Raw genomic sequence first — 55496 nt, forward strand, 5'->3', positions numbered from 1 at the left:
CGATCTTCATCCAGTCCGACCGGGTGCGCCGGTTCTCGCCGCGCGCCCGCACGGCCCCGGCCGCGCGGATGGCGCCGCCCGCCAGCAGGATGTGCTCGGTCAGGGTGGTCTTGCCCGCATCGGGGTGGGCGATGATGGCGAAGGTCCTGCGGCGCGCCGCTTCGTCTGCGAGGGTCGGTTTCATGGATCGTCCTTAAGGCGCGCGGACCTAGCGCGGGACGAGCGGAAAGTCACGGACGGCGCGCGGAAACCTGGTCTCGACCCGGTCCTGGCGAGTGGTTCACGAACGATGATTCGGCGCGACGGGCGAGACTTCTAGCCCTCGTCGTCGCCGTCGTCTGGTTGATCGGGCTGGGCTTCCTCGGCCTCGGCCGCGGCGCGGATCTCTGCATCGCTCAGCGGCGGTTGGCCCGCACGGGCGCGTTCCAGCAAGGCCGCGGCCGTTTTCGAGGCCCCGCCGCCGTGCGGGGCGTTGGCCAGGGGTTCCAGCAGCACAGCCGCCTCTTGGTGTTCGCCGACCAGCATCAGCGCGCGCGCATAGCCCAGACGAATTCCCGGCAGTTGCGGCGCGCCCCGGAACGCCAGGTCCCAAGTCGTCAGGTCGTTTTCACTGGGGTAGCCGTCCGCGCCGACGCGCGTCTCGGCCAGCATCTGCAAGGTGTAATAGTGGCCCGGATCGATCTGATAGGCGCGCGCCAGCAGTCGTCGCGCCTCGCCGATGTGAGCGGCGGCGGCGTCAGGGTTTTCACCCGCCATATACATATGGTGCGAGGCCAAGAGTTGCAGCGCCTCGACATTGTCGGGTTGCGTCTCCAACAGTCGGGTCAGGACCGCGACCCCGGCCGCCCGATCACCGAAATGCAGTTCGGCGTGTCCCAGTTGAAGCTGGGCGAAGGGATCGTTCGGATGCCGCGCCGCGAGGCGGCGGACCTGGGCGGCGGTGGCCTCACGGCGTCTCGGCGCCACACCGACCTTCAGGCGCTGGCCGATCAGCAACAGATCGTCGGCCACCGACGGCAGGACGGTGACCGTGATGTCCGGTTGCGGCAGGTCGCCCCGGACGCCGCTGCCGACCAGTCTTTGGCGTGTGTAGCGGCGCAGGGCCTGGCGGATGTCGGCCAGACTCATGCCGGTCGCCGCCTCCATGGCCGCGATGGAATCCTCGCCCCGGCTGACCGCCTGGGTGTAGGCCAGCAGTTGGCCGCGCCGCGTCTCGTCGCTCATGAACCAGTGGGTCAGCAGCCACGCGATCGGATAGTAGGTCGCCTGAGCCGTGTCGTCACGGATCTCTCCGGGCCGCTTGGTCAGAAGATCGCGCAGATCGATCCATGACGACCCCATGATCCAGGAGGCGCGGTTTTCATTGACGTGGCCGATGACGACCGTGTCTTCGCCGATCTCGGCCGTCATGAAATATTCCGCCAGCCCTTCGATGAGCCAGCCGGGGTAGTTGGAGACCACATCCATCTGCATGCTGAAGTGGTGGAAATATTCGTGCAGCAGATAGTCCTGCTCGCGGTCATGGATGGCGGTCGCGAAAATCCCTTCTTCGCGCGGGAAATAGACGCCGGCGACCGCTTGGCCGATGCCGGGGCTGATCTCGGCCAGGCCGCTGCGGTTGCTCACCAGATAGATCGGCAGTTTGCGCGCCGCAGGCTGGTTGATCGGCAGGCCCATACGGCGGCGCAGCACGAAGTCATAGACTTCCAGATTGCGCACATAGCGGCGCAGGGCGGTTTCCGACCCCTGATAATAGACGATGAAGTTCGGACTTTCGGCGCGTTTCCAGTCCGCCAACGCCGGTCCCGCGAGAGCCGCCACGCCGATCGCCGCCGACATGGCCGCGACCGCGCCGCGCATGGATTTCCAGACTTTCACGACCACGCCCCTGAAAACGCTCAACCCCTTGGACAACCCTAGGCCGAGGGCGGCGGAGGCTGCAAGCGGGGTGTGCGGGGATCAGGCGGCCAGGCGGTTCCAGACGGCCTTGTCGGCGGCGACGGCGTCCAGCTTGCCGCGCCGGGCCTTGGTCGACAGTTGGCGGATCACAGCCTCGGGCAGGGCGCAGAAGCGCGGCTCGACCAGTTCGGGCGCGCAGCCGGGGGCGTCGGCGGCGAACAGGGCGGCGTTGATCTCGGGCGCGCGGTCGGCGATCAGCCAGGCCAGACGACGGGCGCGGCCGGGATCGTTGACGTGCAGCATGGGGTCCTCGGCGAACAGTTCGCAGCCCAGCTCCAGCACATAGTCGAAGCCCAGCTTCTCGAACCGGCGCGCGTCGGCGGGCGTGACCGGGCAGGCCTCGTCCAGATCGAACACGACGTCGTTGAGAAGAAACAGCATGAAGCGGACCCGACTGGCGCGGACGTTTCTTCGTCCGTGATCTGACCCTAGGCCCGCTCCGCTTGCGGTCCCGTTCACGAACGCGGTTAAGCCTTTTTCACCGTACGGCCGGGTCGTTCATCATGGCGAAGGGATGGTGAGACGTGGGTGTTTCCCTGGCCCAGGGCATACTCGCCACCGCTTCCCCGGCGAACGCCGGGGTCCAGATCACAAACCCGAGGCCGTGGAGCTGGCGTCATTCCCCTAATGGCGGGGTTCTGAGTCTTGCCATCTGGACTCCGGCATTCGCCGGGGAGGCGGCGGGTCTTATTCGGCCACTGGCGCGTTGGGACGACACGGTCCAGCATCGCCTCGGGAGGATCGGACATGACGGCAGGGGCGAGCGACGACTGGCGCGGCTGGGTTCTGTATCAGATCTATCCGCGCAGTTTTCAGGACACGACGGGCGACGGGATCGGCGACCTGAACGGGATCGCGCGGCGGCTGGAGCATATCGCCGGGCTGGGCGTGGACGGGGTGTGGCTGTCGCCCTTCTTCCCGTCGCCGATGGCCGACTTCGGCTATGACGTGGCCGACTATTGCGGCGTCGATCCGATGTTCGGGACGCTGGAGGATTTCGACCGGCTGGTGGAGCGGGCGCACGGCCTGGGGCTGAAGGTCGTGATCGACCAGGTCTATTGCCACACCTCGGATCGGCACCCGTGGTTCCGGGCCAGCCGCGAGAACCGGACGGGCGCGCACGCCGACTGGTACGTCTGGGCCGACGCCAGGCCGGACGGGTCGCCGCCGTCGAACTGGCAGTCGGTGTTCGGCGGCCCGGCCTGGACCTGGGACGCACGGCGCGGCCAGTATTTCATGCATAATTTCCTGAAAGAGCAGCCGCAGTTGAACCTGCACCATCGGCCGGTGCAGGACGCCCTGCTGGACGCGGCGCGGTTCTGGCTGGATCGCGGCGTGGACGGGTTCCGGCTGGACGCCCTCAACTTCGCCATGCACGACCCGGCCCTGACCGACAATCCGCCCGAGCCGGAGGGGCGGGGGGTGTGGCCGCGCACGCGGCCGTTCGACTTCCAGCAGCACATTCACAACCAGTCGCAGCCGCAGATCCTGGGGTTCCTGGAACGGCTGCGCGGCGTGACCGACGCCTATGGCGGCCGGTTCACCGTGGCCGAGGTGCCGGGCGAGGATTCGGGGGCCGAGCGGCGGGCCTATACGGCGCCGGGTCGGCTGAACACGGCCTATGGCTTCGACTTCCTGTACGCGCCCGAGCTGACGGCGGCGCGGGTGCATGCGGCGATGGCCGAATGGCCGGGAGCGGAGGGCGGGGGCTGGCCGGCCTGGGCCTTCTCCAATCACGACGCGCCGCGGGCCGTGTCGCGCTGGGCGCCCGAGGCGGATCGCGAGGCGATGCAGCGGATGATGACCCTGCTGCTGATGTGTCTGCGCGGAGTGGTTTTTCTGTATCAGGGCGAGGAGCTGGGCCTGCCGCAGGGCGAAGTGCCGTTCGAGCGGCTGGTCGACCCTGAGGCCATCGCCAACTGGCCCCGGACCCTGGGCCGGGACGGCGCGCGCACGCCGATGCCGTGGACGGGCGAGATCCCTTGGGCCGGGTTCTCGACGGTCGAGCCTTGGCTGCCGGTCGATGCACGGCATCCGGGGCTGAGCGTGGCGGTGCAGGACGGGGATGCGGGGTCGATGCTGACCCTGGCCCGGCGGCTGATCGCCCTGCGCAAGACGCACGCGGCGTTGCGGACCGGCGCCTATCGCCCGGTCGATGCGCCGGGACCGCTGATCGCCTTCGAGCGGGGCGAGGGGGCGGGCGCCCTGCTGTGCGTGTTCAATCCGACCGGCGGGACGATCGACTGGGCCTTGCCAGGGGGCTGGCGTGCGGTCGAGGCGGTGAACGGCGCCGGGACCGGCCTGGGTCCCTACGCCGCCGTCGTGGCCCAGCCTATTTGAGCAGGCTGGGCAGCCACAGCGACAACTGCGGCACGAAGGTCACCAGCATCAGCACCGCCACGCAGGCGATGTAGAAGGGCCAGATGCTCTTCAGCGCCGCCGTCATCGGAATGCGGGCGATGCCCGAGCCGACGAACAGCACCGAGCCGACCGGCGGGGTGATCAGGCCGATTCCGCAGTTCAGCAGCAGGATGACCCCGAACTGCACCGGGTCCACGCCGAAGGCCTTGGCCACCGGCAGGAAGATGGGCGTGCAGATGATGATCAGCGGCGCCATGTCCATGAAGGTGCCCAGGACCAGCAGGATCAGATTGATCAACAGCAGCACCAGGATCGGATTGTCCGTCAGGGTCTGCAACAGGCCGACCATGGCCGTCGGGATCTGCAGATAGGCCATCAGCCAGCCGAAGGCCCCGGCGCAGCCGATGATGAACAGCACGGCGCCTGAGGTCCGCGCCGCGCCCGTGCAGGCGGCCTTGAAGGCGCTCCAGCTCAGGTGGCGATAGACCAGGCCGGTGATGACGGCGGCGTAGACCACGGCGATCGAGGCGCTTTCCACCGCCGTGAAGATCCCGGCGCGGATGCCGCCGAAGATGATGGCGACCAGCAGCAGGCCGGGAATGGCCGCGACCAGCCGCGTCGCCACCGCGCCGAAGCCGGGGAAGGGTTCGGAGGCGTAGCCGCGTTTGCGCGCCACCCAATAGGCGGTGATCATCAAGGCGACAGCCAGTATGCCCGCCGGAATGACGCCCGCCGCGAACAGGTCCGAGATCGACACACCGCCCCCGGCCGAGGCCGAATACAGGATCATGTTGTGCGACGGCGGCACCAGCAGGGCCACCAGGGCCGCCGATATGGTGACGTTGACGGCGTAATCGCTGTCATAGCCGCGCTTCTGCATCTGGGGGATCATGGTGCCGCCGATGGCCGAGACGTCGGCGATGGCCGAACCCGAGACGCCGCCGAACAGCGTCGAGCCGACCACCGTCACCTGGCCCAGGCCGCCGCGCATGTGGCCGACCAGGGACGAGGCCAGGGCGATCATTCGATCCGACAGGCCGCCCTTCATCATCAACTCGCCGGTGAAGATGAACAGCGGAATGGCCAGCAGGGCCACCGAGGTGATGTCCGAACCCATCTGCTGGAACACCACGATCGGCGGGATGGACAGGTACAGAACCGTGGCCATGGTCGCGGCCAGAAGCGAGAAGGCGACCGGCACGCCGATGGCCAGAAGGACCGCCAGAAGGCCGAACAGGATGATGTATTCCACGCTCAGTCCTCTCTAGGCTCAGGCGGCAGGTCGCCGGTGATCAGCCGTTCCAGCGCGAAGATCAGGATCAGCAGGCCGCCGACCGCCAGGGCCGCGAAGCGCAGGCCCGAGGGCGCCGGGGCGCCGGCCATGGGCACGGACCAGTCGTCGATCATCAGCGCCCCGCCCATGGCCGTCAGTCCCAGCCCCGCGGCGGCGGCGATCAGGCGGCTGACGCTTTTCAGAAGACCCTGCATCGGGCCGGGCAGGGCCTCGCGCAGGTTCAAGAAAGCGAAATGGGTTTCGCGACGCACGCCGACGGCGGCCCCGAACATGACGGCGAAACTCATCAGCACCAGGGCCACAGGCTCGGTCCAGCCGGGGCTGGCGTTCAGCACATAGCGGGCGAAGACCTGCCAGGCCTGGACCAGGGCCATGGCCACCAGGGCCAGGCCCGCCAAGCCCAGGATCAGCGTCGCCAGGCCGTCGAGCGGACGCCGGGTCCGCGCGGCGGTCTCGCCGGTAGCGTCGGTCATGTCGCCCTCCCTGCCGAGGCGTCGCGCTGAGCTTCAGCCCGCCGCCGCGATACGTTCGTACAAGGCCCGCAGACGGGCCGGTTTCAGATATTTATCGAGCACGGGCCGGGTGGCGGCGGCGAAGGCGGCCTTGTCGACCTGGGCCACCTGGGTTCCGGCGGCCAGCACCGTGGCGCGGGCGTCGGCCTCGCGCCGGTCCCAGTCGGCGCGCATGACCTGGACCGAGCGGCGGGCGACGTCGCGCACCAGTTCGCGGTCGGCCGGGGTCAGGGCGTCGAAACTAGCTTTCGACATCAGCAGGGCGTCCGGCGCGAAGGAATGCTCGGTCTGGCTCCAATATCGGGCGACCTCGAACTGACGGCTGGACTGATAGCTGGGCCAGTTGTTCTCGGCCCCGTCGATGAGATGGGTCTGCAACGACGAGAAGACCGCGCCGAAGGTCAGGGGCGTGGCGTTGGCGCCCATGGCGGTCAGGGTGTCGATGAAGATGTCGGACATCGGCGCCCGCAGCTTCAGCCCGCGCAACTGGCCCGGCTCGGTCACCGGATGGCGGACGTTGTAGATGCAGCGCGGGGCCGCGTCGTAATAGGCCAGTCCGAGCAGGCCCCGTCCCTCGAAGACGTTCAGCAGCTCCGTGCCGATCTCGCCGTCGACCACCTTGCGGACGTGATCGACCGAATGGAAGACATAGGGCAGGGCCAAAAGCCGGGTCTCGGGGAAGGCGTTGTTCAGGGCGGCGACGGCGACGCGGCACATGTCGACGGCGCGAAAGCGGGTCAGGCCTATGGAGTCGTCTTCATTGCCCAACTGCCCGGCCGGGAACTGACGCATGCCCAGACGGCCGTCGGTCAGGCGGCTCAGCTCTTCGCCCATCCATTTGACCGCCTTGACGGTCGGATAGTCGGCGGGATGGACGTCGACGGCGTTGAAGACGGTCTTGCCGTCGCCGGACGTCGCGCGCGGGGCGCAGCCGCTCAGCAGGGACAGGCCGCCCAGGCCGCCGAAGGTGAGAAGGCGACGGTTCAGCGTCATGTCACAGGCTCCGCCTTGGCGGCCCGGCAGGCGATGGTTCCGTCCGGCCCGAAATCCGCCTCGGCCGACTGGCCGGCGTAGATGCGATGCACGCCGGTGGCCGCGCCGGTGGACACCCACTGGCCCGCCTCCAGCCGCCGCCCGCGTGCGTGCAGCAGGTTCAGCAGAAAGGCCAGGGACGCCAGCGGGCCGCCGGGAATGACCTCGGCCCCGCCGACGCCGACGACGCGGCCGTCGATGCGCATCGCGCAGTGCAGGTCCATCAACCGGTCCAGCCCGTCCGGGATCTCGTCGCCCAGGATCAGGCCGGCGTTGTTGCCGAAGTCCGAGGCGGTGACGGCCGGGCCGTTGTCATTGATGCCGGCGAAGGGGCTGCCGGCGATCTCGACCCCTGTCAGGACGCGGGCGATCAGGGGGCGCACGGTCTCGACCGTCCAGCCGTCGCGGTCGGGCGCGGTCTCGCCGATTTCGAAGACGTATTCCGCCTCGACCGCTGCGAAGCCGCCGTCGATCACGCCGAAGGACGTCGGCGCCGCCCCCGCTCGCCAGACGGCGCCGGCGAAGACCGGCCCGGCCAGGCGGCCCGCCCCATAGGCGGCGTCATGGGGCGGCGGAATGCGGCCCAGCTTCCAACCGGCGATGCGATCCGGCCAGGCGGCGATGGCTTCGTCCTGGACCACATAGGCTGACGCCAGGTCGACGGGCATGGCGCCGGGATAGGGTTCGACCGCCCAGGCGCCGCGTCGCGCGGCCACCAGGGCGGCGGCGGTCTGGGCGGCGGACGCGCGGGGATCGGCGGCGGGCAGGCTCATGCCGACGCGCCTCGCCCAGCCGAAGCCGGAGCCTGAATTCTGACGATGGCGTGTTTCACGCTTCCTCCCGTTGGCGGGGAGATTGCGCAGGAAGGAAACCGGTGTCAATTTCATTTCCGCCGAGGCATGGTTCATCGGCGCATCATGCAGACGTCGCGGTGAACGGCGGCGGTGCGATAGGAAGGACGCCATGACCCGAACCCCTCTTCTCGCCGCCCTGGCGACCGCCGCCGCCGTCTTCACGCTGATGCTGGCGCCCGCCGACCGCGTGATGGCGCAGGACGCGGCCCCCGCCGCCGAGGCGGCCCTGCCGGCCTTTCCCGGCGCCCTGGGCTGGGCGGCGCAGACGCCGGGCGGGCGCGGTGGACGGATCATCCGCGTCACCAATCTGAACAGCGAGGGCGAAGGCAGCCTGCGCGCCGCCGTCGAGGCCGAGGGACCGCGCATCGTGGTGTTCGAGGTCGGCGGGGTCATCGACCTGGGTAAGAAGACGCTGAAGCTGCAAAACCCCTTCATCACCATCGCCGGACAGACCGCGCCCTCGCCGGGCATCACCCTGATCCGGGGCGGCATGGACATCGCCGGCCACGACGTGATCGTGCAGCACATCCGCATCCGCCCCGGCTCGGCCGGCGGCGAGTGGATGAGCGGCTGGGACGAGGACGGCATCTCCACTGTCGCCGCCTACAACGTCATCATCGACCATTGCAGCCTGACCTGGGCGACCGACGAGAACCTGTCGGCGTCAGGCCCGCGCTTCACCGGGAGCACGCCCGAGGAGTGGCGGCGGGGCACCAGCCACAACATCACCTTCTCGAACAATCTGATCGGCGAGAGCCTGGCCTATGCGACCCATTCCAAGGGCGAGCATTCCAAGGGGTCGCTGATCCACGACAACGTCACCGGCCTGCTGATCGTCGGCAATCTGTACGCCCACAACTATGAGCGGAACCCGCTGTTCAAGGGCGGGGTGCACGGGGTGATCGTAAACAATCTGATCTATGACCCCGGCCCGCGCGCCATCCACTACAATCTGGCCCCCGAGGAATGGCTGGCCCACCCCTATGAGGTCGGCAAGATGACGGCGATCGGCAATGTGCTGCGCGCCGGGCCGTCGACGCCGCTGGACCGGGTCGCCTTCCTGATGATCGGCGGAGCGGGCGACCTGGAATACTATGGTCGCGACAACATCGCCGTGGACCCGGTGGGCCAGCCGATGCGGATGACGGGCAGCTATACGACCACGGGCGCGCGGATCATCGAGACGCGACGGCCGCCGGTGTGGTGGGACGGACTGACGCCCATGCCCGCCCGCGAGGTGCAGGTCTCGGTGCTGAGCCAGGTCGGCGCCCGGCCGTGGGACCGCGACATGCGCGACGTGCTGCTGATCGCCGAAGTGGCCGAGGGACGCGGCGAGATCATCGACAATGAGCGTGAGGTCGGCGGCTATCCGGCCGTCGGCGAGCCGACGCGCAAGCCCTTCAATCCCGAGGACTGGGACCTGCGTTTCATGACGCCTCTGCGCGATGCGGTGCTGGACCGCCCGGCCCAAAGACGCGGGACCTGACACGACTCAGCCGTGGGGCTAGACAAGGCGCTCGACGAAAAGGGCGGACGGCTTGAACGATCCGAAACGCAGCGGCAAGCCCGCGACCATCAATGACGTGGCGCGCCTGGCCGGCGTGTCCAAGAAGACGGTCAGCCGGGTCATCAACAACTCGCCCTTCGTGCGCGAGGAGACCCGCGCCAAGGTCGAGGCGGTGATCGCCGAGGCGGGTTTCAGCCCCGATCCCCAGGCGCGGGGATTGGCCTTTCGCCGGTCGTTCCTGGTCGGCATGATCTATGACAACCCCAGCCCGAACTATGTCGTGAACATGCAGCAGGGCGTGCTGGACGCGGTGCGCGGCTCGGGCCTGGAGTTGGTGGTCCATCCGTGCAATCGCGCCTCGGAAAACTTCCTGGCCGACGTCGAAGGGTTCGTGGTGCGCCAGAAGCTGTTCGGCGTGGTCATGCCGCCCTCGGTGTCCGAGGACGAGCGGGTGGTGGCCCTGCTGCGCGCGGCCGATTGTCCCTATGTGCGGATCGCCTCGGTGTCGCTGGACGAACCGGCGCGGATGGTGGTCACCAACGACAGCCTGGGCGCCGCCGAGGCCGCGCGGCATCTGGCCGAACTGGGCCATACGCGGGTGGCCTTCATCTCGGGTCCCGACAGCTTCCGGTCGTCGCACGAGCGGGGCAGAGGGTTCGCGGCGGGGCTGGCCGAGCACGGACTGACGCTGGATGCGGCCTATGTGCGGCGCGGGGCCTATACCTTTGAATCCGGGGTCGAGGCGGCGGCGGACCTGTTGGCGATGCCGAACCCGCCGACGGCCATCTTCGCCGGCAATGACGAAATGGCCATCGGGGTGATGAAGGCGGCGCGCGACGCCGGGCTGGACGTGCCGTTCGATCTGTCGATCGTCGGTTTCGACGACCTGCCGATGGCGTCGCGCGTGTGGCCCAACCTGACCACGGTGCGCCTGCCAGTGCGCGACATGGGCCGGATGGCGGCTGAGAAGCTGACCGCGCGCAGCCGGGGCCTGGACCCGGCGACGCTGGATCAGCCGGAGATCATTCCGTCACTGGTGGTGCGCGATTCGGCGGCGCCGCCGAGGGGGTGACCCCGAAGCGTGAACAGGAGCGGGGCGGATGACGCGATCAGGCCAGGGCGGATGGGCTTTCGGCGCGGGGCTGGCCCTGGCGGGGGCGGCGTGTCTTCTGACCGTCTGGACGACGATCGTGCGCGACGACGGTTCGGGCGCGGCGGCGCTCATGCTGATCCTGGCGGCGGGCGTCGGGAGTTTCGCGGCCCTGTTCCAACCCGCCGGGATGGCCAGGGCCATGGTCGGGACGGCCGCCATGCAGGCAGCGCTCGGCTGGTTGACCGCCACGGCGCCGTCGACGGCGAACCTGCCCGGCGGCCCGACGAAGGTCCTGATCTTCAGCGGCGGTTTCGCGCTGCTGTGGCTGGTGTCGGCGGCGTTCTTTCACGTCGCCGGGCGGCGAGCGAGGGGATGACGGCGGGGTTTCAAGCGCCGCCGACGACGCCCCGCATATAGTCGCGAATGCCCTCGTCCTGGGCGTTGGCGAAGAAGTATTCGGCGAAGCGTTCGCCGGCCACGGCGGCCTTCAGCAGGTCCTGGTCCACGGAGTTCAGCACCGTCAGCATGTCGTGGCAGGTCACGGCCTTGAGCGATTTCAGGATGCCGCGGTTCTTGGCCATGATCTCGGCCCGCTCCTTGGGATAGCCTAGGCCGCGCTCGCCCTCGAACAGCTTGCGATAGCAGTCCTGAAGGTTCAGCTCGGCGGCCCAGCCGAAGCCCTTGGCGTAGGGCATGGAGATGGCGTTGCCGTCGTTGATCTGGCCGAACAGGAAGGCGTCGGTCGGGTCGATCACCAGGCCGCAGAAGACGCCGGGCATGGTGTTGCAGGCCAGCATGGACCCCATGCCGGTGCCGCAGCCGGTGACCACGAAGTCGGCCGCCTTGGAGTTCAGCAGGATGCCGGCCAAGAGGCCGTTCATCACATAGGTCAGCGAGGCTTTGTCCTCGGGCGTGTACATGCCGTAGTTGAAGACCTGATGGCCGAGCGGCTCGGCCACCGCCGTCAGGGCGTCATGGATGATCCCGTTCTTGGCGGCCTGGCTGTTTTCGGTGATGAGGGCGATCTTCATGGACATTTCTCGGGGCGGATCGAGGGGGCGGGCCGCTCCTCGTTTGCATGGGTATATGACACCGGTTACCTATGGGCGCAATTCACAGCGGACCCGGACGGCGCCGACATGAGCATCTCCTTCGATCTGACGGGCCGCGTCGCCCTGGTGACCGGGGCCAACACCGGCCTGGGGCAGGCGATCGCCGTGGGCCTGGCCCAGGCCGGGGCCGACATCGTCGCCGTGGGCCGTTCGACGCCGACCGAGACGGAGGCGGCCGTGAGGGCGCTGGGCCGGGGGTTCAAGGCGATCGGCGCCGACCTGTCCTCGACCGCGCCGATCGCCGATGTCACGGCCCAGGCCGGGCCGGTCGACATCCTGGTCAACAACGCGGGGATCATCCGCCGCGCCGACAGCCTGGATTTCAGCGAGGAAGACTGGGACGCGGTGATCGACACCAATCTGAAGTCGGCCTTCTTTCTGAGCCAGGCGGTGGCGAGGACCTGGGTCGCGGCGGGGCGCGGCGGCAAGATCATCAATATCTGCTCGATGCTGAGTTTCCAGGGCGGCATCCGGGTGCCGTCCTATACGGCGTCCAAGAGCGGCCTGGCGGGGATCACGCGGCTGTTGGCCTGCGAATGGGCGGCCAAGGGGATCAACGTCAACGGCATCGCGCCGGGCTATTTCGCCACCAACAACACCGAGGCCCTGCGCGCCGACGAGAGCCGCAACCGCGACATCCTGGCCCGCATTCCGGCCGGGCGCTGGGGCGATCCGTCGGACCTGGCGGGTGCGGCGGTGTTCCTGGCCTCGGACGCGGCCGCCTATGTGCACGGGACCATCCTGCCGGTCGACGGAGGCTGGCTGGCGCGGTGAGTTGTGAACCCTCTCCCGAGGGGAGAGGGAGGGAGCCGCCGCGAAGCGGTGGGAGGGTGAGGGCGTCCGGCGGCGGGAATTCCGCACCGTAGCCCCTCACCCTTTCGCCTAACCGATCGCTACGCTCCCGGAGGCTCAAGCCCTCTCCCGACGGGAGAGGGGGCGGTTACGCCAGACTGTTCAGCCAATCTTCCAGATGGGTGAAGCCGTCGCCGTCGGGATCGAGGGGGCCGTCGCTCGCGTCGGCGGGGTTCAGGCCGTGGGCGGTCTCCCAGGCGTCGGGCAGGCCGTCGCGGTCGGCGTCGATCCAGGGTTCGCCCGGCGCCAGGTCGGGCCAGCCGCCGACGGCGGCCTGGCTGTCGATGATGCGGCCGGTGCGGGCGCGGACGCCGTCGAGGATGCGCAGATCCGCCGCGTCGCGGTTCCGGGCGCCGACATGGGCCAGGACGGCGGTCTCGGCCTCGGCGGCGGTCTGGGTCGCGGCGTCGACCCAGTCGGGGCGGGCGGGCAGGCGATAGCCGGGCCGGTCGCCGTCCTTCACCAGGCTCCACGGATCGGCGGGGACGGCGCCGTCCATGCTGTTGCCCTCGAACCAGGCGCGGGCCAGGGGGTTCGATTCCTCGAAGGCCCAGCGGCCGGTCGAGTCCGGGCCGGGGACATAGGCGTTGGCGATGAAAACATAGGCCGACAGGCTGTCGGTGTCGGCGTTGTAGCCGGAGTGCGAACTGCCCCAGTTGTAGAACAGGTTGTTGCGGAACTCGAAACGCGGCCCTTCGGGATCGGCGGCGGGCGGATTGTAGTTGCCGGGGCGCGGCATGCGGGCGTGATGGTCGGCCCAGAGATTGTGGTGGAAGGTCATGCGCGCGCCGTGGCCGCCGCGCACCAGCGAGCCATAGCCGTGCTGGCCCTTGTCATGGTTCGAGGCGTTCAGGGATTCGGCGATCAGGGACCATTGGACGGTGACGTCATAGATCCCGCGCTCGGGCGGATCATAGCGGCTGCCGGCCGACAGGGTCTCGTCCACCGACCAGGAGGCGGAGATGTGGTCCAGGATGATGCGGCGGCCGCGCGTGATGGAGACGGCGTCCTCCTGAACCCCCGTCTCGTCGCCCAGGCGGACGCGCAGGTGGCGCACGACCACGTCGTCGGCGGCCACGACCAAGGGCTGGCCGCGCAGGGTGATTCCGCCGCCGGGCGCTGTTTGGCCCGCCAGGGTGACCCGCCCCTGACGGATCGTCAGCGGCGACCGCAGTGTGATGGTTCCGCCGATGTCGAAGACGATCGTGCGGGGACCGCGCGATTCGACGGCGGCGCGCAGGCTGCCGGGACCGGCGTCGTCGAGGTTGGTCACCCTGATCACGGCGCCGCCGCGCCCTCCGAGTGCGAAACGCCCCGCCCCCTCCGCGCCGGGAAAAGCGAGAGTCTGCGCGGTCTTGGCGGGCGGAGCGGCCGCCGCGACCGTCAAGGCGGCGAGTCCGGCGGCGAGGCCTCGGATAGCGAGGGTTGCCAGATCGGCTGTCATCAGGTTAGGCTCGCATTGATACCGGTGTCAGGAAGCATTCCGCTTGATGATGACACCGGTGTCAAGTCGGGGCGGCCGCTGAGGGGGACGCTTCCAACAAATGACAGACCGGGGCGAATCCCGGCGTTGTGCCCAATGGGAGGAGGCATTGATGAACGTCACTCGCTCGCGGAGCCGCGCGCTGCGCCGCTCGCTGATCGCCGGGACCTCGGGTCTCGCCATCGCCCTGTCGGTCGGCGCCGTCGCCGCGTCCGCGCAGACGGCGCCGCAGGAACCTTCGACCACGGTCGATGAGGTCGTGGTCACCGGCTTCCGCGCCAGTTTGAACGCGGCGCTGGACATCAAGCGCAACGAGACCGGCTTCGTCGACGCCATCGTGGCCGAGGACATCGCCGACTTCCCCGACCTGAACCTGGCCGAGGCCATCCAGCGGGTGCCGGGCGTGGCCATCGACCGCGACGCCGGCGAGGGCCGTTCGATCACCGTGCGCGGCCTGTCGTCGGACTTCACCCGCACGCGCATCAACGGCATGGAGGCCCAGGCCACCACCGGCGCCACCGACTCATCGGGCGGCGCCAACCGCGGCCGGGGTTTCGACTTCAACGTCTTCGCCTCGGAACTGTTCAACTCGATCAAGGTGCGCAAGACCGCCGCGGCCGAGACGGAAGAAGGGTCGCTGGGCGCCACCGTCGATCTGCAGGCGGCGCGTCCGTTCGACTATCGCGGCTTCGCCGCCGCCGCCTCGATCCAGGGCGGTTACAACGACCTGTCGGAGCAGTGGAACCCGCGCGGGGCCTTCCTGATCTCCAACACCTTCAACGACGGCATGTTCGGCGCCCTGATGTCGATCGCCTATAGCGAGCGCGACCTGATCGAAGAGGGCTTCTCTTCGGTGCGCTGGGTCAACGCCATGGGCACGGGCGGTTCGGGCGGCTTTTGCAGCCCCTTGGGCGTGGCGACCCAGAACCCGTCCAACAGCTCCTCGACCGGCTCGTCGGCGGCCAACTGCGCCACCGGCGTGGCGCGCCCGGCCAATACGGCCGCGAACGTCAACGCCTACAACATCGCCAACCAGGCCAACGTCTATATTCCGCGCCTGCCGCGCTACGGCCGCCTGACCCACCACCAGGAGCGCACGGGCGTCACCGGCGCCTTCCAGTTCCGTCCGTCGGACGCCACGACCATCAACCTGGACGTGCTGTACTCCAAGCTGAACTCGACCCGTCAGGAAGACTTCCTGGAAGCCCTGTCGTTCAGCCGCAACGCGGCCGCCGGCGGCCAGACCCAGATCCACGTGCTGGACGCCGCCGTCGACAACAACATGCTGGTCTATGGCCTGTTCAACAACGTCGATGTGCGCTCCGAGAGCCGCTTTGACCAACTGACCACCAAATTCACCCAGGTCAGCCTGAGCGCCGACCATCAGTTCACGGATCGCCTGCGCGGCAGCTTCTATGCGGGCCAGGCCACGTCGAACTACAACAACCCGATCCAGACGACGGTCACCCTGGATCGTCAGAACGTGCAGGGTTATTCGTTCGACTTCCGGGGCAATGGAAACACGCCGGTCATCAACTACGGCTTCAACGTCGCGGACCCGGCCAACTGGGCCTGGCGCGATGTCAGCCTGGGCACCGGCATCACCGCTGTGCCGCGTTCGGAGATCCGCATCCGCCCCAACGGCGTGGACACCAAATTCACCGGCCTGCAAGGCGACCTGGAGTTCGACCTGGCCGAGGGTTGGACCCTGAAGGGCGGGATCAACTACAAGACCTATCTGTCGGAATCCTACGAGTTCCGCCGCACCGATGAGACGGTGGTTCCGACCCTGCCGGGCGGCGTGACGGTGGCGAACATCTCGAACCTGTTGAGCGGTTTCGGCTCGGGTCTCAGCTACGGCGGAGACACCGGCTGGGTGCGGCCCGACCTGGGCGCGATCGCCAGCCTGTTCAACATCTATTGCAACTGCAACACCGGCGTGGCGGGCGGGGACTTCACCCTGACCAGCATCACCAACGGCAACGCCCGCGGCGGCAACCGCACCATCGAAGAGACCGATCTGGCCTACTACCTCCAGGCCGACTTCGACTTGGTGCTGGGCGGCATGCCGGTGCGCGGCAATCTGGGCGTGCGTCAGGTGAACACCCGCCTGTACGCCGAGGGCTACAGCTCGACCGGCGGCGGCACCCTGGTGTACGGCAACAACGAGTACGACGACACCCTGCCGTCCTTGAACGTCGCCATCGAGCCGATCGAGGACGTCATCGTCCGCTTCGGCGTGGCCAAGGTGATGGCGCGCCCGCAGATCGGCAACACCCTGGCGGGCACCAACTATCTGGTGCCGACCACCTCGCTGTCGACGACGGGACCGAACTTCACCGCCAGCATCGGCAATGTGAACCTGGAGCCGTTCCGCGCCACCACCTATGACGTGGGCGTTGAGTGGTATTTCGGCGACGGCGGCCTGTTGTCCTTCGCCTATTTCTACAAGGACATCGACACCTACATCCAGATCATCCGCCAGGATCTGGAGTATCAGCAACTGACGGCGCTGAACCCGTCGGCCTTCGCGCCGGCCTACTGCACCGGGGTCTGTTCATCGACCACCATCTTCCAGTTGACCAGCGCGGTGAACACCGAGGGCGGGCCGCTGAAAGGGTTCGAGATCAGCTATCAGCAGCCCTTCACCTTCCTGCCGGGCTTCCTGAGCAACTTCGGCGTCCAGGCCAACTATACGAAGGTCGAGTCCGAGATCGACTACTGCAACGACGCCCTGTGCGCGACCTATGTGACCAACGATCTGATCAACCTGTCGCCGACCTCGTACAACGGCACCCTGTACTATGAAACGGATCGGTTCTCGGCCCGTGTCTCGGCCGCCTTCCGCGAGGAGTATCTGCAAAACGTCCCCGGCCGGAACAACAACCTGGTCGAAGGCAAGATGGACACGATGAACATCGACGCCTCGGCCACCTTCAAGCTGACCGACGAGGTCACCCTGACGTTTGAAGGGCTGAACCTGACCGACGAAGAGAACCACCAGTGGGTCGGCGACGACAGCCGCCAGTCCACCTCGGTCTATCACCACACCGGCCGCCAGTTCTATTTCGGCGCGCGCTACAAGTTCTGACGGAACGTTCTCTCCTGAACGCCGACTGGGCCGGGGCGGCTTGCCGCTCCGGCCTCTTTTCTTTGCAAGGATGAAGCTTCAGGCTCCGCGCATGACCCGACCGCTGAAGATTCCGCCCGCCGAGGGCCGCCGCTGGGACATCGTCGCCCTGGGCGAGGTGATGCTGCGTTTCGATCCGGGCGAGCGGCGGGTGCGCAACGCCCGATCATTCGACGTCTGGGAGGGCGGCGGCGAATACAATGTGGCGCGCGCCCTGGCCAAGGGGTTCGGAATGCGGGCCGCGGTGGCGACCGCCCTGCCGAGAAACGACCTGGGTCTGCTGTGCGAGGACCTGATCGCCCAGGGCGGGGTGGATCGGAGCCACATCGTCTGGCGCGACTATGACGGGATCGGGCGCGACACTCGGTTGGGGCTGAATTTCACCGAGCGGGGCTTCGGGCTGAGACCGGCGCTGGGGGTGTCGGATCGCGCCAATTCGGCGGCCAGCCAGATGCGGCCGGGCGAGGTCGACTGGGATCGGCTGTTCGGCCAGGAGGGAGTGCGCTGGCTGCACACCGGCGGCATCTTCGCGGCCCTGTCGACGTCGACGGCCGAGACGGCGGTCGAGGCGGTCCAGGCGGCCAAACGGCACGGCGTGGTCGTGTCCTATGACCTGAACTATCGCGCCAGCCTGTGGAACGCCCACCCGGACCCGGACGCGGCCCGGCGCGTGAACCGTCAGATCGCCGAAAGCGTCGATGTGATGATCGGCGACGAGCATGGCTTTCAGACCTGTCTGGGATTGGATTTCGACGCCGGTTCTCGGGCGTCGGGCCTGGACGCCGGGCCGTTCAAGTCGGCGGCGCCGGCCTTCGCCAAGGCGTTCCCGAACGTGAAGATCGTCGCCGCCACCCTGCGTGAGCCGACCACGGCGGGACGCAACGACTGGGGCGCGGCGGCCTGGGCCGAGGGTCAGGCGGTCGAGGCGCGGGTGCGGCGCGATCTGGAGATCTTCGACCGGGTCGGCGGCGGCGACGGCTTCGTCTCGGGGCTGGCCTGGGCGCTGATGGATGGGCGCGACCTGCAAACGGCGGTCGACTGGGGCGCCGCGCACGGGGCCTTGGCCATGACCACGCCGGGCGACGGCTCCATGGCGTCGAAGGCCGAGGTCGAGGCGCTGCTGGCCGGAGCGGGCGCGCGAACGGTCAGGTAATCCCTTCTCCCCTCGGGGGAGAAGGTGGGCGCCGAAGGCGCTCGGATGAGGGGGCTGTGTCCAGACGCTTTGACGGGCTGATGACGAGTGCGGATCGGGCCTCCCCCTCATCCGTCTCGCTCCACGAGCCACCTTCTCCCCCGAGGGGAGAAGGGGATTATGTTCCTGGCTGGACGTAAGGCACGCGCGCGAACAGCCTGCGCTCCTCGCCCCTCGGGTCGTCCTGCATGCGGCAGGCGTCGTCCAGGATCATCGTCTGACGGCGGGGCAGGGCGTAGGGTTCCCAGCGCGGCAGGCCGTCGTGGTTCGGATCGCCGGTCGCGGCGAAGGCGGCGAAGGCGGCGCTGATCCGGTCGGCCATGGCCTGCGCCGTCGCACCTTGGGCGAGGGCGCCGGGCGCCTGGATCGTATCGAAGGCCAGGGGAATATCCGACATGTGCGGGGCGCCGCGATATCCGTTCGCCAGGGTCGAGGGCCAGTCCAACTGATAGACGAAGGCGGGCGAACCCTGCTGAGCGCGCAACTCGGCCTCGATGATCGCGGCGCGCCAGGACCGGGCGGCGGTGGTGGCGGCGAAGAAGACCTGGGCGGGCGAATAGTCGGGATAGAGACGCCGGTATTCGGCGATCACCGGCTCGGGCGCGATGTCGACGCGCATGTTGGCCAGGGTCAGTTTTCCGGGCAGGTCGTCCCAGGTCAGGGCGAAATTGGCCGGGTCGCCGCCCAGGAAGGCCAGGGTCTCGTCATGAGTGTTGCCGATCATCATCGGCACGGCGGCCGACTGGGCCGGGGCGTCGGGATAGAAGGGATGGCGGGTCAGGGTCCGGTCGTCCAGCACCGGCCCGAAATAGAGACCGCCGTAGGGCAGGACCGGATCGCGGATCTCGGCGGCCTTCAGCAGGGTCTCGACGGGCAAGGCCGCAGCCTCGTGCGCGCGGTCGGGCGGCAGGTTCAGGGCGTCCAGCCAGGCGCGGGCGCGGGTCGTGGCGTTCGCGGGACCCGAGGCGGTGACCTGTTGGCCGCTCATGGTCGCGGCGCGGTGGAACAGGCCCTGGGCGGCGGGCGTGGCCATCAGGGTCGCGATCTTGGCCCCGCCGCCCGACTGGCCGAAGACCATGACGCGGGCCGGATCGCCGCCGAAGGCCGCGATGCTGTCGCGCACCCACCGCAGGGCCAGGATCAGGTCGAGCTGGCCCGCATTGCCGCTGTCGGGAAAGACGCCCAGCCGGGCCAGATAGGCGTAGCCGAACAGGTTCAGCCGGTGGTTCAGCGTGACCACCACCACGTCGCGGCGGCGGGCCAGGCGCGCGCCATCGGTCAGCGGGCTGGAGCCTGAGCCGGTCGAATAGGCGCCGCCGTGGACATAGACCATGACCGGCCGTCGGGCGCCGTCCAGGCCGGGGGTCCAGACGTTCAGGAACAGGCAGTCTTCGCTCTGGTTCGGCTCGACGCCGGGTTGGGGGCTGGCGGGACCATGGGCGAAGGCGTCCTGGGGCTGCGTCCAGGGCGCGGGCGGGACCGGCGGCTGGAACCGGCGCGGGGCGGTGTCGGCGCCGTAGCGGACGCCCTTGAAGACGAAGACGCCATGGTCGCGCACGCCGCGCACCGGGCCGTTGACCGTCGGCGCGACCGGATGGTCGGCGGCCAGCGCCATGCTGGGCGTCAGGGCCAGGGCAGGGGCGGCGATCAGCAGCGAGCGGCGGTCCATGAACACAGGCTAGCCCCGCTTGTCACCGGTGTCATCGGCGAGGGGCCTTGCGGCCTTCGACGGGGGATGGTGTGGTGATCACGCAATGTTACAGGCGCGCCCTCCCCATGCCGCGCGCCGGGGAGCCGCCATGACCTATCAAGCCCGCGCCGGACTGAGCGTGGCCCGGCCCGTGATCGACCTGGTCGAGGGCGAGGTTCTGCCCGGCCTGGGCCTGGAGGCGGGGACCTTCTGGACGGGCGTGGCCGACATCCTGGCGCGGTTCGCACCCGAGAACCGGCGCCTGCTGGCGGTGCGCGACCAGATGCAGGCGCGGATCGACGCCTGGCATGAGGCGCGGCGGGGGCAGCCCCACGATCCGACGGCGACCGAGGCCTTCCTGAAGGAGATCGGCTACCTGGTCGGTGAACCGGCGCCTTTCACCGTCGGCACGGAGGGTGTGGACGACGAGGTCGCACGGCTGGCGGGACCGCAACTGGTGGTTCCGGCGCTGAACGCGCGTTTCGTGCTGAACGCGGCCAATGCGCGCTGGGGCAGTCTGTATGACGCCCTGTACGGGACCGACGCCCTGGGTGATCCGCCGCCGCCGGGACCCTATGACGCCGCGCGCGGGGCGCGGGTGGTGGCGCGGGCCAAGGCGTTCTTGGACCAGGCCGCGCCGCTGGCGAACGGATCGTGGGCCGACCTGAAGGACCCGCATCTGAACGGCATCCCCCTGCGTGATCCAGGACAGTACGTCGGCGCGACGGCGAAGGGCCGCGTGTTCCGCCATCACGGCCTGCACATCGAGGTGGTGTTCGACACAGACCATCCGATCGGGAAAACCGATCCGGCGGGGATTTCGGACGTGGTGCTGGAGGCCGCCCTGTCGACCATCGTCGACCTGGAGGATTCGGTCGCGGCGGTGGACGCCGAGGACAAGGCGGCGGGGTGGCGCAACTGGCTGGGCCTGATGCGCGGCGACCTGGCCGAGACCTTCGACAAGGGCGGCCGGACGATGACGCGGACGCTGGCGGACGACCGGCGGGTCACGGCGCCGGACGGGGGCGAGACGGTGTTGAGGGCGCGCAGCCTGCTGTTCGTGCGCAACGTCGGCCATCTGATGACCACCCCCGCCGTGCTGCTGGCGGATGGATCGGAGGCGCCGGAAGGGGTGCTGGACGCCGTCATGACCAGCCTGATCGGCCTGTACGATCTGCGTGGTCTGGGCCGGTTCAGAAACAGCGCGGCCGGTTCGATCTATATCGTCAAACCCAAGATGCACGGGCCGGAGGAGTGCGGCTTCACCAACCGGCTGTTCGATGCGGTCGAGGATTTGCTGGGCCTGGCGCGGCATACGATCAAGGTCGGGGTCATGGACGAGGAGCGGCGCACCAGCGCCAATCTGGCGGCCTGCATCCAGGCGGTGAGGGACCGGATCGTCTTCATCAACACCGGCTTCCTGGACCGCACCGGCGACGAGATTCATACCGCCATGAAGGCCGGGCCGGTGGTGCGCAAGGCCGAGATGAAATCCGCCGACTGGATCGCCGCCTATGAGGCGCGCAACGTCGCCATCGGTCTGAACTGCGGCCTGTCGGGCCGGGCGCAGATCGGCAAGGGCATGTGGGCGGCGCCCGACCGCATGGCCGAGATGCTGGCGCAGAAGATCGCCCATCCGATGACCGGGGCGAACACCGCCTGGGTCCCCAGTCCGACGGCGGCGACCCTGCACGCGCTGCACTATCACGCGGTCGACGTCTTCGCCCGGCAGGCCGAGGTCGCCGAGGCGGAGACGCCGGGGCTGGACGCCCTGCTGACCCCGCCCCTGGCGAGCGGGCGCAACTGGAGCGAAGCCGAGATCGAGGCGGAGCTGGACAACAACGCCCAGGGGTTGCTGGGCTATGTCGTGCGCTGGATCGACCAGGGGGTAGGCTGCTCCAAGGTGCCGGACATCCATGATGTCGGTCTGATGGAGGACCGGGCGACGTTGCGGATCAGCTCGCAGCACATGGCCAACTGGTTGGCGCACGGCGTGTGCACGGCCGACCAGGTCGAGGCGGCGCTGCGGCGGATGGCGGTCAAGGTCGACGCCCAGAATGCGGACGATACCGCCTATCGCCCGATGGCGCCGGGGTTCGACGGCCTGGCCTTCCAGGCGGCGCGGGCGCTGGTGTTCGACGGCGCGGACCAGCCGAACGGCTATACCGAACCGCTGCTGCACGCGTTCAGGCGACGGATGAAGGGCTGAGCTATTGCTCTCCGCCCGAGCGCCACAGGCTCTGGCCCAGCGGCTCGAACAGATAGGACAGGGCGGTGCGTTTGCGCAGTTGCACCTGGACCTCGACCGGCATGCCGGGGCGGATGTCGCGTGAGGCGGCGCCCAGGCGGGCCAGCTCGGCTTCCGGCACCACGACCTCGGCGCGATAGTGGCTGGCGCCGGTGCGTTCGTCGGTGAAGGCGTCGGCCGAGACGCGCATGACGCGGCCGTGCAGGATCGGCGGCGCACGTTCGCGCAGACCGGGGAATTTGACCTCTGACGCCATGCCGACGCGCACATTGTCGACATCGGCCGGATTGATGCGGGCGACGATCACCTGATTGGCGTCGGTGGGCACGATCTCCATCAGAAGCTGGCCGGGCTGGACCACGGCGCCGGCGGTGAAGACGGTCAGGCCCACCACCTGGCCGGTGGCCGGGGCGGCGATGCGGGTGCGGGCCAACTGGGCGCGGGCCTCGGCCAGGCGGGGACGCAGTTCGTTCAACTGGACCTCGACCAGACGCAGTTGTTCGGCCACGTCCTCGTTCAGCTTGGTGACGACGCCCGAGGATTGCAGCCGCGTCTCGCCGATCTGTTCGTCGGTGCGGGCCGACTGGGCGCGCAGCGAGCCGAGTTCGCCGTCGATGCGGGCCGCCTCGCGCTCCAAGGCTCGGACACGGGTCAGGGGGGCGTAGCCTTTTTCGGCCAGGGAGCGGATGCCCGCCAGTTCGTCCAGGATCAGGCGGCGCTGTTCGATATTGGCCTCGATCTGACGGGCCAGGCCTTCCTTCTGTTGCTGAAGCTGCTGAACGCGCTGGCCCAGAACGCCCTGTTCGGTCGAACGGCCGGTGCGGCGGGCGGCGTACTGAAGCCGTTGCAGGCGCAAGGCCTCGTTCGCCAGAGCCAGATCGGGACCGGTCAGGGACGCGAACTCGGGCGGGGTCGGCACGGCGCCCAGGCGGTCGCGTTCGGCGATCATGCGGCCGCGCTGGGCCAACAGGGCGTAGACTTGGCCGGTCAAGCCGCGCTCCTCGGCCCGAAGCTCGCCCGAGGCCAGTTCGATCAGGATCTGGCCGCGCGTGACGCGGTCGCCCTCGGCCACGTGCATGGCGCTGACCGTGCCGCCTTCGCGATGCTGGACCGCCTGGCGGTTGCCCGAGACCATGACCTGGCCGGGGGCGAAGGCGGCGGCGTCCATGCGATAGAAGGCGGCGAAGCCCAGGAACAGGACGAAGAACAGGCCCGCGACCACGGCGCCGACGGCCAGTTCGCGGCGCGGGGAATCGGTGGTCTCGGCGGGAGCGGGCGAAGGGACGGCCGTCATCGGGCGGTGGCGCCTTCCGGCTGCGCCTCGCGCAGTTTCGCCAGCACGTCCTCGCGCGGACCCTCGATCTGGACCAGACCGTCCCTGAGCATCAACAGGCGGTCGACGCGGGCCAGGACCCCGGCGCGATGGGCGACGATGACCACGGCGGCGCCCCTCTGGGTCGCGGCGATGACGGCGGCCATCAGGGCGCTTTCGCCCTCCTGGTCGAGGTTGGAGTTCGGCTCGTCCAGCACCAGCAGGGCCGGGTCGCCGTACAGGGCGCGGGCCAGGGCGACGCGCTGGGCCTGACCGGCCGAGACGCCCGAACCATAGGGACCCAGAACCGTGTCGTAGCCGTGCGGCAGACGCAGGATCATCTCATGGGCGCCGGCGGCCTGGGCGGCCTTGACCGCGCCGCGGTCGATCTCGGCCGCATCGACGCCCAGGGCCGAGGCGAAGCGGGCGATGTTGTCCTTGATCGAACCGGCGAAGAGGCTGGGGTTCTGGGGCAGATAGCCGATGTGGCGGGCCAGGTCGTCGCCCTCGCGCGCGTCGTAGTCGGCCCCGTCCAGACGGACCACGCCCATGGTCGGCTTCAGCGCCCCGGCCAGAACCTTGGCCAGGGTGGTCTTGCCCGAGCCAGAGGCGCCGATGACGCCCAGGGTCTGGCCCGGCTCCAGGGCGAAGGCGACGCCGCGCAACTGGGCCGTCTCGGTGTCGGGATAGCGGACGGTGACGGTCTCGACCCTCAGCCGCCCGGCGGGGTCGGGCAGCAGGGTGCGCGGGCGCTCGTTCCCGGCGGTGGAGGCGAACAGATCGATCAGGGCGCGCCAACTGGTCCGGCCCTGAACCAGGCTGGGCCAGGCCCCGACCAGCAGTTCGATGGGGGCGACCGCGCGGCTGAGCAGGACCGAGGAGGCGATGATGGCGCCGGGCGAGATCTGGCCCTTGACCGCCAGCCAGGCCGCCAGGCCCAGAGCCGCCGATTGCAGGGTCATGCGCACGAATTTGATCGCGCCGGTGTATTTGCCGCCGGTCAGTTGGGCGTCGGCCTGTTGGGCGGTGGCGGCGCGGCGCTGGGTCAGTTGTTTGGCGACGCTGGCGCGGCGCATGCCCAGGGCGCGGATGACCTCGGCCTGGCCCGCGACCTGTTCCTGAGCGGCGTAGGCGGCGTTGGAGGCGTCGATGGAGCGTTTCAGCCGCTGGCGGCTGTCGCGTTCGTTCAGCAGGGCCAGGGTGAACAGGATCAGGCCGCCGACGATGGTCAGCGCCCCGACCAGCGGATGCAGCAGGAAGCAGAAGCCGAGATAGATCGGCGTCCATGGCGCATCGAACAGGGCCAGGGCGCCCGAGCCGGACACGGCGGTGCGGACATTGTCGAACTCGCGCAGCGCCTGGGTGTTGGGGGCCTTGGCCTGGATGTCCATGACCCGGCCCAGCACGCGGCCCGCCAACAGGCGATCCAGCCGCAGACCGGCGCGCAGCAACAGGCGCGCGCGCACCCAGTCCAGCAGCGCCAGGCTGGCCAGGGCGAAGACGGCGACGGCGCTGACGGCGATCAGGGTGGTGATCCCGCCGGTCGGCACGACGCGGTCATAGACCTGCATCATGTAGAGGGTCGGCGTCAGATACAGCAGATTGACCAGGGCGCTGAACACCATGGCCCAGACGAAATGCGTCCGGCAGGCGCGGAAGGCCTCGGCCAGAGGCTCGGTTCCGGGCTGGGTCGGGATCAGCGACTTGAACAAAGGCGAACCAGGCGACGCCGCGAGACTGCGGCCGACAAGAATACAGCGGCGGCCGCGCTTGAGATAGTCGTCACGCTCGTGGGGCGCATCCGGGGTTCGGCGGCCGTACAGGTTGCGTTCAGGCGCGGCCCGGCCTGATAAGGGACCGAGGGAGCCGCAAGGACGACCACATGACCAAAGCCGCCCTGATCGCCGCCGCCTTTCTGTCCTTGAGCCTGAGCGGCGCCTGCCGCGCCGGAGACGCCGCCATGACCCAGAATCCGACCGCTGACGCCGCGCAAGAGGATGTCGGAGAGATCGGCTTCGGCCTGTGGCGGGTCGTGGGCGCGCCGGGACGGTGCTTGATCTCTCTGTCGAAGACGCCGGCGGGACCGAGCGCCCTGATGGTGCTGGCGGAAGGGTGTCACGGGCAGCGGCTGGAGGCCGCCAAGCGCTGGAGCGTGGTCTCGGGCGTCATCGAGATCGTCGATGAGCGCGGCCGGGTCCTGGCGCGGGTTCGGCACCAGGGACCGGACGTGCTGGAAGGCGACGGCCTGAGGCTGGTTCGGGCCTCGGAAGCATAATTCCGATCAGTCTGACTGAAGGGTAACTTGAAACGGCCCGGTCGGATCGTCAGTCTGGCGTGACTGCGCGCCAGGGGGATTCCGCATGCTTTCGATCAAGAACCTCGTCCATGTCTATCCGAACGGGACCCGCGCCCTGGACGATGTGAACCTGGAGGCGCCGACCGGAATGTTCGGTCTTCTGGGACCGAACGGGGCCGGCAAGTCGACGCTGATGCGCTCGATCGCCACGCTTCAGACCCCGACCTCGGGTTCGATCCAGTTCGGCGAGATCGACGTGATCAAACAGCCCGAGGACCTGCGTCGCACCCTGGGCTATCTGCCCCAGGATTTCGGCGTCTATCCGCGCGTCTCGGCCTACGACATGCTGGATCACATGGCGGTGCTGAAAGGGATCGCCGGCGGCAAGGAACGCAAGGAGACGGTCGAGAACCTGCTGCATCAGGTCAATCTGTGGAGCGTGCGCAAGAAGGCGTTGGCGGGCTTTTCTGGCGGCATGCGCCAGCGGTTCGGCATCGCTCAGGCCCTGATCGGCAATCCCCGGCTGATCATCGTCGACGAGCCGACTGCGGGCCTGGACCCGCAGGAGCGCAACCGTTTCCTGAACCTGCTGGCCGAGATCGGCGAGAATGTGGTGGTCATCCTGTCGACCCACATCGTCGAGGACGTGGCCGACCTGTGCCCGCGCATGGCGGTGCTGGCCGACGGCAAGATCCGCCTGGAAGGCGCGCCCGGCGACCTGATGGACCAGATGAAGGGCCGGGTCTGGCAGAAGACCATCGGCAAGGAGGAGTTGGCCGAATACGAGGCGAAGCATCAGGTCATCTCGACCCGTCTGTTCGCCGGCCGCACCGTGATCCACGTGCTGGCGGATCAGCATCCAGAGGGTTTCGACCCGGCGCCGGGCGGACTGGAAGACGTCTATTTCTCGACGCTGGCCGCGTCGAAGAAAGCCGCCTGAGGCCGCCATGTTCTGGAATGTCGCGGGCTTCGAGTTCCGCTATCAAATCAAGCAGCCGGCCTTTTGGGTCATTTCCCTGCTGTTCGCCCTGCTGAGCTTCGGCCTGGTGGCGGCCAGCGAGAACATCAGCATCTCGGGCGGCGGCGCGGTTCACGTGAACTCGCCGTTCAACGTGGCGGCGGCCCACTTCCTGTTCGCCGTCTTCTACATGCTGGCGACCACGGCGATCGTGGCCAACGTCATCGTGCGCGACGCTCAGTCCGGCTTCGGGCCGATGATCCAGACCACGCGGATCGGCAAGTTCGACTATCTGTACGGCCGGTTCCTGGGGGCGTTCGGCGCGGTCGCCGTCAGCTTCCTCAGCATCGCGTTCGGCATGATCCTGGGCACGCTGATGCCCTGGGTCGACGCCGAGACCCTGGGGGCGTTCCGGCCGCTGGATTACGTTTACGCCTACACCGTCTTCGGCTTGACGGGACTGCTGGTCAGCTCGGCGATCTTCTTCACCCTGGCGACCGTGACGCGGTCGATGATGGCGACCTATGTCGGCGTCGTCGCCATGTTCATGATCTATCTGGCGGGCACTTCGGTGCTGGGCGAAAAGCCGGAGTTCGAGACCGCCCTGGCCTGGGCCGAGCCCTTCGGATCGGGCGCCTTCGGCAAGGTGACCGAATATTGGACCACGGCCGAGCGCAACACCCAGATGCCGGCGCTGGAAGGCGTGCTGCTGTACAACCGCCTGCTGTGGGTGGGGATCAGCCTGGGCTTCCTGGCCCTGGCCTATGTGCTGCACCGCCCGGCCGCGCGTGGCGCCAAGCTGAAGAAGCAGGAGACGTTGCGCGCCCTGTCCGAACAGGAAGCGCCCGCTTCTCATCCGGTCGGCGTCTTGCCCGCGCCGCGCTACGGCTGGGCTTCGGGCCTGACCCAGCTCTGGTCGCGCACCCGGTTCGAGATGGGGATGATCTTCCGCAGCCCGGCCTATGTGGTGCTGCTGTTGCTGGGCTTCAGCTTCGCGGTGATGATGCTGTGGTTCGAGGGCGAGATCTATCAGACGCCGATCATCATGGTCACGCGCGTGACCATCGACGGCCTGACCGGCGGTTTCGGCCTGATCACGATGATCATCGCCATCTATTATTCCGGCGAACTGGTCTGGCGTGACCGCGAACGGCGGATGCACGAGATCGTCGACGCCACCGCGACGCCCGACTGGACCTTCCTGGTTCCCAAGACCCTGGCCCTGGCGCTGGTGCTGATCTCGACCCTGTTCGTGTCGATGGGCGCCGGGATCCTGGTGCAGGCGCTCAAGGGCGTGACCGATTTCGAACTGGGCAAATACCTGGCCTGGTATCTGGCGCCGCAGTCGATCAGCTTCATCCTGATGGCGGTGCTGGCGATCTTTGTTCAGGCGCTGTCGCCGAACAAATTCGTCGGCTGGGCGATCATGGTTCTGTACCTGATCTCGACCCTGGTGCTGGCCAATCTGGGCTTCGACCACCTGCTGTACCACTATGGCGCGGGTCCCGCCGTGCCGTTGTCGGACATGAACGCGCGCGGCGATTTCGCTACGTTCCAGGCTTGGCTGAACGCCTATTGGGGCGCCTTCGCGGTGCTGTTGCTGGTCGTGGCCTATGGCCTGTGGCGGCGGGGAACGGAGACGCGCCTGGCGCCGCGCCTGCGCCGCTTTCCGCAGCGGATGCGGGGACCGGCGGGGATCATCGGCTTCGGGGCTTTGGCGGCCTTCGTGGGCCTGGGCGCCTTCGTCTATGTGAACACCAACATCTGGAACGAATACGTCAGCCGCAACGACCTCGAGGCCTTGCAGGCCCGCTATGAGAAGACGCTGCTGCGCTATGAGAACACGCCCCAGCCGTCGGCGGTCAGCGTCAAGCTGAACCTGGATCTGCACCCGCACGCGCCGACCCTGAAGACCGAGGGCGAGATCGTCGTCGAGAACAAGACGGCCGCGCCGCTGAACGAGATCCACCTGCGCTGGGACGGCGATCTGAAGATGCGCGAACTGTCGGTCCAGGGCGCGCGAATGGTGCGTGAATGGCCCGAGTTCGACTATCGCATCTATCGCTTCGACACGCCGATGCAGCCGGGCGAACGGCGTACGGTGCGGTTCTCGTCATGGCGCGAACAACGGGGCTTCAGAAACAGCGGCAACACCACGCGGCTGGTCGACAACGGGACCTTCGTCAACAACGCCGAGTTCGCGCCGACGATCGGCATGAACCGCGACGGCCTGCTGACCGATCGCACCAAGCGGCGCAAGGCCGGACTGCCGGCCGAGTTGCGCATGGCCAAGCTGGAAGACGAACGCGCGCGCGGCAAGAACTACGTCGGCGCCGACTGGGTGACGGCCGACATCACCGTGACCACCGACGCGGATCAGACGCCGGTCGCGCCGGGCTACAAGGTCTCGGACGTCATCAAGAACGGCCGCCGCACGGTGCGTTTCGTCACCGAAAGCCCGGTGCTGAACTTCCTGTCGGTGCAGTCGGCTCGATATGTCGAGGCGCGGCGCATGCACAACGGGGTCGAACTGGTGGTCTATCACCACCCCGGCCACGAACGGAACGTGCCGACCATGCTGGACGCCCTGGCGGCGACCCTGGACTACGCCGGGACCGAGTTCAGCCCCTATCAGTTCCGCCAGGCGCGCATCGTGGAGTTCCCGGCCTATGCCGGCTACGCCCAGTCGATGCCGAACACCTTCGCCTGGTCCGAGGGGCTGGGCTTCATCACCGACCTGTCGAAGCCGGACAAGATCGACTTCGTCACCTACATCGCCGCGCATGAGTTCGCGCACCAGTGGTGGGCGCACCAGATCATCGGTTCGGACCAGCAGGGTTCGACCCTGCTGTCGGAATCCCTGGCCCAGTACACGGCCCTGATGGTGATGGAGCGCAAATACGGCCGCGACCAGATCCGCCGTTTCCTGAAGCAGGAACTGGACGGCTATCTGCGCGCGCGGGGTTCGGAACGGCTGGAGGAACTGCCCCTGATGCGGGTCGAGAACCAACAGTACATCCACTATCAGAAGGGCGGCCTGGTGCTGTACCTGCTGCGCGATCAGATCGGCGAACAGGCGGTGAACCGCGCCCTGCGACGGGTGCTGGCGCAATACGCCTTCAAGTCGGCACCCTATCCGCGCTCGATCGACCTGGTCCAGGCCATCCGGGCCGAAGCCCCGGCGGACAAGCAGGACCTGATCACCGACCTGTTCGAGAAGATCACCCTGTACGACGTCGAGACGACCGGCGCGATCGCGCGTCGCCGCGGCGACGGCCGCTGGGACGTGACGGTGACCGTCAGCGCCCGCAAGCTGTATGCGGACGGTCAGGGCGTCGAGACCGAGGCGCCGCTGGAGGAGACCTTCGACATCGGCCTGTTCAGCGCCAAGCCGGGCGACAAGGGCTTCGACGAGAAGAACGTGCTGCTGATGGAGCGGCGGCCGCTGCGCAGCGGGGTGCAGACCTTCCGCTTCATCACGGCGCGCAAGCCCGCCTTCGCCGGGGCCGATCCGTACAATCGCTGGATCGACCGGGACTCGGACGACAACATCGTGACGGTGGAGTAGCGCGCTGATCCTTCTCCCCTTCGGGGGAGAAGGACGTCGCTATCTGGTCCCGAACAGCCGGTCGCCGGCGTCGCCTAGGCCCGGCACGATGTAGCCGTGGTCGTTCAGGCCGTCGTCGATCGCCGCCGTCCAGATCGGCACGTCGGGATGGAAGGCGCGCAGCCGCTCGATCCCCTCGGGCGAGGCGACCAGACAGACGAAACGCAGGCGGTCCACGCCCCGCTCCTTCAATCGGTCCAGGGCGGCCACGGCGGTGTTGGCGGTGGCCAACATGGGGTCGATGACCACGCACAGGCGGTCGGCCACGTCCTCGGGCGCGCGGAAATAGTATTCAAACGCCTGAAGCGTCTCGGGGTCGCGGTACAGGCCGACGTGGCCGACGCGGGCGGACGGGACCAGGTCCAGCATCCCCTCGACCAGGCCCAGGCCGGCGCGCAGGATGGGCACGAAGACCAGCTTCTTGCCCTCGATGGCCTGGCCCTGCATCGGGCCGACGGGCGTCTCGATGGCCGTGGCCGTCAGCGGCAGGTCGCGGGTGACCTCATAGCAGAGCAGGGTCGATATCTCGCGCAGCAGGCGACGGAACTGGGCCGTCGAGGTCTCCTTCTTGCGCATGATGGTCAGCTTGTGGCGGACCAGTGGGTGGTCGATGACGGTCACGCCGTCCAGGATCGTTCTGTCCATCAGAATACGGTTCCGTCCGAGAGGATGGTGAGGGGCGGGCCGCCTCCGGCTCGACGTTCGGCGGCGATGCGCCGCCCGGCGGCCCAGGTCCCGGCCTCCAGCACGCTGGCCAGCGGCAGGCGGTCGGCGTCGACGCCCAGCTCGGCGCGCACCAGGGGGGCGATCCGGTCCAGCAGGGCCACGGTCATCGACCGCCAGCCGACGACCAGGGGATCGGAGACGGGCCAGGCCTTGTCGGCGTCGGCCGGGTCCTTCAGCGTCAGCACGCCCATGTCCATGAACAGGCCGCCGTTGCGGTATTCGGCCAGGCCGGTCAGGCCGTCCAGGTCGGTGACCACGACGCCCGCGCGCTGCAGCGGCTCGACCAGGGAATAGCTGAGCCATTGGGACAGTTTGTGGATCGGAACCAGGCCGTCCGTAGCATCGTCACGTCTCATGGCGGGGTGTCGCCAGCAGTCGCCCAGATCGACGCCGCCCAGGGTCAGCCTGTCCTGCCAGATCGGGCCGAAGGCTTCGAGCAGCAGTTCGAGGATGGCGCGGGCGGGCAGGCGGTCTTCGGCGTCGGCGCGCTCGAACAACACATCGGCCAAGCCGCCGGGGCGTGGACCGTCCTCCAGCTCGAACAGGTCGGGGCGGGCCAGGCACTGGCGGCCCAGGCGGCGCAGCAGGGCGGCGCGGCCTTCCAGCCCGACCAGCGGATTGTCGGCCGTGACCTGGAAGCCCTTCGCCAGATCGGCGGCGGACAGCAGGGTCAGGCTGACCGCGTCGGCGCGCCACGGATCGTCGGGATCGGCCGAGAAGGCTCCGGCCTGGAACATCCGCAGAGAGGCGACGGCTAGACCTTCGGAGCGGGTGTACGTCCTGCCCGTGGCGGCGTCGACGTAGGACCAGCCCGGCCCGGACCCGGCGTCCAGCAGGACCGAGACGACAGCCAGATCGAACTCGGCGCGGGCGCGTGTAGCGGCGTCAGGCCAATCTTCGGCGTCGGCGTCGGGTCCCCACAGATCGACGCCGTCCAGCTCGAAATGACGCCAGCGGGCGTGGAAGGGCACGGCCAGCGTCGGGTACCGCTCGCGCGTCAGATCGGCGACATAACGGGCGACTTCGGGCAGGCGGTCCAGATCGACCCGCCAATGCTCCAGCCCGCCTTCGACGCCGATGCGCAGCATCTCTTCGGCTCGGTCGCGGACGGCGGCGGGGTTCAGCAGGCCTTTCGCCTGCGCGGCCTCAGAACTTGCCAAGATCGCGGCCCACCACGCGGGTAAGCTCCTCGGCGGAGGCGGCGCCTTCGGGGGCGAAGTAGCCGGCCGCCTTCTTGGCCTCCATCTCGACCGAGGCGTCGGGCGGGATCAGATAATCGGGGATGGGCACCCGCTCGCCGATCTCGATGCCAGAACCCGTCAGGGCGTCGTGCTTCATGTTCGACATGGACACGAAGCGGTCGATGCGGGTGATGCCCAGCCAGTGCAGCACATCGGGCATCAGTTGCTGGAAGCGGGCGTCCTGGACCCCGGCGACGCATTCGGTGCGCTCGAAATAGGTGGCGGCCTGGTCGCCGCCCGGCTGACGCTTCCTGGCGTTGTAGACCAGGAATTTGGTCACCTCGCCCAGCGCCCGACCTTCCTTGCGGTTATAGACGATCAGCCCGGCCCCGCCGTCCTGGGCCTCCTTGACGCACTCCTCGATGCCGTGGGTCAGATAGGGGCGGCAGGTGCAGATGTCGGAGCCGAAGACGTCCGAGCCATTGCATTCGTCGTGCACGCGGCAGGTCAGGCGGCGCTTCGGATCGGCGATCGCGGCGGGGTCGCCGAAGGCATAGAGGGTGATGCCGCCGATGGGGGGCAAAAAGACCTTGATGTCGGGCCGGGTCACCAGGTCGGCGTACATGCCGCCGGTCTGTTCAAACAGTGTGCGCCGCAGGGCCGTCTCGGTGACGCCGAAACGTTCGGCGATGCCGGGCAGATGCCAGACCGGATCGACGGCGGCCTTGGTGACGGAGACGTCGCCGGTCTCATGCACCACCGTCCCATCGACCTTGAGGCGGCCCGCGGCGATGGCTTCCGCGATCTCGGGCAGGGTCAGGCGGGCCTTGGTCACGGCGATGGTGGGGCGGATATCGACGCCCTCGGCCAGTTCGGGGGCGAAGTCCTCGGCCACGCGGGCGCCCCAGGGGTCCAGCGAGACGATCTTGGCCGGATCGGACCATTGAGGGAAAGGTCCCATCGGATTGGTCGGCGCGGTGTTGGTCAGGTCGGGGCGGTTGTTCGCGCTCATCGCGCCGGAGGCCACGGCCAGGGCGCGGTACAGCGAATAGGCGCCGCCATGAGCGCCGATGGCGTTGCGGTCGCCGCCCGATGTGGACGAGCCGATGATCGGCCCGCGTTCGCGCGCGGTCGGGGCGCCCCAGCGGATCGGGAAGCGCGAGGCGGCTCCCTCGCCGGGGTGGGAGTTCAGCCGGATATGGCTGGGACGATTGGACGACATGCGTTTCCTGCCTCAAGCCCGGCTGTTCTTTTGATCCGCGCCGGACCGTTCAGGACACACCCGGAACGGGCGCCTGTCCAGCGGCATTTGCGGGGGCGGGCGTCAGGCGCGATCGCGGCGATCAGTCTTCCGGCGCGGTCGGCGGTTCGCGGTCGGCGGGATCGAAGTCATAGTCCAGCAGGTCGCGCGGGCGGCAGTCCAGGGCGGCGCACAGCCGGGCCAGGGTGCGGAAGCGAATGCCCTTCACCTTGCCCGAGCGGAACAGCGAGAGCTGGGTCTCGCTGAGACCCACCTGGGCCGCCAGGTCGCGGGCCTTGATCCCTTTCTTGACGATCAGCTCGTCCAGGGTGACGCGGATGGGCATCAGATCATCTCGTCCAGCTCGGCCTGGGCGGCGGCGGCTTGGTCCATGACCCGGCCCAGCAGGAACAAGGCCCCGCCGATCATGCCCAGGGTCATGCCCGGCACGTCGAAATAGAGATAGCCGCCATGGCTCAGGCCCATGAGGCGGCTGATGTTGGTGACCAGAAAGACGCTGGCCGTCCCGCCGATCCCCAGCGCCAGCCCGACCCGGCGCAGGGCGTCGGCGACCGCGCCTTGCAACAGGGCGCCGTCGGCGATCCGTTTCATCGCCGCCCCGATCGACCAGACCCCGAACAGGTAGCAGACCGTGGGCGCGGCCATGATGACGCCGCGCCAGTAGCTCTCGCCCAAGGCGCGACCGTCGCGCGCGGCCAGCACGAGGGGGGCGATCAGATACATCAGCGCCAGCAGGCCGCCGACGCTGACGACCATGAGGACCGCCAGCCAACGAAACTGGCGGCAACGCAGGCGGAAGGCGGCGAGATCGTTTGGGGACATGGCGAGCGACGGTGAATCAGATGACGGTTCTTTAATCTTGACTTAAAAATACGACATGCGCAACTTTATCCCTGAGTTAAATAAAAGGAGCGTCGCCCGCCATGTCGTCCGCCCTCGAAACCCATGCCCTGACACGCCGGTTCGGCCGAGTGCTGGCCGTCGACGGCGTGTCCATGACCGTGCCGAAACAGGCGGTGTACGGTTTCCTGGGCCGCAACGGCGCGGGCAAGACGACGACGCTGAAGATGCTGCTGGGCCTGTTGCGGCCCAGTGAAGGCCGGGCGCTGGTCGATGGGATCGACGTGGCGACGAACCGGATCGCGGCGGCGCGAAAGGTCGGCGCGCTGCTGGAGGCGCACGGCTTCTACGCCAATCTGTCGGGACGCGAGAACATGGACCTGACGCGGCGGCTGCTGGGCCTGCCGAAGACCGAGATCGACCGGGTGCTGGCGGTGGTCGAGATGACGGGCGACGCGAGCCGCCGGGTCGGCGGCTATTCGCTGGGCATGCGGCAGCGATTGGGCCTGGCGCGGGCCATGCTGGGGGCGCCGCCGGTTCTGATCCTGGACGAGCCGACCAACGGGCTGGACCCGGACGGCATCGCCGACATGCGCCGCTTCCTGCGCGACCTGCCCGGCAAGACCGGGGCCACGGTGCTGCTGTCCAGCCACCTGCTGGGCGAGATCGAACAGACGGCCAGCCATGTCGGTGTCGTCCACGCCGGACGGCTGGTGCTGGAAGGCGAGCTGACGACCCTGCGCGCCGGGGTGGCGGCGCAGATCGCGGTGCGCGCGACGGATGCGAAGGCGGCCTTGTCCCTGGTCCGCGCCAAGGGATTGAAGGCCGAGACGCGGGACGGGGAGGTGGTGGCGACGTTGAAACCAGGCCAGGCGGCGGAACCCGCTTGCGCCGATCTGAACCGCGCCCTGGTCCAGGCCGGGATCGACGTGGTCGCCATCGGCCCACGCGCCCGCAGCCTGGAGGGCCTGTACCGCCAGGTCACCGCCGTCGAAGCCTGGAAGGAGGCCGCCTGATGCTCACCCCGTTGTATGTCGAGATCGCCAAGCTGAAACGGTCGTTGGCCCTGGCCCTGGCCGGGCTGGCGCCGGGTCTGATCGCCGTCTTCGCCTTCTTCAGCGCCTTGCGGATGGACGAGGCGCGGCCGTGGGAGATGTGGATGATGCAGGGCGCCGGCATCTGGGCCTTCTTCATGCTGCCGATGAGCGTGACGGCCCTGACGGCCCTGGTCGCGCACATGGAGCACGGGCCGAAAAGCTGGGATCACCTGCGCGCCCTGCCGGTTCCGCGCTGGCGGCTGTATGCGGCCAAGGCGGTCTGCGTGCTGGGGCTGGTCGCGATCATGTCCGTGCTCGTGCCGACTCTGACCTGGGCGGCGCTGGAGACGGCGGCGGCGATCAAGCCTGTGGTGCGGCCGACCGGCGTGATCGATTGGACCGGCGTGGCCGTGGTGCTGGGCCGGATGTATCTGGCCGCCCTGTTGCTGACGGCGATCCAGTTGTGGGTCGCGCTGCGCTTCGCCAGCTTCGTTCCGGCCCTGTCGGTGGGGATCGGCGGGACCTTCTTCGCGGTGGTGGCGACCTCGGCCAAACAGGGAGTCTTCCTGCCCTGGCAGATGCCGGTGAACATGCTGGCGACCGAGACCTGGCGGTGGCAGACGGCGCTGGCTCTGGGCTGCGGCGTGGGCTTGCTGGTGCTGATCCTGATGCTGATCAGCCTGAGCCGACGCGAGGTGCGTTAGCGCTTCTTGCCCAATTCGGCGGCGATGTCCTTCGTCATTCGGCCGACCTTGCGGTGGGCGGCGACGATCTGGTCGCGCGTCACGCCCCAGCGTTTCATCCAGTATTCGACGGCCTGACGCTCGGACAGGTCCAGCCGATCCTTGTCGATGAAGCCGCGCTTGTCCTTCAGACCCGCCATCTGTGAGCATCTCCGACCATAGGGGTCGGGCTGATCCTGACACGTCGGACGGGTCGGCGCGAGGTCCGCGACGCCGAACCTTCCTTCAGCCGGGACGGGTCTGGCCCTGGCCGTGCACGACGTATTTGTAGGTCGTCAGTTGTTCGGCGCCGACCGGGCCGCGCGCATGCAGGCGCGAGGTGGAGATGCCGATCTCGCCGCCGAAGCCGAACTCGCCGCCGTCGGCGAACTGGGTCGAGGCGTTGACCAGCACGATGGCGCTGTCGACCGCCGTGGTGAACCGTTCGGCGGCCTCGGGATCGGTGGTGATGATCGCCTCGGTGTGGCCCGAGCCGTAGCGGCGGATGTGATCGACGGCGGCGTCCAGGTCGTCGACCACGCGGACGGACAGGATCGGGGCCAGGTATTCGGTGGTCCAGTCGGTCTCGACCGCCTCGGTCATGGCGGGGACCAGGGCGCGGGCGGGGGGGTCGCCGCGCAGTTCGCAACCGGCGGCGATCAGATCGGCGGCGACCGGCGGCAACAAGCGCTCGGCTCCCGCACGGTCGACCAGCAGGGTCTCGGTGGCGCCGCAGACCGAGACGCGGCGCATCTTGGCGTTCAGCACCACACGGCGGGCGACGTCCAGGTCGGCGGACGGGTGCAGATAGGTGTGGCACAGGCCTTCCAGGTGACCCAGCACGGGCGCCTTGGCCTCGGCCTGGACGCGGGCGACCAGGCTCTTGCCGCCGCGCGGGATCAACAGGTCGACGGTCCCCTCCAGGCCGTTGAGCAGATGGCCGACGGCGTCACGGTCGGGCGTGGCGATCACCTGAACCGCATCGGCGGGCAGGTCGGCGGCCGCCAGGGCGTCACGGATCACATCGGCGATCGCCAGGGACGATTGGAGACAGTCCGAGCCGCAGCGCAGGATGGCGGCGTTGCCCGAGCGCAGGCTCAAGGCGGCGGCGTCGGCGGTGACGTTGGGGCGGCTCTCATAGATGACGCCCAGCACGCCGATGGGGGTGCGGACCCGCGCGATGTCCAGGCCGTTGGCGGGCGTCCAGCGGGCCAGTTCGACGCCCAGGGGGTCAGGCACGGCGGCGATGGCCGCCACGGCCTGGGTCATCCCCTCGACACGGGCGGGGTTCAAGGCCAGGCGGTCGATCAGGGCCTCGGACAGACCGGCCGCGCGGGCGGCGGCGACGTCGCGGGCGTTGGCGTCCAGGATGACCGGCGCGGCGCGGGTCAGACCTTGCGCAAGGGCGGTCAGGGCGGCGGTGCGCCGGTCGGCCGACGCCTGGGCCAGGGCCGCGGCGGCGGCGCGGGCGCGGCGGCCCATGTCCAGCATCTCTGCGCGCAGGTCGCTCATCGGGTCTCCAGCACCATGTCGTCGCGATGGACGGCGGCCGTGGGACCGCGATAGCCCAGAACGGTCTCGATCTCGTCGCTGCGGCGGCCGCGGATGCGGGCCAGGTCCTCGGCCGGATAGGCCGCCAAGCCGACGCCCAGACGCACGCCGTCGGGACCGTTCAGCCGCACGCAGTCGCCCTTTTCGAAGCCGCCTTGAACCGCCGTGATCCCGCTGGGCAACAGGCTCTTGCCGTTCAGCAGGGCCTGGGCGGCGCCGGCGTCGAGCGCCAGGGTTCCGGCGGGGGCCAGGCTGCCCGCGATCCATTGCTTATAGGCCTGCATCGGCTCGTCGGGGGCGGCGATCAGGGTGGCGCGCGCGCCGTCGGCCACGGCCTTCAGCGGATGCGGCGTCAGGCCCGAGGCGATGACGGTCGAGCATCCGGCCGAGCGGGCGATCTGGGCGGCGGCCAGCTTGGTCGCCATGCCGCCCGTGCCGACGCCGGTCGCGGCGTTAGCGCCGCCCGCCATGGCCAGGACCTCGGGACCCAGGCTCTCGACCAGCGGCAGATGGGCGGCGGCCGGATCGCGGCGCGGGTCGGCGGTGTAGAGACCGTCGATGTCGGACAGCAGCACCAGCAGGTCCGCCCGCGCCAACTGGGCCGCGCGCGCCGCCAGCCGGTCATTGTCGCCATAGCGGATCTCTTCGGTCGCCACCGTGTCGTTCTCATTGACCACGGGCACGACGCCGTGACCCAGCAGGGCCTCGACCGTGGCGCGGGCGTTCAGCCAACGGCGGCGCCGCTCGGTGTCGTCGCGGGTCAGCAGCATCTGGGCGACGATCAGCCCGTGCGGGGCCAGGGCCTCTTCCCAGGCGTGCATCAGCAGCGACTGGCCCACGGCGGCGGCGGCCTGTTTGTCCTCCAGCCCCCCGGAGACGACGCCCAGGCGGGCGCGGCCCAGGGCCACGGCGCCCGACGACACGACGATGACCTGTCGTCCCTCGGCCCGCAGCGCGGCGATGTCGGCGGCCAGGGCGGCCAGCCAGTCGCGCGCGACGCCTTCGTCACGGCCCTGGATCAACAGGGCCGAACCGATCTTGACCACGATGCGCCGGGCCTCGGTCAGGGCCGAGGCGGCGTCGGGCCGCCGGGGCAGGTCGGAGGCGTCGGACATGGACCCTCTCTACGGCCCGGCGGCGTTCGGCGGAAGCGGCTTGCCGGACGACGCGTCGCCCGCCACACAGAAAGACGATGCTGGATTCCCTTTCCCCCATCGCGGCCGGAACCCTGGGCAGCCTGGCCGCCGGTCTGATGACGGCGGTGGGCGCGCTGCCTCTGCTGGTCATGAAGACGCCGTCGAAACAGACGCAAGGGGTGCTGCTGGGCTTCGCCGCCGGGGTGATGCTGGCGGCCTCCTTCTTTTCGCTGATCATGCCGGGCGTCGCGGTGCTGGAAGATCACGGCGCGACACGGCCGTTCGCGGCCGGGATCATGGCCATGGCCGTGCTGTTGGGGGCCATGGCGGTGGGGCTGTTGAACCGGTTCGCCCCGGTGGACATGCTGGCGATCGGCCCGGCGGGGTCCAAGGGGCTGACGCGGCGCATCTGGCTGTTCGTCTTCGCCATCACTCTGCACAACTTCCCCGAAGGGGCGGCCGTGGGCGTCTCGTTCGGCGGGGGCGACATGAGCCAGGGCCTGGCGACGGCCCTGGGCATCGGCATTCAGAACATGCCCGAGGGGCTGGCGGTGGCCGCCGCCATGGGTGCGCTGGGCTGGGGGCGCCGGGCGGCGTTCGGCGCGGCCCTGGCCTCCGGGATGGTGGAGCCGGTCGGCGGGGTGATCGGCGCGGGCCTGGTGGCCTGGTCGCCCGCCTTGTTGCCGTGGGGCCTGGGGCTGGCGGCGGGGGCCATGATCTATGTGGTGGCCGCCGAGATCATTCCCGAGACCCGCGCCAACGCCCGGGACGAGCGGTCGATGGCGGGGCTGATGATCGGCCTGGTGGGCATGATGTTCCTGGACATCGCCCTGGGCTGAGTTTGTTTCAAACATCGTCGCATTCGTGAAACACGGACGCTTGCGAGACCGCGCGTCTTCGCGGCTTACTGGCGGGCATGAAGCGTCTGTCGTCCGTCCTTTGCGTGTTCGCCGTCCTGCTGGCTCAACCAGTCTCGGCTCAGGCGCCGTCGCCGGATCGGATGCGCATGAACCAGCGCGTGTTCGACCGGGTGTGGAACGAGGTGCGGCGCACCTATTACGACCCGCATCTGCACGGCGTGGACTGGCAGGCGGCGCGCGACCGGTACCGCCCTCAGGCCCTGGCGGCGGTCGACGACCGCGGACTGTATCGCGCCCTGTCGGGGATGCTGGACCTGCTGGACGACGACCATGCGGGCGCCCAGCCGCCGGCCTCGGTGCGACGCCAGGAACGGCTGCGCCAGCGCCGGGCGGTGATCGGCTTCACCCTGGCGCGCGAGGAGGGCGAGACCTATCGCGTCGAACAGGTGCGCTCCGGCTCTCCGGCCGATGAGGCGGGCATCGGTCTGGGCTGGCGGCTGCGGGCGGTCGACGGCCGGGACTGGGGTCCCGAGTTCGATGTGGTCGAGGGGCGGCCGGTGACCCTGACCCTGATCGACGACACCGGCGCCGAGCGCGAGACGGTGGTGACGCCGCGGGTCATGGAGCCGGTTCCGGCCTTCAGCGCGGATCGGTCGCGGCCGGGCGTGCTGGTGCTGCGCGCCGAAGGGTTCGAGGCCGGGCTGGGCCGCTGGGTGGCCGAACAGTTGCGCGGCCTGCCCAGCGAGACCGATGTGGTGCTGGACCTGCGCGGCAATCCCGGCGGGCGGCTGATGGAGGTGGAGGCGGTGCTGGCCTGTTTCCTGCCGCGTGGCGAGGACTGGGCGCGCCGGACGGGCCGGACGGGCCGGGTCGTTCTGCTGAGGACCGAGACCGACTGCGACGGGCGCGCGACGCCGGTCGCCAACGACCTGGCCGTGCTGGTCGACGGGTCCAGCCGCAGCGCCGCCGAACTGACGCCCGCCGCCCTGCAACAGTCACGGCGCGCCGTTGTGGTGGGCGAGCGGACGGCGGGGGCGGTGCTGATTTCGCAGGACACCAGCCTGCCGGACGGCGGGCGATTGAGCCTAAGCCGCGCCGACCTGATCATGCGCGACGGGCGGCGGCTGGAGAAGAACGGCCTGACGCCGGACGCGATCGTGGCCCGCACGGCCGAGGACCGGCGCGCGGGGCGCGATCCGCAGTTGGAGGCGGCGATACGGTTGCTGTCCGAAAACAATCCGCCGGGATAGGGATCAGGAAGCGACGACCCTGACCTTGTCGGCCGCCTCACGCGCCCGCTCCCGAGCCTGATCGACGGTGTCGCCGCGCGCGGTCGCCACGCCCATGCGGCGGCGTTCATAGGCTTCCGGCTTGCCGAACAGACGCAGGTCGGCGGTGGGCACGGACAGGGCCTCGGCCAGGCCCTCAAAGACGACGCCCTGGGCGTCCATGCCGCCATAGATGACGGCGCTGGCGCCGATGTCGCGGCGGGTCACATCGACCGGCAGACCCAGGATGGCGCGGGCGTGCAGGGCGAACTCGGACTGGACCTGGGTGGCCAGGGTCACCAGGCCGGTGTCGTGCGGACGCGGCGACACCTCTGAAAACCAGACCGCGTCGCCCTTGATGAACAGCTCCACCCCGAAGACGCCCAGGCCGCCCAGCGCCTCGGTGACCTTGGCCGCGATCTCTTGCGCGCGGGTCAGGGCGGCGGGGGTCATGGCCTGGGGCTGCCAGCTTTCGACATAGTCGCCCTGGACCTGGCGGTGGCCGATGGGGTCGCAGAAGTCGGTGACCACGGCGCCGTTCCGCAGCGAGCGCACGGTCAGCAGGGTGATCTCGAAGTCGAAATCGACACGTCCCTCGACGATGACCCGAGCCGTGTCGACGCGGCCGCCGGATTGCGCATAGGCCCAGGCGTTGGGGGCGTCTTCCAGCGCCTCGATGACGCTCTGGCCCTTGCCCGAGGACGACATGACCGGCTTGACGAAGACCGGCAGGCCGATGCGATGCGCGGCTTCGGCCAGTTCGGCGGCCGAGCCGGCGAAGGCGTAGGGGCTGGTCGGCAGGCCCAGGTCCTCGGCCGCCAGGCGGCGAATGCCCTCGCGGTTCATGGTCAGTTGCGCGGCACGGGCGGTGGGGATGACGACCGCCAGGCCCGCCGCCTCGATGGCGGCCAGGGCGTCGGTGGCGATGGCCTCGATCTCGGGCACGATGATGTGCGGGGCCTCGGCCATGATCAGGCCGTTCAGCACCTGGGGGTCGGTCATGGGGATGACGTGGCTGCGATGGGCCACCTGCATGGCCGGGGCGTTGGGATAGCGGTCGACGGCGATGACCTCGGCGCCCAGCCGTTGCAGCTCGATGGCGACTTCCTTGCCCAGCTCGCCTGCGCCCAGCAGCATGACGCGCGTGGCCGTGTCGGAAAGCGGGGTGCCGATGCGGGTCATGGGATCAGTCCTGGGTCGGGGCCGGATAGAGGCGGCGCAGGAAGTCCATCGCCGCGCCGTGATAGATGGTCGAATGCTGTTCGTGATGACGGGGCTGGTAGTCCCACACCAGGCCGCGCGGCGCCGAGGACCGCAGGGTGCGAACCAGCCGGTCCATGCCCGACTGCATCTGGCCGCCCTCGTCGGCGATGGTCAGCAAAAGGGTGCGGTCGCCCTGGGGATGGGCGGCCAGCAGGGCGGCGGCGTCCTTGGACAGCTTTTGGCGATCCCACCACAGGCTGGGGCTGATGGCGACATAGCGGTCGAACAGGGTCGGCTGGACCAGGAAGGTCTCGACGATGAACAGGCCCGCCAGGCTCTCGCCGATCACGGTCGTCTCGCCGCTGGTGCGATAGCGGCCGTCGATGAAGGGCTGGACCTCGTCGGTCAGGAAGCGGCGGAACCGCGCCGAGCCGCCATGGGTCGGGATCTGGGCCAGGATCTCGGGATCGGAGGCCGGGGGCGTCAGTTCGTTGCGACGATCACCCGAGGCCACGCCGACCACGATGACCTCGTCCATCATGCCGGAGATGGCGCCGAGCTGGGCCAGGCCGCTGATGTGATGGAAGTCCTGGGCGACCAGGCCGCCGTCCAGCAGATAGACGACCGGATAGCGGCGCTGGCCCTGGGCATAGCTGGGCGGCAGCCAGACGTTGATCTCGCGATCCTGGCCCATCACCGCGCTGGTCAGGCGATAGCCGTCGCCGATGGACACGGGCGTCGGTCCCTCGAACACGACCGTCTGGGCTGAAGCCGTCGCCGGCGCCAGCAGCAGGGCGGCGGCCAGGGCCAGGACGCGCAGGATCACAAACGCGCCTTGGCCGCCGCGACCACGGCCTCGGCCGTGATGCCGAATTCGCGGTACAGGACCTCGGCCGGGGCGCTGGCGCCGAAGCCGGCCATGCCGACGAAGCCGCCGTCCTCGCCGATGAAACGGTCCCAGCCCTGACGGATGGCGGCCTCGACGGCGACGCGGGCCGTGCCCTTGCCGATGATCTCGGCCTGGTATTTCGCGCTCTGCCGGTCGAACAGTTCGAAACAGGGAACCGAGACGACGCGGGTCGGGGTTCCTTCGGCCTCCAGCGTCTCGGCGGCCTTCAGGGCGATGGGAACCTCGGTGCCGGTGGCGAACAGGGTGACCTTGGCCGTCCCGTTCGCGGCCTTCAGCTCATAAGCGCCCCGCGCCGAGCGGTTTTCACTGGCCGCCGTGGTGCGCACCGCCGCGGTCTTCTGGCGCGACAGGGCCATGGCCGACGGCGCGGTCTTGTGCTCCAGCGCCAGCTTCCAGCACTCCATGGTCTCGATCGTGTCGGCGGGGCGGAAGACCAGCAGGTTGGGGATGGCGCGCAGGGCGGCCAGGTGCTCGACCGGCTGGTGCGTCGGGCCGTCCTCGCCCAGGCCGATGGAATCGTGGGTCAGCACATGGACGACGCGAATGCCCATCAGGGCTGCCAGACGGATCGACGGGCGGCTGTAGTCCGAAAACACCATGAAGGTGCCGCCGTAAGGGATGACCCCGCCGTGCAGGGCCATGCCGTTCATGGCGGCGGCCATGCCGTGCTCGCGGATGCCCCAGTTGACGTAACGGCCCACATAGTCGGGCGCGTCGAAGATCGGCGTGCCCTTGACGAAGGTGTTGTTCGAGCCGGTCAGATCGGCCGAGCCGCCGACCATCTCGGGGACGGCGCTGAACAGCTCATCGAGCGCGGCGCCCGACGACTGGCGCGTGGCCTGCGCGGGCTTGGTCTCGACCAGTTCGGCGATCTTGGCCTCCAGCTTGGCGAAGGCGTCGGCGGGCAGGTCGCCCTTCATGGCGCGGGTGAAGTCGGCGGCCTGTTTCGAGGCGGCCAGGCGCGCCTCCCACGCCTTGCGGGCCTTGGCGCCCTTGCGGCCGACCTTCTTCCAGGCCTTGTCGATGGCTTCGGGCAGCTCGAAGGGGGGATGATTCCAACCCAGGCCCAGACGGGTGGCGGCGATCTCGGCGGCGCCCAGGGCCGCGCCGTGGGTCTTGTGGCTGCCTTCCATGGTGGCGGCGCCGCGGCCGATCTTGGTCTTGCAGGCGATCAGGGTCGGCTTGTCCTGACGGGTCGCCCATTGCAGCGCCGACTTGATCGCCTTCATGTCGTGGCCGTCGACGGCCTTGACCGCCCAGCCCGAGGCCTTGAAGCGCGCCTTCTGGTCGGTGGCGTCCGACAGGCCGACGGCCCCGTCGATGGTGATGGCGTTGTCGTCCCACAGAACGGTCAGCTTGTTCAGGCGATAGCGGCCGGCCAGGGCGATGGCCTCTTGCGACACCCCCTCCATCAGACAGCCGTCGCCGGCGATGACCCAGGTGCGGTGATCGACCAGATCCTCGCCGAAGCGCGCGGCCAGATGACGCTCGGCCATGGCGAAGCCGACGGCGTTGGCCAGGCCTTGGCCCAGGGGACCGGTGGTGGTCTCCACGCCCGGCATATGGCCGTACTCGGGGTGACCGGCGGTCTTGGACCCCCATTGGCGGAAGTTGGACAACTGTTCCTTGGTCGCGGCCTTGTAGCCGGTCAGGTGCAACAGGGCGTAGATCAGCATCGAGCCGTGCCCGGCCGACAGGATGAAGCGGTCGCGGTCGGCCCAGTCGGGACGCGAGGCGTCGAACTTCAGGAATTTCGAGAACAGCACCGTGGCCGCATCGGCCATGCCCATCGGCATGCCGGGGTGGCCGCTGTTGGCCTTCTCCACCCCGTCCATCGCCAGCACGCGGATCGCGTCGGCCATCTGTTTGGGTGTGGCCTTTTCAGGTGCGGGGGCGGCTTTGGTCATGGCGGGACCTTCGGGGAACGGCGGAAAAAGGGAGGCGCGCCGCTTTACCCCGACGCGCGGGCGGGTTCTATACGGAATCTGGAGGAAGCGACCCGATGGCCGACGCCACGACCGCCGCGAAACAGAGGATCGACCGCGCCCTGGCCGCGCTGGAGCGCCGTGCGCTGGACCTGAAGGCGCGCACCGCCGCCGTCGGGACCGCCGAGGACGGCGACCTGTTCGCCACGCATGATCCCGCCGCCGCCACCCGCATCGCCGAGCTGGAGGCCGCCGGGCGCGAGGCGTCCGAAATGTTGGCCCAAGCGGCCGAGGAGTTGCGCGACATGCTGGGCGAGGCAGGCTGATGGCGACCGTCACCGTCGACATCAACGGCCGCCCCTATGCCGTGGGCTGCGCCGACGGCCAGGAGGAGCGGGTGCGCATCCTGGCGCGCCAGTTCGACGCCCATGTGCGCCAGGTCGGCCGCGACGTCGGCAATGTCGGCGACATCCGCCTGTTCCTGATGGCCGCCCTGGTGCTGGCCGACGAACTGCAAGAAGCGCGGCTAGCCCAACCGGCGGCGCCCGCGCTGAACGGCGCCGCGCCGACCGACGGCGGCGAGGCGGGCGTGGCCGAGGCCCTGAACGCCGTGGCCGCGCGCATCGAGAAGATCGCGCAGAGCCTTTAGACTCCGCTCATCCCCGCGAAAGCGGGGACCCAGTGAGAACCGCAGGTGCAATCGTGGGGCAGGTCTGGCGGACATCACGCACGGCTACATCGCCCAAAGGACTGGATCCCGCTTTCGCGGGGATGATCGGAAGAGGATGAGCCGTGTGCGCCCGCCATTGTTCCGTCCCGGGTCAGGGCCTATCTTGACCGACGGCGGGTCTTGCTGCGGCTCTCGTCGGAGGCGACTTATCCTCGCGACCTTAATTCACTCGAAGGGAGCTGTCCCTGTCTGGACCCGAGGGTCTGGGCACACGGCGCCCACCTGGTTATCCAGGTCGAGAGGATTGAACAGTCCTCCACGGTTCTCGCGGCGCCGCCAACCCTTTTCCTCTTTGCCCTACTCCTCTTTGCCCTACCGCTCGCGACGCGGTCGCTCGCTGCTTGAAGGGGCCGCTATGCGCGAGTTCGCGCCACGCGGAGCCTCGTGGGCAGAGGGCGGGACGTGATCTCCAAATCCGAACTTCGGGCGGAGGCGCGGGCGTTGAGGAAACGTCTGGCGCAGGCTGATCCATTGGCGGCGGGCCGTGTCGCGGATCACGCCGCCGACCTGCCGTCAGGTGAACCCGTCGCCCTGTATGTCGCTGTCGGGTCCGAACTGGACCCCGCGCCCCTGGCTCGCGCCCTGTTGGCCGCCGGACGGTCGCTGTGTCTGCCGGTGACGATCGAGCGGGACGCGCCGTTGATCTTCCGGCGCTGGAGTCCCGGCGAGCCGCTGGAGATGGACCTGGCGGGCTGTCCGGCGCCCCTGCCGCTGAGCGCGACAGTCGATCCGGGCCTGATCCTGTGCCCGCTGCTGGCCTTCGACGCCTGGGGCGGGCGGCTGGGCCAGGGCGGGGGCTATTACGACCGCACCTTCGCCGCGCGTCCGAACGTGACGCGGATCGGCCTGGCCTATGCCGGGCAGGCGGTCGAACGCCTGCCGGTGCAGCGGCACGACATGGCCCTGGATGGGGTTCTGACCGAGGCGGGTTATAGGCCGTACGACGGCATATCCCATTGACATATACCATCGGCGAGCGGACATTCAGGGCATGACCGCTCCGCTGAAGGCGACCATTTTCAAGTCCAACCGCTCCCAGGCTGTTCGCCTGCCCAAGGCCGTGGCTTTTCCCGACGGGGTGAAGGAAGTCACCGTCATCCAGGAGGGTAAGACGCTGCGTCTGGTGCCGACGAACGCCCTGTGGGACGATTTCTTCGCCGCACCGGCCATCGACATCCGCATCGCCGAAGATGTGATCGACGACACCGCGCCGATCAGGCTGGACTGAGTGTATCTGCTGGATTCCGATATTTGCGTGCGCCTGTTGCGCAACCGCTCGAGGGCTGTGGCGGAGCGGCTGAACGCCCATGCGGGTGATCTCTTCACCTCTTCGATCGTGCGTCATGAACTGATGCACGGCGCCCTGATGTCTGGTCGACCCACCGAGCATCGCGAGGCTGTCGAGGCGCTGTTGGCGCGGTTGGCCGTTCTGGAATTCGACGCTTCCGCCGCCGATCACGCGGCCGACATCAAGGCCGACCTGCAACGACGCGGATTGATGATCGGCGCCAATGATCTGTTGATCGCCGGTCATGCCCGAAGCCGATCACTCATTGTCGTGACCGGCAATTTGCGGGAATTCGAGCGCGTGGCGGGTCTCCGCTGCGAGGATTGGCCCGCCGGGCCTGCGGGACCTCACCTATGAGATTGGCGTTCTTCGGCGATGTGGTCGGCAAGTCGGGCAGGGATGGTCTCAGTGATCACCTGCCGGGGCTGAAGCGCGACCTGAAGCTCGATTTCGTGGTGGTCAACGCCGAGAATGCGGCGGGCGGCTTCGGCATCACGGAATCGACGGCCAATGAGCTGTTTATGGCCGGGGCCGACTGTCTGACCCTGGGCAACCATAGCTGGGACCAGCGCGAGGCCCTGACCTATATCGTGCGCGAGCCGCGGCTGATCCGGCCGCTGAACTATCCGCGCCTGATGGACGCGCCGGGCGCAGGGGCCAATCTGTTCGAGACCCACTCGGGGCGGACGGTTCTGGTCATGAACGTGCTGGGGCGGGTGCACATGGACCCGATGGACGACCCCTTCGGCGCGGTCGAGAAGGAGCTGGCGGCCTGTCCGCTGGGCCTGGCGGCCGATGCGATCATCGTCGACATGCATTGCGAGGCGACCTCTGAGAAGATGGCCATGGGCCATTTCTGCGACGGGCGGGCGTCGCTGGTGGTGGGCACCCACACCCATGTGCCGACCGCGGACTGCCAGATCCTGCCCGGCGGCACGGCCTATCAGACCGACGCCGGGGGCTGTTGCGACTACGACAGCGTCATCGGCAACGAAAAGGAAGAGCCGCTGCGCCGGTTCACGACGCGGATATCGGGCGGCCGCTACAGTCCGGCCAGCGGCCCGGCGACCATCTGCGGCGTCTATGTCGAGACCGACGACCGGACGGGGCTGGCGACGCGCATCGAGCCGATTCGCGTGGGCGGAAGGCTGAGCCAGGCGGTCCCCCGCCCCGGCGACGGCTGAACGGGATCGCGACTTGAGGACGTGATGCAAGAGGGGCGGGATGCACGCGGTTGAAACCTTTGAAGTGATTTTGATCCTCCTGGCGCTGGTGTTCGCACTGCACTGGGTGGCGTTGAAGCTGAAGTGGCCGCCGGCCACCGTGCTGCTGGTCGGCGGCGGCGCCATCGCCTTCGTGCCCGGCTTGCCGGAGGTCGTTCTGGACCCCTCGCTGGCCCTGGCCCTGTTCCTGCCGCCGCTGCTGGTCGACGGCGCCTTCCACACCGCCTTGGGGCGGTTCCGGCGACATTTGGCGGGCATTCTGTCCCTGGCCGTGGGGGCGGTGATCTTCACCACCTTGGCGGTCGGGGTGGTGACGCACTGGCTGGTTCCATCCCTGCCGTGGGGGGCGTGTTTCGCCCTGGGCGCCGTCGTCTCGCCGCCGGACGCGGTGTCGGCGCGCGCGGTGCTGAAGGGGGTGTCGATTCCCCGCCGTCTGACCACATTGCTGGAGGGCGAAAGCCTGCTGAACGATGCGACGGGCCTGATCGTGTTCCGCTTCGCGGTCGCGGCGGCCCTGACCGGCGCCTTCAGCCTGGGCCAGGCGGCGTGGAGTTTCTCAATCCTGGCCGTCGGCGGCGTGATCGTGGGCCTGGCGATCGGCTATGCTTGGTATTTCATCGTTCAGCGGCTGCATGACCGCATGCTGATCATCGGCGCCACCCTGCTGTTGAGCTGGGTGGCCTATCTGGCCGGCGAGGCCTTGCACGTGTCGGGCGTCATCGCCGTGGTCGTCGCGGGCCTGGTGCAGGGCTGGCATCAGCACACCGTCATTCCCGCCGGGGTCCGTCTGCAAGGACGCGCGGTGGCGGAGCTGACCAGTTTCGTGTTGGAGGCGCTGGTCTTCATCCTGATCGGCTTCTCCCTGCGCGGCGTGATCGAGCGGATGGGCGAGGCGGGCGGTCTGGAGACCACGACGGTCTTGGCCGTGCTGGGCGTGGTGGTGACCGTCGCCGTGGCGCGCTTCGTCTGGATCTTCGCGGCCGACGGCTTTCTGACCCTGGCCCACAGACTGGGGCGCAAGCGAACCCCCCTGGGCTGGCGTCAGGCCACGGTTCTGAGCTGGGCCGGGATGCGCGGCGTCGTCACCCTGGCCATCGCCCTGACGACGCCGATCGACATGCCGGGGCGCGACCTGATCCTGATATCGGCCTTCGCGGTGATCTTCGTCACCATCATCTTGCAGGGGTCCAGCCTGGGCTGGCTGATCCGCCTGGTCCGACCCGTCGACCTGGAGCCGCAGGCCGAGACCAGCATGGCCCAGGCCGAACTGATCATCGCGCGGGCCAAACACAGCGTGATCCACGCCTTCGCCCACGCGCCGGACGGCACGGTGCGGCATCCCCAGATGCTGGAGCTGCACACCCGGCGGGTGACCTTCATGGAACGCTATGCGCAGAACGCCCAGACCGAGCTGGAGGACATGCAGCCCCAGTTCGATGCGGTGCTCGACTGCATCGCCGCGGGCCGCGCGGCCCTGATCGACCTGCACCGCAAGGGCCTGATCGAGGACGAGGTGCTGCACAGCCTGGAGCGCGACCTGGATGTCGAGGAACTGGGCGTGATGTTCCAGCGCAGCGAATAGGCGGCCGGACGGCGGGCCTCTCAGTCCGTCGCCGGTTTCCAGGCGCGCATTTCGGCGATCTCGCGGGTCTGGGCGTCGATCACGGCCTGGGCCATGCGGCGGATTTCGGGGTCTCGGCTGTCGCGCAGGGCGACCCGGGCCATTTCCACCGCACCCTCGTGGTGGGCGATCATCTTGGCGATATAGGCGGCATCGACAGTGTCGCCGGATGCGGCGTCGCCCGCCCCGGGCGAGGGCGCGTGTTCGACATGGGCCGGGCCGGAGACGGCGCCGTCTTGGATCGCCGCGGCCTGACGCTCGGCCGCCGCGTCGCGCAGGGCCTGCTGTACCGGATCGCCGCCGCCGTCGCAGGCGGCCAGGGCCAGCAGGGAGACAGCGACCAGGACGAGACGCATCAGACGCGTCCTTCGATCCAGTTCGGCATCCAGCCTTCGTGCATCTCGCGCAGGTGGTCCAGCGGGATGCGGAACAGCTCGCCCTTGGGACCGGTCGAGGTGAAGTCGCGGCCCTTGGCGCGGCCGACGACCGAGGCGTGCAGCCCCGCCGCCTGGGCCTTGGCGATCAGATCGACGGGATCGGCGACGGCGGTCAGGTAGCGGGCCTGGTCCTCGCCGAACAGGAAGACATGGGCGTGAGCCTCGCTGCTGGCGTCCAGTTCGACGCCGCAGTCGCCCGCCAGGGCCAGGTCGGCCGCCGCCCCGATCAGGCCGCCGTCCGACAGGTCGTGCACGCAGGTCAGTTCGCCCGCCTCGATCAGGCCGCGCACGAAGTCGCCGGTCTTGCGCTCCAGCTTCAGATCGACCGGCGGCGGGGCGCCGTCCTCGCGGCCCAGCACTTCGCGCAGATACAGGCTGGCGCCCAGTTCGCCGCGCGTCTCGCCGATCAGCACCAGAACGTCGCCCTCGGCCATGCCGCCGAAACCGGCCGTCACGTCATAGTTGGGCAACAGGCCGACCGCGCCGACCGTCGGGGTCGGCGGAATGGCGACGCCGTTGGTCTCATTGTACAGGCTGACGTTGCCGCTCACGACCGGGAAGTCCAGCTCGCGGCAGGCCTCGGCCATGCCGTCGATGGCGCGCACGATCTGGCCCATGATCTCGGGCCGCTGCGGATTGCCGAAGTTGAGGTTGTCGGTGATGGCGATGGGGCGGCTGCCGACGGCGGTCAGGTTGCGCCAGGCCTCGGCCACGCACTGTTTGCCGCCTTCATAGGGATCGTTCTGGACATAGCGCGGGGTGCAGTCCGAGGTGACGGCCAGGCCCTTGTCCGTGCCATGCACCCGCACCACGCCCGCATCGGCGCCGGTGGCCGAATCCTGCAGGGTGTCGGCCATGACGTGGCGGTCGTACTGTTCCCAGATCCAGCGTTTGGAAGCCATGTCGGGGCAGCAGACGACGTTCAACACGGCGTCGGGCCAGCTTTCGGGAGCGGGCACGGCCTTGGGGTCGAGACGCGGCTGAAGCTCGGGTTGGACCCACGGACGATCATACAGGGGCGCGTCGTCGAACAGCGGCGCCAGGGGCACGTCGCAGACGGTCTGGCCATGATGCTTCAGCACCAGACGGCCGGTGTCGGTGGTCACGCCGATGATGGCGGCGTCCAGGCCCCATTTCTTGAAGATGCGATGGCCGTCGTCCTCGCGGCCCGGCTTCAGCACCGCCAGCATCCGTTCCTGGCTTTCCGACAGCATCATCTCATAGGCCGTCATGCCCTCTTCGCGCTGGGGCACGGCGTCCATGTTCAGCTCGATGCCCACGCCGCCCTTGCCGGCCATTTCGACGGACGAGGACGTGAGACCCGCCGCGCCCATGTCCTGAATGGCGGCCACGGCGCCGGACGCCATCAGCTCCAGCGTCGCCTCGATCAACAGCTTCTCGGCGAAGGGATCGCCGACCTGGACGGTGGGGCGCTTGGATTCCGACTCGTCGTCGAACTCGGCCGAAGACATGGTGGCGCCGTGGATGCCGTCGCGCCCGGTCTTGGAGCCGAAATAGACCACCGACAGGCCCGCCGAGGGCGCGGCCGAATAGAAGATGCTGTCGGCTTTCGCCAGGCCCACGCACATGGCGTTGACCAGGATGTTGCCGTTGTAGCCGCGGTGGAAATTGGTCTCGCCCGCTACTGTCGGCACGCCGACGCAGTTGCCGTAGCCGCCAATGCCCGAAACGACGCCGGTGACCAGCCGCCGCGACTTCTCGTGGCTGGGATCGCCGAAGCGCAGGGCGTTCAGCAGGGCCACCGGCCGCGCGCCCATGGTGAAGACGTCGCGCATGATGCCGCCCACGCCGGTCGCCGCGCCCTGATAGGGTTCGATGAAGCTGGGGTGGTTGTGGCTCTCCATCTTGAAGATGCAGGCGTCGCCGTCGTCGATGTCGATGACCCCGGCGTTCTCGCCCGGCCCGCAGATGACGCGCGGTCCCTTGGTCGGGAATTTGCCCAGGTGGGTCTTGGACGATTTGTAGGAGCAGTGCTCGGACCACATGACCGAGAAGACGCCCAGTTCGACCTGGTTCGGCTCTCGCCCCAGTCGGTCTAGGACGACCTGATATTCATTGGGGGCCAGGCCGTATTCGGCGGCCAATTCGGCCATGGTCTTCTGGGGAGCGCTCATGGGGGCGCCTTCTAGCGGCAGAAGGGCAGCGTGTCAGCCTTCGCGTCCGCGGAAGACGGGCCGTGGGTGATCCTAGGTTACAGGAAGGGTGGTCGGGGTCTCGCGTCGCGGCGGGATTCGCGCGCCTGACCCGGTTCAGGCCGCCGCGTAGATCGACCGGAACAGGTCGGCGCCGTCGGCGGAACCCAGCTCGGCCTCGAAGGCCCGGTCGGGGTGGGGCATCATGCCCAGGACGTTGCCGCGCGCGTTCTGAAGGCCGGCGATGTCGGCGACCGAACCGTTGGGATTATCGACATAGCGGAACACCACCTGGCCCTCGCCCTCGATGCGGGCCAGGGTCTCGGCGTCGGCGAAATAGTTTCCGTCGCCGTTGCCCTGGGTCATCACCACCTCGCGGCGCCCCTGATAGGCCGAGGTGAAGCGGGTCTGGCCGTTGGTGACTTCCAGTGTGATGGGCTTGCAGACGTATTTCAGGCCCGCATTGCGCATCAGGGCGCCGGGCAGCAGGCCCGCCTCGCACAGGATCTGGAAGCCGTTGCAGATGCCGACCACGGCCACGCCGTCGTCGGCGGCCTTGATCACCGCCTGCATGATCGGCGACTGGGCCGCCATGGCGCCGCAGCGCAGATAGTCGCCATAGGAGAAGCCGCCCGGCAGGACGATCAGGTCCAGCCCCTGGGGCAGTTCGGTTTCCTGATGCCAGACCATCTCGACCCGCTCGCCGGTTGAGCGTTCGACGGCGACCTTGCAGTCGCGATCACAGTTGGACCCGGGGAAGACGATGACGGCTGCGCTCATGGCGCGGGCGTTTAGCAGGCTTCGGCGCGGATGTCAGGGCGCCGTCTAGTGGGTGTCGAACTCGGAGAGCGACGTGCCTAGCTCAAGCGCAGCGTAGAGTTCCAAAAGATACTGATCGATTGGATCATCGACAGGCAGGTAGCGAATGGACATGTCCTGGACCTCCGCCAGTGCGTGGGCGAAAGCCGCCTCAAAGATGGGATTCTTCAAGAGATCAGCCCGGCCTTCCCCTTTTCGATAGGTGGCGCTGATCCCGGTGGCCTTGCGCGCCCGCTTGAAGGCGAATGAAGCCGAGTAGTGGCTGTTGCTGACGTGGCCCCGCAGACGTTGGCGAAGGTTCCGGGTTCGTCCAACGTGGACGGCCTCACCATCCTGATAGAAGACATAGATAGCGGACGTTCTCGGGAAGGTCGTCCCGCGGATAGGCGTTAGGGGCTGGGCAGCGAGCTGGGCGAAGAGTTGCGGAGGCCTCAGGATGCGCTGGGCATATTCCCGATTTACCGCCTCCACCACGCTCAACCCCGGTTCTCATAGGTCGCCGTGATTTTCGCCTCGGCCAGGGCGTGGAAATGCATGTTGAAGCCGAAGAAGGCGCCGGAACTGTCCGGGGTCAGGTCTAGGTGCTCCACATCCACGGCGTAGACGGTGAAGACGTAGCGGTGCGGGCCGTGGCCGGGGGGCGGGGCGGCGCCGCCGAATCTGGACGGGCCGAAGTCGGTGCGCCCCTCGACCGATCCGGCGGGCATGGTCCTGGCGGAGGCGCCGGCGGCCAGTTCGGTCACGTCGGCGGGGATGTTGGCGACGGTCCAGTGCCAGAAGCCCGAGCCGGTGGGGGCGTCGGGATCGAAACAGGTGACGGCGTAGCTCTTGGTCCCCTCGGGCGCGCCGGACCATTTCAGGTGGGGGGAGGCATCGCCCCTGGCCTTGACCTGGGCGTCGGGCAGGACGCCGCCGTCAGTGAGGTCGTTCGAGGTCAGGGTGAAGGTCATGGCGCGCTCCGTCGGACGAGTGCGGCCATCCTAACGCATGAGTCGCGGCTCAGTGAGCCGCCTCCTTGGCCGCCGGGGTGAAGGCGCGGTCGTCCATCAGGCCGCCGAACAGGGCCGAGGCGAAGATCAGACAGCCGATCAGGATGAAGACGGCCAGCAACAGCTTGCCGATCCGGCTCACGCGACCTCGATCCGATAGGATTCGATCACGGTGTTGGACAGCAGGGTCTCGCACATGCGTTTGACCTCGGCCTGGACGTCATCGCCCGCATAGTCGAACTCGATCAGCTTGCCGACGCGCACATTGGCGGCGCCGGGCCAGCCCAGACCGTTCAGCGCGCCCTCGACGGCCTTGCCCTGAACGTCCAGCACGCCAGGCTTCAGGAAGACGTGAACCTTGACCTTCGACATCAGTGCAATCCCCCCTGAATCACCGTCGGCATGCCCTTCATGATGCCCAGACGGCGCGCCACCTCGGTGTAGCTTTCGATCACGTCGCCCAGATCGCGGCGGAAACGGTCCTTGTCCAGCTTCTCGCCGGTGTTGATGTCCCACAGGCGGCAGCTATCGGGGCTGATCTCGTCGGCTAGGATGACGCGGCTGTAGTCGTTCTCCCAGATGCGGCCGAACTCGATCTTGAAGTCCACCAGGGTGATGCCGACCCCGGCGAACAGGCCGGACAGATAGTCGTTGACGCGCACGGTCATGGCCAGGATGTCGTCCAGTTCCTGGGTCGAGGCCCAGTTGAAGGCCGTGATGTGCTCTTCCGTCACCATCGGGTCGTTGAGTTCGTCCTTCTTGTAGTAGAATTCGATGATCGAGCGGGGCAGGGGCGTGCCTTCCTCGATGCCCAGGCGCTGGCTCATCGAGCCGGCGACGATGTTGCGGCACACCACCTCCAGCGGGATGATCTCGACCTCGCGGATCAACTGCTCGCGCAGGTTCAGCCGCTTGATGAAGTGGTTGGTCACGCCGATGCCGTTCAGGCGCGACATGATGAATTCGCTGATCTGGTTGTTGATCACGCCCTTGCCTTCCAGGACCGCCTTCTTCTGGGCGTTGAAGGCGGTGGCGTCGTCCTTGAAATACTGGATCAGGGTGCCCGGCTCGGGTCCTTCGTAAAGGATCTTGGCCTTGCCTTCGTAGAGCTTCTTGCGTTTGGC

The 55496-nt window shown here is 68.7% G+C and carries 53 protein-coding genes and 1 other RNA gene (1 of these 54 running past the window's edge); 23 read left to right on the forward strand and 31 right to left on the reverse strand.

The features are described from left to right. From V7D63_RS05395 to V7D63_RS05405, 3 genes are all read right to left on the reverse strand, one after another. Nucleotides 1-184 (reverse strand): GTP-binding protein (locus V7D63_RS05395; RefSeq protein WP_333591239.1); only part of this gene is annotated, 184 nt, incomplete at its 3' end. A 131-nt stretch (nucleotides 185-315) separates the two neighbouring features. Beyond that, nucleotides 316-1878 carry a DUF1570 domain-containing protein gene (locus V7D63_RS05400; RefSeq protein ID WP_333591240.1) on the reverse strand — a complete coding sequence of 521 codons (1563 nt, stop codon included), beginning with the start codon at nucleotides 1876-1878 and terminating at the stop codon, nucleotides 316-318. Nucleotides 1879-1959: 81 nt separating this feature from the next. Further along, complete coding sequence (locus V7D63_RS05405) at nucleotides 1960-2340, reverse strand: hypothetical protein (RefSeq protein ID WP_333591241.1); 381 nt, start codon at nucleotides 2338-2340, stop codon at nucleotides 1960-1962. A 366-nt stretch (nucleotides 2341-2706) separates the two neighbouring features. On the opposite strand from V7D63_RS05405, the gene V7D63_RS05410 reads away from it, so the two are divergent. After that, a complete protein-coding gene (locus V7D63_RS05410; RefSeq protein ID WP_333591242.1) occupies nucleotides 2707-4299 on the forward strand; it encodes an alpha-glucosidase in 1593 nt (530 codons plus the stop codon). Here V7D63_RS05410 and V7D63_RS05415 read toward each other — a convergent pair. Genes V7D63_RS05415 through V7D63_RS05430 form a run of 4 tightly spaced genes read right to left on the reverse strand, consistent with a single transcriptional unit; the run spans nucleotide 4292 to nucleotide 7931 of the window. Continuing rightward, on the reverse strand, nucleotides 4292-5572 hold the full coding sequence (locus V7D63_RS05415) for a TRAP transporter large permease (protein ID WP_333591243.1): 1281 nt from the start codon (nucleotides 5570-5572) through the stop codon (nucleotides 4292-4294). The genes V7D63_RS05410 and V7D63_RS05415 overlap by 8 nt on opposite strands. Before the next feature lie 2 nt (nucleotides 5573-5574). Beyond that, nucleotides 5575-6087 carry a TRAP transporter small permease gene (locus V7D63_RS05420; protein ID WP_333591244.1) on the reverse strand — a complete coding sequence of 171 codons (513 nt, stop codon included), beginning with the start codon at nucleotides 6085-6087 and terminating at the stop codon, nucleotides 5575-5577. A gap of 33 nt (nucleotides 6088-6120) precedes the next feature. Beyond that, nucleotides 6121-7119: a TRAP transporter substrate-binding protein gene (locus tag V7D63_RS05425; protein WP_333591245.1), complete on the reverse strand. Its 999-nt coding sequence runs from the start codon at nucleotides 7117-7119 to the stop codon at nucleotides 6121-6123. Then, nucleotides 7116-7931 (reverse strand): 2-keto-4-pentenoate hydratase, encoded by an 816-nt coding sequence (locus tag V7D63_RS05430; RefSeq protein WP_333591246.1) that lies wholly within the window; start codon nucleotides 7929-7931, stop codon nucleotides 7116-7118. The genes V7D63_RS05425 and V7D63_RS05430 overlap by 4 nt, the downstream gene beginning before the upstream one ends. 190 nt (nucleotides 7932-8121) lie before the next feature. Here V7D63_RS05430 and V7D63_RS05435 point away from each other — a divergent pair, with 190 nt between their 5' ends. From V7D63_RS05435 to V7D63_RS05445, 3 genes are read left to right on the forward strand one after another with little or no spacing between them, the layout of a single operon-like run. Then, the gene (locus V7D63_RS05435) at nucleotides 8122-9498 is read left to right on the forward strand and encodes a pectate lyase family protein (protein WP_333591247.1); all 1377 of its coding nucleotides are present in this window, start codon (nucleotides 8122-8124) and stop codon (nucleotides 9496-9498) included. A 52-nt stretch (nucleotides 9499-9550) separates the two neighbouring features. Beyond that, the gene (locus V7D63_RS05440; RefSeq protein WP_333591248.1) at nucleotides 9551-10591 is read left to right on the forward strand and encodes a LacI family DNA-binding transcriptional regulator; all 1041 of its coding nucleotides are present in this window, start codon (nucleotides 9551-9553) and stop codon (nucleotides 10589-10591) included. A 28-nt stretch (nucleotides 10592-10619) separates the two neighbouring features. Then, entirely contained in the window at nucleotides 10620-10988 is a 369-nt protein-coding gene (locus tag V7D63_RS05445) for a hypothetical protein (RefSeq protein ID WP_333591249.1), read from the forward strand. Between the two features lie 10 nt (nucleotides 10989-10998). Here the strand turns inward: V7D63_RS05445 and V7D63_RS05450 are convergent, their stop codons facing one another. After that, a complete protein-coding gene (locus tag V7D63_RS05450; protein WP_333591250.1) occupies nucleotides 10999-11643 on the reverse strand; it encodes an RpiB/LacA/LacB family sugar-phosphate isomerase in 645 nt (214 codons plus the stop codon). A gap of 108 nt (nucleotides 11644-11751) precedes the next feature. Here V7D63_RS05450 and kduD point away from each other — a divergent pair, with 108 nt between their 5' ends. After that, nucleotides 11752-12498 carry a 2-dehydro-3-deoxy-D-gluconate 5-dehydrogenase KduD gene (gene kduD, locus V7D63_RS05455; RefSeq protein ID WP_333591251.1) on the forward strand — a complete coding sequence of 249 codons (747 nt, stop codon included), beginning with the start codon at nucleotides 11752-11754 and terminating at the stop codon, nucleotides 12496-12498. A gap of 166 nt (nucleotides 12499-12664) precedes the next feature. Here the strand turns inward: kduD and V7D63_RS05460 are convergent, their stop codons facing one another. Further along, on the reverse strand, nucleotides 12665-13849 hold the full coding sequence (locus V7D63_RS05460; protein ID WP_333591252.1) for a pectate lyase: 1185 nt from the start codon (nucleotides 13847-13849) through the stop codon (nucleotides 12665-12667). Between the two features lie 322 nt (nucleotides 13850-14171). Between V7D63_RS05460 and V7D63_RS05465 the strand changes: the two genes are divergently transcribed. After that, nucleotides 14172-17150 (forward strand): TonB-dependent receptor, encoded by a 2979-nt coding sequence (locus V7D63_RS05465; protein WP_333591253.1) that lies wholly within the window; start codon nucleotides 14172-14174, stop codon nucleotides 17148-17150. Nucleotides 17151-17241: 91 nt separating this feature from the next. Next, nucleotides 17242-18342 carry a sugar kinase gene (locus V7D63_RS05470; protein WP_333591254.1) on the forward strand — a complete coding sequence of 367 codons (1101 nt, stop codon included), beginning with the start codon at nucleotides 17242-17244 and terminating at the stop codon, nucleotides 18340-18342. Nucleotides 18343-18499: 157 nt separating this feature from the next. Here the strand turns inward: V7D63_RS05470 and V7D63_RS05475 are convergent, their stop codons facing one another. Then, entirely contained in the window at nucleotides 18500-20050 is a 1551-nt protein-coding gene (locus V7D63_RS05475) for a carboxylesterase/lipase family protein (protein WP_333591255.1), read from the reverse strand. 130 nt (nucleotides 20051-20180) lie between these two features. Here V7D63_RS05475 and V7D63_RS05480 point away from each other — a divergent pair, with 130 nt between their 5' ends. Continuing rightward, nucleotides 20181-22280 carry a malate synthase G gene (locus V7D63_RS05480; protein ID WP_333591256.1) on the forward strand — a complete coding sequence of 700 codons (2100 nt, stop codon included), beginning with the start codon at nucleotides 20181-20183 and terminating at the stop codon, nucleotides 22278-22280. Between the two features lies 1 nt (nucleotide 22281). Here V7D63_RS05480 and V7D63_RS05485 read toward each other — a convergent pair whose 3' ends face one another. Together V7D63_RS05485 and V7D63_RS05490 are read right to left on the reverse strand one after the other, a co-directional pair. Further along, nucleotides 22282-23613, reverse strand: coding sequence for an HlyD family type I secretion periplasmic adaptor subunit (locus V7D63_RS05485; protein WP_333591257.1), 1332 nt, complete (start codon nucleotides 23611-23613; stop codon nucleotides 22282-22284). Continuing rightward, a complete protein-coding gene (locus tag V7D63_RS05490) occupies nucleotides 23610-25343 on the reverse strand; it encodes a type I secretion system permease/ATPase (RefSeq protein WP_333591258.1) in 1734 nt (577 codons plus the stop codon). Before V7D63_RS05490 ends, V7D63_RS05485 begins: the two co-directional genes overlap by 4 nt. 170 nt (nucleotides 25344-25513) lie before the next feature. On the opposite strand from V7D63_RS05490, the gene V7D63_RS05495 reads away from it, so the two are divergent. The 3 genes from V7D63_RS05495 to V7D63_RS05505 all read left to right on the forward strand — a co-directional run bounded on the left by V7D63_RS05495 (nucleotide 25514) and on the right by V7D63_RS05505 (nucleotide 30453). Continuing rightward, nucleotides 25514-25906 carry an AprI/Inh family metalloprotease inhibitor gene (locus tag V7D63_RS05495; RefSeq protein WP_333591259.1) on the forward strand — a complete coding sequence of 131 codons (393 nt, stop codon included), beginning with the start codon at nucleotides 25514-25516 and terminating at the stop codon, nucleotides 25904-25906. An 85-nt stretch (nucleotides 25907-25991) separates the two neighbouring features. Beyond that, a complete protein-coding gene (locus V7D63_RS05500; RefSeq protein WP_333591260.1) occupies nucleotides 25992-26867 on the forward strand; it encodes an ABC transporter ATP-binding protein in 876 nt (291 codons plus the stop codon). Between the two features lie 7 nt (nucleotides 26868-26874). After that, nucleotides 26875-30453 (forward strand): ABC transporter permease/M1 family aminopeptidase, encoded by a 3579-nt coding sequence (locus V7D63_RS05505; protein WP_333591261.1) that lies wholly within the window; start codon nucleotides 26875-26877, stop codon nucleotides 30451-30453. 39 nt (nucleotides 30454-30492) lie between these two features. Here V7D63_RS05505 and upp read toward each other — a convergent pair whose 3' ends face one another. From upp to V7D63_RS05530, 5 genes are all read right to left on the reverse strand, one after another. Continuing rightward, nucleotides 30493-31122 (reverse strand): uracil phosphoribosyltransferase, encoded by a 630-nt coding sequence (upp, locus tag V7D63_RS05510; RefSeq protein WP_333591317.1) that lies wholly within the window; start codon nucleotides 31120-31122, stop codon nucleotides 30493-30495. 14 nt (nucleotides 31123-31136) lie between these two features. Next, on the reverse strand, nucleotides 31137-32378 hold the full coding sequence (locus V7D63_RS05515; RefSeq protein ID WP_333591262.1) for a URC4/urg3 family protein: 1242 nt from the start codon (nucleotides 32376-32378) through the stop codon (nucleotides 31137-31139). After that, entirely contained in the window at nucleotides 32365-33621 is a 1257-nt protein-coding gene (locus V7D63_RS05520) for a GTP cyclohydrolase II (protein WP_333591263.1), read from the reverse strand. The genes V7D63_RS05515 and V7D63_RS05520 overlap by 14 nt, the downstream gene beginning before the upstream one ends. Nucleotides 33622-33742: 121 nt before the next feature. Then, nucleotides 33743-33985 carry a helix-turn-helix domain-containing protein gene (locus tag V7D63_RS05525; protein ID WP_333591264.1) on the reverse strand — a complete coding sequence of 81 codons (243 nt, stop codon included), beginning with the start codon at nucleotides 33983-33985 and terminating at the stop codon, nucleotides 33743-33745. Then, entirely contained in the window at nucleotides 33985-34416 is a 432-nt protein-coding gene (locus V7D63_RS05530; RefSeq protein WP_333591265.1) for a DUF2975 domain-containing protein, read from the reverse strand. Before V7D63_RS05530 ends, V7D63_RS05525 begins: the two co-directional genes overlap by 1 nt. Before the next feature lie 167 nt (nucleotides 34417-34583). On the opposite strand from V7D63_RS05530, the gene V7D63_RS05535 reads away from it, so the two are divergent. Both V7D63_RS05535 and V7D63_RS05540 read left to right on the forward strand, forming a co-directional pair. After that, a complete protein-coding gene (locus V7D63_RS05535; RefSeq protein ID WP_333591266.1) occupies nucleotides 34584-35516 on the forward strand; it encodes an ABC transporter ATP-binding protein in 933 nt (310 codons plus the stop codon). Continuing rightward, nucleotides 35516-36241, forward strand: coding sequence for an ABC transporter permease (locus V7D63_RS05540; RefSeq protein WP_333591267.1), 726 nt, complete (start codon nucleotides 35516-35518; stop codon nucleotides 36239-36241). Before V7D63_RS05535 ends, V7D63_RS05540 begins: the two co-directional genes overlap by 1 nt. On the opposite strand, the gene V7D63_RS05545 is transcribed toward V7D63_RS05540, so the two are convergent. From V7D63_RS05545 to proB, 3 genes are all read right to left on the reverse strand, one after another. Beyond that, entirely contained in the window at nucleotides 36238-36420 is a 183-nt protein-coding gene (locus tag V7D63_RS05545; RefSeq protein ID WP_333591268.1) for a DUF3606 domain-containing protein, read from the reverse strand. The two genes, V7D63_RS05540 and V7D63_RS05545, sit on opposite strands and share 4 nt — an antisense overlap. Nucleotides 36421-36505: 85 nt before the next feature. Then, nucleotides 36506-37771 carry a glutamate-5-semialdehyde dehydrogenase gene (locus V7D63_RS05550; protein WP_333591269.1) on the reverse strand — a complete coding sequence of 422 codons (1266 nt, stop codon included), beginning with the start codon at nucleotides 37769-37771 and terminating at the stop codon, nucleotides 36506-36508. Continuing rightward, entirely contained in the window at nucleotides 37768-38925 is a 1158-nt protein-coding gene (gene proB, locus V7D63_RS05555) for a glutamate 5-kinase (protein ID WP_333591270.1), read from the reverse strand. The genes V7D63_RS05550 and proB overlap by 4 nt, the downstream gene beginning before the upstream one ends. Nucleotides 38926-39002: 77 nt before the next feature. Between proB and V7D63_RS05560 the strand changes: the two genes are divergently transcribed. Further along, on the forward strand, nucleotides 39003-39785 hold the full coding sequence (locus tag V7D63_RS05560) for a ZIP family metal transporter (protein WP_333591271.1): 783 nt from the start codon (nucleotides 39003-39005) through the stop codon (nucleotides 39783-39785). A 77-nt stretch (nucleotides 39786-39862) separates the two neighbouring features. Beyond that, on the forward strand, nucleotides 39863-41056 hold the full coding sequence (locus V7D63_RS05565; RefSeq protein WP_333591272.1) for a S41 family peptidase: 1194 nt from the start codon (nucleotides 39863-39865) through the stop codon (nucleotides 41054-41056). A 3-nt stretch (nucleotides 41057-41059) separates the two neighbouring features. On the opposite strand, the gene purT is transcribed toward V7D63_RS05565, so the two are convergent. From purT to tkt, 3 genes are read right to left on the reverse strand one after another with little or no spacing between them, the layout of a single operon-like run. Further along, complete coding sequence (gene purT, locus V7D63_RS05570; RefSeq protein WP_333591273.1) at nucleotides 41060-42256, reverse strand: formate-dependent phosphoribosylglycinamide formyltransferase; 1197 nt, start codon at nucleotides 42254-42256, stop codon at nucleotides 41060-41062. Between the two features lie 4 nt (nucleotides 42257-42260). After that, nucleotides 42261-43103 (reverse strand): alpha/beta hydrolase, encoded by an 843-nt coding sequence (locus V7D63_RS05575; RefSeq protein ID WP_333591274.1) that lies wholly within the window; start codon nucleotides 43101-43103, stop codon nucleotides 42261-42263. Continuing rightward, nucleotides 43100-45094, reverse strand: a complete 1995-nt coding sequence (tkt, locus tag V7D63_RS05580; RefSeq protein WP_333591275.1) for a transketolase — start codon at nucleotides 45092-45094, stop codon at nucleotides 43100-43102. The genes V7D63_RS05575 and tkt overlap by 4 nt, the downstream gene beginning before the upstream one ends. Nucleotides 45095-45189: 95 nt before the next feature. On the opposite strand from tkt, the gene V7D63_RS05585 reads away from it, so the two are divergent. The 8 genes from V7D63_RS05585 (at nucleotide 45190) to V7D63_RS05620 (ending at nucleotide 49935) form a co-directional block, all read left to right on the forward strand. After that, nucleotides 45190-45438, forward strand: a complete 249-nt coding sequence (locus V7D63_RS05585; protein ID WP_333591276.1) for a hypothetical protein — start codon at nucleotides 45190-45192, stop codon at nucleotides 45436-45438. Continuing rightward, nucleotides 45438-45761, forward strand: a complete 324-nt coding sequence (locus V7D63_RS05590) for a cell division protein ZapA (protein WP_333591277.1) — start codon at nucleotides 45438-45440, stop codon at nucleotides 45759-45761. The genes V7D63_RS05585 and V7D63_RS05590 overlap by 1 nt, the downstream gene beginning before the upstream one ends. A 198-nt stretch (nucleotides 45762-45959) precedes the next feature. Further along, a non-coding RNA gene (gene ssrS, locus V7D63_RS05595) (6S RNA) lies at nucleotides 45960-46120 on the forward strand. 124 nt (nucleotides 46121-46244) lie between these two features. Then, a complete protein-coding gene (locus tag V7D63_RS05600) occupies nucleotides 46245-46802 on the forward strand; it encodes a 5-formyltetrahydrofolate cyclo-ligase (protein ID WP_333591278.1) in 558 nt (185 codons plus the stop codon). 31 nt (nucleotides 46803-46833) lie between these two features. Continuing rightward, entirely contained in the window at nucleotides 46834-47070 is a 237-nt protein-coding gene (gene vapB / locus V7D63_RS05605; RefSeq protein ID WP_333591279.1) for a type II toxin-antitoxin system VapB family antitoxin, read from the forward strand. Next, nucleotides 47071-47487 (forward strand): type II toxin-antitoxin system VapC family toxin, encoded by a 417-nt coding sequence (locus tag V7D63_RS05610; protein WP_333591280.1) that lies wholly within the window; start codon nucleotides 47071-47073, stop codon nucleotides 47485-47487. It abuts the gene before it with no gap. Beyond that, nucleotides 47484-48314 (forward strand): TIGR00282 family metallophosphoesterase, encoded by an 831-nt coding sequence (locus V7D63_RS05615; protein WP_333591281.1) that lies wholly within the window; start codon nucleotides 47484-47486, stop codon nucleotides 48312-48314. Before V7D63_RS05610 ends, V7D63_RS05615 begins: the two co-directional genes overlap by 4 nt. Before the next feature lie 40 nt (nucleotides 48315-48354). Next, nucleotides 48355-49935: a Na+/H+ antiporter gene (locus tag V7D63_RS05620; RefSeq protein ID WP_333591282.1), complete on the forward strand. Its 1581-nt coding sequence runs from the start codon at nucleotides 48355-48357 to the stop codon at nucleotides 49933-49935. Nucleotides 49936-49955: 20 nt separating this feature from the next. Here the strand turns inward: V7D63_RS05620 and V7D63_RS05625 are convergent, their stop codons facing one another. From V7D63_RS05625 to purC, 8 genes are all read right to left on the reverse strand, one after another. Then, entirely contained in the window at nucleotides 49956-50330 is a 375-nt protein-coding gene (locus tag V7D63_RS05625) for a DUF305 domain-containing protein (protein ID WP_333591283.1), read from the reverse strand. Beyond that, nucleotides 50330-52546 carry a phosphoribosylformylglycinamidine synthase subunit PurL gene (purL, locus tag V7D63_RS05630; protein ID WP_333591284.1) on the reverse strand — a complete coding sequence of 739 codons (2217 nt, stop codon included), beginning with the start codon at nucleotides 52544-52546 and terminating at the stop codon, nucleotides 50330-50332. The genes V7D63_RS05625 and purL overlap by 1 nt, the downstream gene beginning before the upstream one ends. A 135-nt stretch (nucleotides 52547-52681) precedes the next feature. Continuing rightward, entirely contained in the window at nucleotides 52682-53344 is a 663-nt protein-coding gene (purQ, locus tag V7D63_RS05635) for a phosphoribosylformylglycinamidine synthase subunit PurQ (RefSeq protein ID WP_333591285.1), read from the reverse strand. Between the two features lie 45 nt (nucleotides 53345-53389). After that, nucleotides 53390-53863: a GIY-YIG nuclease family protein gene (locus tag V7D63_RS05640; RefSeq protein ID WP_333591286.1), complete on the reverse strand. Its 474-nt coding sequence runs from the start codon at nucleotides 53861-53863 to the stop codon at nucleotides 53390-53392. Continuing rightward, entirely contained in the window at nucleotides 53860-54333 is a 474-nt protein-coding gene (locus tag V7D63_RS05645) for a YbhB/YbcL family Raf kinase inhibitor-like protein (RefSeq protein ID WP_333591287.1), read from the reverse strand. Before V7D63_RS05645 ends, V7D63_RS05640 begins: the two co-directional genes overlap by 4 nt. Before the next feature lie 49 nt (nucleotides 54334-54382). Then, nucleotides 54383-54514 (reverse strand): hypothetical protein, encoded by a 132-nt coding sequence (locus V7D63_RS05650; RefSeq protein ID WP_333591288.1) that lies wholly within the window; start codon nucleotides 54512-54514, stop codon nucleotides 54383-54385. Continuing rightward, a complete protein-coding gene (purS, locus tag V7D63_RS05655) occupies nucleotides 54511-54744 on the reverse strand; it encodes a phosphoribosylformylglycinamidine synthase subunit PurS (RefSeq protein ID WP_333591289.1) in 234 nt (77 codons plus the stop codon). Before purS ends, V7D63_RS05650 begins: the two co-directional genes overlap by 4 nt. Continuing rightward, nucleotides 54744-55496 carry the 3' portion of a phosphoribosylaminoimidazolesuccinocarboxamide synthase gene (gene purC, locus V7D63_RS05660; protein WP_333591290.1) on the reverse strand. The gene runs 6 nt beyond the window's last position, so 753 of the gene's 759 nt are visible here — the last part of the coding sequence; its start codon lies beyond the right edge, outside the window — the gene reads right to left on this strand; its stop codon occupies nucleotides 54744-54746. Before purC ends, purS begins: the two co-directional genes overlap by 1 nt.

The organism is Brevundimonas sp., from assembly GCF_036732845.1.
In the GTDB taxonomy this organism is placed as follows: domain Bacteria; phylum Pseudomonadota; class Alphaproteobacteria; order Caulobacterales; family Caulobacteraceae; genus Brevundimonas.

Excerpts from the sequence above, each read along its gene's own strand:
- V7D63_RS05585 (WP_333591276.1), top strand. The coding sequence starts at position 45,190 with ATGGCCGACGCCACGACCGCCGCGAAACAGAGGATCGACCGCGCCCTG.
- V7D63_RS05520 (WP_333591263.1), bottom strand. The coding sequence starts at position 33,621 with ATGTCGTCCAATCGTCCCAGCCATATCCGGCTGAACTCCCACCCCGGC.
- V7D63_RS05505 (WP_333591261.1), top strand. The coding sequence starts at position 26,875 with ATGTTCTGGAATGTCGCGGGCTTCGAGTTCCGCTATCAAATCAAGCAG.
- purT (WP_333591273.1), bottom strand. The coding sequence starts at position 42,256 with ATGACCCGCATCGGCACCCCGCTTTCCGACACGGCCACGCGCGTCATG.
- V7D63_RS05560 (WP_333591271.1), top strand. The coding sequence starts at position 39,003 with ATGCTGGATTCCCTTTCCCCCATCGCGGCCGGAACCCTGGGCAGCCTG.
- V7D63_RS05500 (WP_333591260.1), top strand. The coding sequence starts at position 25,992 with ATGCTTTCGATCAAGAACCTCGTCCATGTCTATCCGAACGGGACCCGC.
- proB (WP_333591270.1), bottom strand. The coding sequence starts at position 38,925 with ATGTCCGACGCCTCCGACCTGCCCCGGCGGCCCGACGCCGCCTCGGCC.
- tkt (WP_333591275.1), bottom strand. The coding sequence starts at position 45,094 with ATGACCAAAGCCGCCCCCGCACCTGAAAAGGCCACACCCAAACAGATG.
- V7D63_RS05645 (WP_333591287.1), bottom strand. The coding sequence starts at position 54,333 with ATGACCTTCACCCTGACCTCGAACGACCTCACTGACGGCGGCGTCCTG.
- V7D63_RS05530 (WP_333591265.1), bottom strand. The coding sequence starts at position 34,416 with ATGGTCGTCAGCGTCGGCGGCCTGCTGGCGCTGATGTATCTGATCGCC.
- V7D63_RS05550 (WP_333591269.1), bottom strand. The coding sequence starts at position 37,771 with ATGAGCGACCTGCGCGCAGAGATGCTGGACATGGGCCGCCGCGCCCGC.
- V7D63_RS05465 (WP_333591253.1), top strand. The coding sequence starts at position 14,172 with ATGAACGTCACTCGCTCGCGGAGCCGCGCGCTGCGCCGCTCGCTGATC.
- V7D63_RS05435 (WP_333591247.1), top strand. The coding sequence starts at position 8,122 with ATGACCCGAACCCCTCTTCTCGCCGCCCTGGCGACCGCCGCCGCCGTC.
- V7D63_RS05470 (WP_333591254.1), top strand. The coding sequence starts at position 17,242 with ATGACCCGACCGCTGAAGATTCCGCCCGCCGAGGGCCGCCGCTGGGAC.
- purQ (WP_333591285.1), bottom strand. The coding sequence starts at position 53,344 with ATGAGCGCAGCCGTCATCGTCTTCCCCGGGTCCAACTGTGATCGCGAC.
- V7D63_RS05445 (WP_333591249.1), top strand. The coding sequence starts at position 10,620 with ATGACGCGATCAGGCCAGGGCGGATGGGCTTTCGGCGCGGGGCTGGCC.
- V7D63_RS05485 (WP_333591257.1), bottom strand. The coding sequence starts at position 23,613 with ATGACGGCCGTCCCTTCGCCCGCTCCCGCCGAGACCACCGATTCCCCG.
- V7D63_RS05535 (WP_333591266.1), top strand. The coding sequence starts at position 34,584 with ATGTCGTCCGCCCTCGAAACCCATGCCCTGACACGCCGGTTCGGCCGA.
- V7D63_RS05625 (WP_333591283.1), bottom strand. The coding sequence starts at position 50,330 with ATGCGTCTCGTCCTGGTCGCTGTCTCCCTGCTGGCCCTGGCCGCCTGC.
- V7D63_RS05540 (WP_333591267.1), top strand. The coding sequence starts at position 35,516 with ATGCTCACCCCGTTGTATGTCGAGATCGCCAAGCTGAAACGGTCGTTG.
- V7D63_RS05430 (WP_333591246.1), bottom strand. The coding sequence starts at position 7,931 with ATGAGCCTGCCCGCCGCCGATCCCCGCGCGTCCGCCGCCCAGACCGCC.
- V7D63_RS05475 (WP_333591255.1), bottom strand. The coding sequence starts at position 20,050 with ATGGACCGCCGCTCGCTGCTGATCGCCGCCCCTGCCCTGGCCCTGACG.
- V7D63_RS05545 (WP_333591268.1), bottom strand. The coding sequence starts at position 36,420 with ATGGCGGGTCTGAAGGACAAGCGCGGCTTCATCGACAAGGATCGGCTG.
- V7D63_RS05590 (WP_333591277.1), top strand. The coding sequence starts at position 45,438 with ATGGCGACCGTCACCGTCGACATCAACGGCCGCCCCTATGCCGTGGGC.
- vapB (WP_333591279.1), top strand. The coding sequence starts at position 46,834 with ATGACCGCTCCGCTGAAGGCGACCATTTTCAAGTCCAACCGCTCCCAG.
- V7D63_RS05615 (WP_333591281.1), top strand. The coding sequence starts at position 47,484 with ATGAGATTGGCGTTCTTCGGCGATGTGGTCGGCAAGTCGGGCAGGGAT.
- purL (WP_333591284.1), bottom strand. The coding sequence starts at position 52,546 with ATGAGCGCTCCCCAGAAGACCATGGCCGAATTGGCCGCCGAATACGGC.
- V7D63_RS05525 (WP_333591264.1), bottom strand. The coding sequence starts at position 33,985 with ATGCCCATCCGCGTCACCCTGGACGAGCTGATCGTCAAGAAAGGGATC.
- kduD (WP_333591251.1), top strand. The coding sequence starts at position 11,752 with ATGAGCATCTCCTTCGATCTGACGGGCCGCGTCGCCCTGGTGACCGGG.
- V7D63_RS05405 (WP_333591241.1), bottom strand. The coding sequence starts at position 2,340 with ATGCTGTTTCTTCTCAACGACGTCGTGTTCGATCTGGACGAGGCCTGC.
- V7D63_RS05565 (WP_333591272.1), top strand. The coding sequence starts at position 39,863 with ATGAAGCGTCTGTCGTCCGTCCTTTGCGTGTTCGCCGTCCTGCTGGCT.
- V7D63_RS05410 (WP_333591242.1), top strand. The coding sequence starts at position 2,707 with ATGACGGCAGGGGCGAGCGACGACTGGCGCGGCTGGGTTCTGTATCAG.
- V7D63_RS05450 (WP_333591250.1), bottom strand. The coding sequence starts at position 11,643 with ATGAAGATCGCCCTCATCACCGAAAACAGCCAGGCCGCCAAGAACGGG.
- V7D63_RS05480 (WP_333591256.1), top strand. The coding sequence starts at position 20,181 with ATGACCTATCAAGCCCGCGCCGGACTGAGCGTGGCCCGGCCCGTGATC.
- V7D63_RS05620 (WP_333591282.1), top strand. The coding sequence starts at position 48,355 with ATGCACGCGGTTGAAACCTTTGAAGTGATTTTGATCCTCCTGGCGCTG.
- V7D63_RS05495 (WP_333591259.1), top strand. The coding sequence starts at position 25,514 with ATGACCAAAGCCGCCCTGATCGCCGCCGCCTTTCTGTCCTTGAGCCTG.
- V7D63_RS05420 (WP_333591244.1), bottom strand. The coding sequence starts at position 6,087 with ATGACCGACGCTACCGGCGAGACCGCCGCGCGGACCCGGCGTCCGCTC.
- purS (WP_333591289.1), bottom strand. The coding sequence starts at position 54,744 with ATGTCGAAGGTCAAGGTTCACGTCTTCCTGAAGCCTGGCGTGCTGGAC.
- V7D63_RS05425 (WP_333591245.1), bottom strand. The coding sequence starts at position 7,119 with ATGACGCTGAACCGTCGCCTTCTCACCTTCGGCGGCCTGGGCGGCCTG.